This window comes from Lacinutrix sp. MEBiC02595, from assembly GCF_053601555.1.
On the sequence record NZ_JBSHNU010000201.1, the window covers coordinates 57,672 to 115,342 of the forward strand.

General features: G+C 32.8%; 51 protein-coding genes (2 of these 51 cut by a window edge). 16 read left to right on the forward strand and 35 right to left on the reverse strand.

Translation table 11 applies throughout. The features are described 5' to 3' along the window. The 3 genes in view from ACVCZW_RS06615 to ACVCZW_RS06625 are tightly spaced (at most 30 nt apart) and all read left to right on the forward strand, a layout consistent with a single transcriptional unit that may run on beyond the window. Positions 1-200, forward strand: the end of a protein-coding gene (locus ACVCZW_RS06615; RefSeq protein ID WP_452229359.1) for an ABC transporter ATP-binding protein. Its footprint begins 508 nt before the window's first position; the window shows 200 of its 708 coding nt (coding positions 509-708); its start codon lies off the left edge, out of view; its stop codon occupies positions 198-200. Then, positions 193-975: an ABC transporter permease gene (locus tag ACVCZW_RS06620; protein WP_452229360.1), complete on the forward strand. Its 783-nt coding sequence runs from the start codon at positions 193-195 to the stop codon at positions 973-975. The genes ACVCZW_RS06615 and ACVCZW_RS06620 overlap by 8 nt, the downstream gene beginning before the upstream one ends. 30 nt (positions 976-1,005) lie before the next feature. Beyond that, positions 1,006-1,458: a hypothetical protein gene (locus ACVCZW_RS06625; protein ID WP_452229361.1), complete on the forward strand. Its 453-nt coding sequence runs from the start codon at positions 1,006-1,008 to the stop codon at positions 1,456-1,458. A gap of 10 nt (positions 1,459-1,468) precedes the next feature. Here the strand turns inward: ACVCZW_RS06625 and ACVCZW_RS06630 are convergent, their stop codons facing one another. After that, on the reverse strand, positions 1,469-2,290 hold the full coding sequence (locus ACVCZW_RS06630) for a universal stress protein (RefSeq protein WP_452229362.1): 822 nt from the start codon (positions 2,288-2,290) through the stop codon (positions 1,469-1,471). Positions 2,291-2,505: 215 nt separating this feature from the next. Here ACVCZW_RS06630 and nirK point away from each other — a divergent pair, with 215 nt between their 5' ends. From nirK to ACVCZW_RS06650, 4 genes are all read left to right on the forward strand, one after another. Beyond that, positions 2,506-3,948 (forward strand): copper-containing nitrite reductase, encoded by a 1,443-nt coding sequence (gene nirK / locus ACVCZW_RS06635; protein WP_452231982.1) that lies wholly within the window; start codon positions 2,506-2,508, stop codon positions 3,946-3,948. 8 nt (positions 3,949-3,956) lie between these two features. Next, positions 3,957-4,739 carry a formylglycine-generating enzyme family protein gene (locus ACVCZW_RS06640; RefSeq protein WP_452229364.1) on the forward strand — a complete coding sequence of 261 codons (783 nt, stop codon included), beginning with the start codon at positions 3,957-3,959 and terminating at the stop codon, positions 4,737-4,739. 161 nt (positions 4,740-4,900) lie between these two features. Next, positions 4,901-5,617 (forward strand): SCO family protein, encoded by a 717-nt coding sequence (locus ACVCZW_RS06645; protein WP_452231983.1) that lies wholly within the window; start codon positions 4,901-4,903, stop codon positions 5,615-5,617. Between the two features lie 50 nt (positions 5,618-5,667). Further along, positions 5,668-6,927: an alginate export family protein gene (locus ACVCZW_RS06650; RefSeq protein ID WP_452231984.1), complete on the forward strand. Its 1,260-nt coding sequence runs from the start codon at positions 5,668-5,670 to the stop codon at positions 6,925-6,927. A gap of 80 nt (positions 6,928-7,007) precedes the next feature. Here ACVCZW_RS06650 and ACVCZW_RS06655 read toward each other — a convergent pair whose 3' ends face one another. The 14 genes from ACVCZW_RS06655 to ACVCZW_RS06720 all read right to left on the reverse strand — a co-directional run bounded on the left by ACVCZW_RS06655 (position 7,008) and on the right by ACVCZW_RS06720 (position 21,030). Then, a complete protein-coding gene (locus ACVCZW_RS06655; RefSeq protein WP_452231985.1) occupies positions 7,008-7,469 on the reverse strand; it encodes a hemerythrin domain-containing protein in 462 nt (153 codons plus the stop codon). Further along, entirely contained in the window at positions 7,441-8,652 is a 1,212-nt protein-coding gene (locus ACVCZW_RS06660) for a hypothetical protein (protein WP_452231986.1), read from the reverse strand. Before ACVCZW_RS06660 ends, ACVCZW_RS06655 begins: the two co-directional genes overlap by 29 nt. Before the next feature lie 116 nt (positions 8,653-8,768). After that, positions 8,769-9,500, reverse strand: a complete 732-nt coding sequence (gene ric / locus ACVCZW_RS06665; RefSeq protein ID WP_452229369.1) for an iron-sulfur cluster repair di-iron protein — start codon at positions 9,498-9,500, stop codon at positions 8,769-8,771. Positions 9,501-9,618: 118 nt separating this feature from the next. Further along, positions 9,619-10,053 carry an RrF2 family transcriptional regulator gene (locus ACVCZW_RS06670; protein WP_452229370.1) on the reverse strand — a complete coding sequence of 145 codons (435 nt, stop codon included), beginning with the start codon at positions 10,051-10,053 and terminating at the stop codon, positions 9,619-9,621. Between the two features lie 132 nt (positions 10,054-10,185). After that, entirely contained in the window at positions 10,186-10,605 is a 420-nt protein-coding gene (locus ACVCZW_RS06675; RefSeq protein WP_452231987.1) for a CBS domain-containing protein, read from the reverse strand. Between the two features lie 94 nt (positions 10,606-10,699). Next, complete coding sequence (locus ACVCZW_RS06680; RefSeq protein WP_452231988.1) at positions 10,700-12,127, reverse strand: pyridoxal phosphate-dependent decarboxylase family protein; 1,428 nt, start codon at positions 12,125-12,127, stop codon at positions 10,700-10,702. A gap of 60 nt (positions 12,128-12,187) precedes the next feature. Continuing rightward, positions 12,188-12,889: a sulfite exporter TauE/SafE family protein gene (locus ACVCZW_RS06685; protein ID WP_452229373.1), complete on the reverse strand. Its 702-nt coding sequence runs from the start codon at positions 12,887-12,889 to the stop codon at positions 12,188-12,190. A 10-nt stretch (positions 12,890-12,899) separates the two neighbouring features. Continuing rightward, on the reverse strand, positions 12,900-13,346 hold the full coding sequence (locus ACVCZW_RS06690; protein WP_452229374.1) for a FixH family protein: 447 nt from the start codon (positions 13,344-13,346) through the stop codon (positions 12,900-12,902). 172 nt (positions 13,347-13,518) lie between these two features. Further along, the gene (gene ccoG / locus ACVCZW_RS06695; RefSeq protein ID WP_452229375.1) at positions 13,519-14,943 is read right to left on the reverse strand and encodes a cytochrome c oxidase accessory protein CcoG; all 1,425 of its coding nucleotides are present in this window, start codon (positions 14,941-14,943) and stop codon (positions 13,519-13,521) included. A 60-nt stretch (positions 14,944-15,003) separates the two neighbouring features. Continuing rightward, positions 15,004-15,891 (reverse strand): cbb3-type cytochrome c oxidase N-terminal domain-containing protein, encoded by an 888-nt coding sequence (locus ACVCZW_RS06700; RefSeq protein WP_452229376.1) that lies wholly within the window; start codon positions 15,889-15,891, stop codon positions 15,004-15,006. Then, positions 15,888-16,073 (reverse strand): CcoQ/FixQ family Cbb3-type cytochrome c oxidase assembly chaperone, encoded by a 186-nt coding sequence (locus ACVCZW_RS06705; protein ID WP_452229377.1) that lies wholly within the window; start codon positions 16,071-16,073, stop codon positions 15,888-15,890. The genes ACVCZW_RS06700 and ACVCZW_RS06705 overlap by 4 nt, the downstream gene beginning before the upstream one ends. A gap of 4 nt (positions 16,074-16,077) precedes the next feature. Continuing rightward, positions 16,078-18,261 carry a cytochrome-c oxidase, cbb3-type subunit I gene (gene ccoN, locus ACVCZW_RS06710; protein ID WP_452231989.1) on the reverse strand — a complete coding sequence of 728 codons (2,184 nt, stop codon included), beginning with the start codon at positions 18,259-18,261 and terminating at the stop codon, positions 16,078-16,080. A gap of 5 nt (positions 18,262-18,266) precedes the next feature. Then, a complete protein-coding gene (ccoS, locus tag ACVCZW_RS06715) occupies positions 18,267-18,455 on the reverse strand; it encodes a cbb3-type cytochrome oxidase assembly protein CcoS (RefSeq protein WP_055442379.1) in 189 nt (62 codons plus the stop codon). A gap of 202 nt (positions 18,456-18,657) precedes the next feature. Continuing rightward, on the reverse strand, positions 18,658-21,030 hold the full coding sequence (locus ACVCZW_RS06720) for a heavy metal translocating P-type ATPase (RefSeq protein ID WP_452231990.1): 2,373 nt from the start codon (positions 21,028-21,030) through the stop codon (positions 18,658-18,660). A 105-nt stretch (positions 21,031-21,135) separates the two neighbouring features. On the opposite strand from ACVCZW_RS06720, the gene ACVCZW_RS06725 reads away from it, so the two are divergent. The 3 genes from ACVCZW_RS06725 (at position 21,136) to ACVCZW_RS06735 (ending at position 24,557) form a co-directional block, all read left to right on the forward strand. Next, positions 21,136-21,813, forward strand: a complete 678-nt coding sequence (locus ACVCZW_RS06725; RefSeq protein WP_452229380.1) for a Crp/Fnr family transcriptional regulator — start codon at positions 21,136-21,138, stop codon at positions 21,811-21,813. Positions 21,814-21,866: 53 nt separating this feature from the next. Then, the gene (locus ACVCZW_RS06730) at positions 21,867-22,994 is read left to right on the forward strand and encodes a vWA domain-containing protein (RefSeq protein ID WP_452229381.1); all 1,128 of its coding nucleotides are present in this window, start codon (positions 21,867-21,869) and stop codon (positions 22,992-22,994) included. 96 nt (positions 22,995-23,090) lie between these two features. After that, a complete protein-coding gene (locus tag ACVCZW_RS06735) occupies positions 23,091-24,557 on the forward strand; it encodes a magnesium chelatase (RefSeq protein ID WP_452231991.1) in 1,467 nt (488 codons plus the stop codon). 2 nt (positions 24,558-24,559) lie between these two features. Here ACVCZW_RS06735 and ACVCZW_RS06740 read toward each other — a convergent pair whose 3' ends face one another. The 9 genes from ACVCZW_RS06740 to ACVCZW_RS06780 all read right to left on the reverse strand — a co-directional run bounded on the left by ACVCZW_RS06740 (position 24,560) and on the right by ACVCZW_RS06780 (position 36,823). Then, positions 24,560-25,132, reverse strand: a complete 573-nt coding sequence (locus ACVCZW_RS06740) for a YdeI/OmpD-associated family protein (RefSeq protein WP_452231992.1) — start codon at positions 25,130-25,132, stop codon at positions 24,560-24,562. A gap of 5 nt (positions 25,133-25,137) precedes the next feature. Next, entirely contained in the window at positions 25,138-26,781 is a 1,644-nt protein-coding gene (locus ACVCZW_RS06745; RefSeq protein ID WP_452231993.1) for a M1 family metallopeptidase, read from the reverse strand. A 112-nt stretch (positions 26,782-26,893) separates the two neighbouring features. After that, positions 26,894-27,649, reverse strand: a complete 756-nt coding sequence (locus tag ACVCZW_RS06750; protein WP_452231994.1) for a sugar-binding protein — start codon at positions 27,647-27,649, stop codon at positions 26,894-26,896. Positions 27,650-27,731: 82 nt separating this feature from the next. Beyond that, complete coding sequence (locus tag ACVCZW_RS06755; protein WP_452229386.1) at positions 27,732-29,540, reverse strand: acyl-CoA dehydrogenase family protein; 1,809 nt, start codon at positions 29,538-29,540, stop codon at positions 27,732-27,734. Positions 29,541-29,723: 183 nt separating this feature from the next. After that, positions 29,724-30,914: an acetyl-CoA C-acyltransferase gene (locus tag ACVCZW_RS06760; protein WP_452229387.1), complete on the reverse strand. Its 1,191-nt coding sequence runs from the start codon at positions 30,912-30,914 to the stop codon at positions 29,724-29,726. A 101-nt stretch (positions 30,915-31,015) separates the two neighbouring features. Next, complete coding sequence (locus tag ACVCZW_RS06765) at positions 31,016-33,424, reverse strand: 3-hydroxyacyl-CoA dehydrogenase NAD-binding domain-containing protein (protein ID WP_452229388.1); 2,409 nt, start codon at positions 33,422-33,424, stop codon at positions 31,016-31,018. 1 nt (position 33,425) lies between these two features. Then, the gene (locus ACVCZW_RS06770) at positions 33,426-33,881 is read right to left on the reverse strand and encodes a MarR family winged helix-turn-helix transcriptional regulator (RefSeq protein WP_452229389.1); all 456 of its coding nucleotides are present in this window, start codon (positions 33,879-33,881) and stop codon (positions 33,426-33,428) included. Positions 33,882-33,993: 112 nt separating this feature from the next. Beyond that, complete coding sequence (locus ACVCZW_RS06775) at positions 33,994-35,766, reverse strand: AMP-dependent synthetase/ligase (protein ID WP_452229390.1); 1,773 nt, start codon at positions 35,764-35,766, stop codon at positions 33,994-33,996. A gap of 253 nt (positions 35,767-36,019) precedes the next feature. Then, a complete protein-coding gene (locus tag ACVCZW_RS06780) occupies positions 36,020-36,823 on the reverse strand; it encodes a helix-turn-helix domain-containing protein (RefSeq protein WP_452229391.1) in 804 nt (267 codons plus the stop codon). Positions 36,824-37,372: 549 nt separating this feature from the next. On the opposite strand from ACVCZW_RS06780, the gene ACVCZW_RS06785 reads away from it, so the two are divergent. After that, positions 37,373-37,936 (forward strand): hypothetical protein, encoded by a 564-nt coding sequence (locus tag ACVCZW_RS06785; protein WP_452229392.1) that lies wholly within the window; start codon positions 37,373-37,375, stop codon positions 37,934-37,936. Further along, a complete protein-coding gene (locus tag ACVCZW_RS06790; RefSeq protein ID WP_452231995.1) occupies positions 37,927-38,391 on the forward strand; it encodes a hypothetical protein in 465 nt (154 codons plus the stop codon). The genes ACVCZW_RS06785 and ACVCZW_RS06790 overlap by 10 nt, the downstream gene beginning before the upstream one ends. Positions 38,392-38,479: 88 nt before the next feature. On the opposite strand, the gene purL is transcribed toward ACVCZW_RS06790, so the two are convergent. The 4 genes from purL to ACVCZW_RS06810 all read right to left on the reverse strand — a co-directional run bounded on the left by purL (position 38,480) and on the right by ACVCZW_RS06810 (position 45,185). Beyond that, positions 38,480-42,163, reverse strand: a complete 3,684-nt coding sequence (gene purL, locus ACVCZW_RS06795; protein ID WP_452231996.1) for a phosphoribosylformylglycinamidine synthase — start codon at positions 42,161-42,163, stop codon at positions 38,480-38,482. A gap of 104 nt (positions 42,164-42,267) precedes the next feature. After that, positions 42,268-42,747 carry a hypothetical protein gene (locus ACVCZW_RS06800; RefSeq protein ID WP_452229395.1) on the reverse strand — a complete coding sequence of 160 codons (480 nt, stop codon included), beginning with the start codon at positions 42,745-42,747 and terminating at the stop codon, positions 42,268-42,270. 102 nt (positions 42,748-42,849) lie between these two features. Beyond that, positions 42,850-43,962, reverse strand: a complete 1,113-nt coding sequence (locus ACVCZW_RS06805; RefSeq protein WP_452231997.1) for an endonuclease — start codon at positions 43,960-43,962, stop codon at positions 42,850-42,852. 8 nt (positions 43,963-43,970) lie between these two features. Beyond that, a complete protein-coding gene (locus ACVCZW_RS06810; protein ID WP_452229397.1) occupies positions 43,971-45,185 on the reverse strand; it encodes an RsmB/NOP family class I SAM-dependent RNA methyltransferase in 1,215 nt (404 codons plus the stop codon). A 238-nt stretch (positions 45,186-45,423) separates the two neighbouring features. Here ACVCZW_RS06810 and ACVCZW_RS06815 point away from each other — a divergent pair, with 238 nt between their 5' ends. Both ACVCZW_RS06815 and ACVCZW_RS06820 read left to right on the forward strand, forming a co-directional pair. Next, positions 45,424-47,718, forward strand: a complete 2,295-nt coding sequence (locus ACVCZW_RS06815; RefSeq protein WP_452231998.1) for a CotH kinase family protein — start codon at positions 45,424-45,426, stop codon at positions 47,716-47,718. 111 nt (positions 47,719-47,829) lie between these two features. Then, entirely contained in the window at positions 47,830-48,888 is a 1,059-nt protein-coding gene (locus ACVCZW_RS06820; RefSeq protein WP_452231999.1) for a WD40/YVTN/BNR-like repeat-containing protein, read from the forward strand. Positions 48,889-48,986: 98 nt separating this feature from the next. Here the strand turns inward: ACVCZW_RS06820 and ACVCZW_RS06825 are convergent, their stop codons facing one another. From ACVCZW_RS06825 to ACVCZW_RS06855, 7 genes are all read right to left on the reverse strand, one after another. Further along, a complete protein-coding gene (locus ACVCZW_RS06825) occupies positions 48,987-49,430 on the reverse strand; it encodes a sensor of ECF-type sigma factor (RefSeq protein ID WP_452232000.1) in 444 nt (147 codons plus the stop codon). A 10-nt stretch (positions 49,431-49,440) separates the two neighbouring features. Further along, a complete protein-coding gene (locus tag ACVCZW_RS06830; RefSeq protein ID WP_452229401.1) occupies positions 49,441-49,938 on the reverse strand; it encodes a hypothetical protein in 498 nt (165 codons plus the stop codon). Positions 49,939-49,980: 42 nt separating this feature from the next. Next, a complete protein-coding gene (locus tag ACVCZW_RS06835) occupies positions 49,981-50,523 on the reverse strand; it encodes an RNA polymerase sigma factor (protein ID WP_452229402.1) in 543 nt (180 codons plus the stop codon). Positions 50,524-50,846: 323 nt separating this feature from the next. After that, a complete protein-coding gene (locus ACVCZW_RS06840; protein WP_452232001.1) occupies positions 50,847-52,673 on the reverse strand; it encodes an ABC transporter ATP-binding protein in 1,827 nt (608 codons plus the stop codon). Next, a complete protein-coding gene (locus ACVCZW_RS06845; RefSeq protein ID WP_452232002.1) occupies positions 52,673-54,403 on the reverse strand; it encodes a phospho-sugar mutase in 1,731 nt (576 codons plus the stop codon). The genes ACVCZW_RS06840 and ACVCZW_RS06845 overlap by 1 nt, the downstream gene beginning before the upstream one ends. Positions 54,404-54,455: 52 nt before the next feature. Beyond that, positions 54,456-55,412 (reverse strand): glycosyltransferase family 2 protein, encoded by a 957-nt coding sequence (locus ACVCZW_RS06850; protein WP_452229405.1) that lies wholly within the window; start codon positions 55,410-55,412, stop codon positions 54,456-54,458. A 3-nt stretch (positions 55,413-55,415) separates the two neighbouring features. Then, the gene (locus tag ACVCZW_RS06855) at positions 55,416-55,931 is read right to left on the reverse strand and encodes a DUF4199 domain-containing protein (protein WP_452229406.1); all 516 of its coding nucleotides are present in this window, start codon (positions 55,929-55,931) and stop codon (positions 55,416-55,418) included. A 262-nt stretch (positions 55,932-56,193) separates the two neighbouring features. On the opposite strand from ACVCZW_RS06855, the gene ACVCZW_RS06860 reads away from it, so the two are divergent. Both ACVCZW_RS06860 and ACVCZW_RS06865 read left to right on the forward strand, forming a co-directional pair. Then, positions 56,194-56,445 carry a type B 50S ribosomal protein L31 gene (locus tag ACVCZW_RS06860; protein ID WP_055442355.1) on the forward strand — a complete coding sequence of 84 codons (252 nt, stop codon included), beginning with the start codon at positions 56,194-56,196 and terminating at the stop codon, positions 56,443-56,445. A gap of 101 nt (positions 56,446-56,546) precedes the next feature. Next, positions 56,547-57,671, forward strand: partial view of a GlmU family protein gene (locus ACVCZW_RS06865; protein WP_452232003.1) — the 5' portion only. It continues 54 nt past the right edge of the window; the window shows 1,125 of its 1,179 coding nt (coding positions 1-1,125); the start codon lies at positions 56,547-56,549; its stop codon lies beyond the right edge, outside the window.

The window sequence follows — 57,671 nt, forward strand, 5'->3', positions numbered from 1 at the left end:
AATCGGAAAAGGCAAAAGGGAAAACAATACTTATTACTTCGCATATCATGAGTTTTGTGGAAGAAATATCCGATGAAATTGTATTTATCTTAGAAGGGAAAATTTACTTTAAAGGACCTATTTCCGAATTAAAAACCAAGACCAATCAGCAAGATTTTGAACATGCCATTGCGTCTATATTAACAGATAATCATGCTTAAAATATTAAAATATAGTTTTTTCGATTTAATGCGTAGTCGTTGGAGTTACGTCTATTTTGCATTCTATTTATTGCTTGGTGTTGTGTTACTATTTTTAAACAACGACTTATCCAAAGCAGTAATTACTTTAATGAATGTTATTATCGTTTTAGTACCTTTAATTGGAACCATTTTTGGCGTCATGTATTATTATAATTCCCAAGAGTTTACAGAGTTGCTTTTAGCGCAGCCTATAAAACGATCTTCCATATTTTTAGGACAATATTTAGGCGTTGCATTATCGCTTTCTATGAGTTTAATTCTAGGTTTAGGAATTCCGTTTGTTTTTTATGGTTTGTTTGAAAGTAGTGCGATTTGGGATTTTTCATTGTTGCTCATTACAGGAACATTTTTAACCTTAATTTTTACCGCATTAGCTTTTAACATTGCACTTTCCAATGAAAACAAAATCAAAGGTTTTGGGTACGCCATCTTACTTTGGCTGTTTCTTGCGGTAATTTATGACGGACTGTTTTTAATGACATTAATTATGTTTGAAGATTATCCGCTAGACAAACTATCTTTGCTTGGTACCATGCTTAATCCTATCGATTTATCCAGAACGCTAATCTTATTAAAATTAGATATCTCGGCATTATTGGGATATACAGGAGCCGTTTTTAAACAATTTTTCGGTACAAGTTTCGGACTTATTGTATCTTTCGTAATGTTAACTGTTTGGGTGATTTTACCCGTTTTTAGAATCGTATATAAATCGAAGAGGAAAGACTTTTAAATTCATAATTTACATTAAATATAAAAACGTATGAAAACAAAATATACTTTAATGCTACTTCTTTTGGTTGTAACTTTTGGTTGTAAACCGGAAACTAAAAAAGTAGAAAAGAGCATTTCAGAAACGGAAGAAGTTGCATTGCTAGACACTTTGCAACTTAAAATGAATCGTGGTAAAAAATGGCTTGTAAACCCCGAAACACAAGGTGGTGTGGAAAAAATGAACGCGATTATCAAAACATTTAAAGAGGAGAATAGTAAAGACTACAATGCTTTAGGGAAAAAGCTTGCCAAGCAAACCAGTTATATTATTAAAAATTGTAATATGGTTGGTGAACCTCATGATCAATTGCATGTGGTTTTAGTTCCTATGTTAGATGAGATTTCTAACTTAAAAGATGCTAAAAACAACACAGAAGGAGAAGCTTATTTAACGAAATTAGAAGATTTAATTAAAGAGTACTTTGCTTATTTTAAATTGTAATGAACTCCGACTAAGGATGTAGAACAAGTATTGGCTTACTTATTTCTGAGATGTTAACTTTCGTGTTCGCTTTAGAAAAGAAATGCTCTAAAAACCCTTCGTTTTTAACAAATAAACATAAAAAATCTATCGTGTTTGTTTGCATATAACTAGATAAAGCAAAATCCATAGGTACATCATTTACCGCATGATACGTGCAATCCAAAAGCGCTAAATTAGATATATCTTCTTGTTCTATTTCAGGATTTTCTTTATTTGGATTCACTCTTAAAACATGAAGGTGTAATTGGTAAGTTTCTATAAAATCTAATACGTTAGAAAACTGTTTTCCATCTATAGTATCTTGAGGATCTAATGGTAATAATAATTCTTTAATTGGTGTAAAAGAATAATCTTCAGGAATAATTAGCGTTTTGCAATTTATTTTTCTAATTACATTTTCGGTATTGCTACCAAATAGAAACTCTTTAGCTCCTGAAGCTCCATTGGTTCCCATAACAATATAATCTATGTTTTTAATTTTAACTAACTGTTTAATTGCATCTGCAAAAACATCAAAATCTAAATGTGTTTCAAAACTGTAATTTACATGGGTATATGTATTTTTCAATTCTTCAACAAGAGCGGTTAGTTTTTCTTTAGGTTCTTTTGTAATAGACTCATAAATACTTTCTTTTGGAGAGTTCATCAAATCATCCGATGTAAAACTTCCTATTTTATGTATATGCATAACATGAAAAGTGCATTTTTCATTTTTAAAAAATTGCATCGCATACTGTATTGCATTTTCTGAATTAGTAGAAAAATCGGAAAGTAATAATATGTTTTTCATAATGTTTAGATTATTTCTTAAAGGTATTTTAAAAGTATAAAAAGAAATATGATTTAAATCAGCTTTGTCACATAAACCTTGCAAATTTTATTGTGAATGTAAGTAATAAAAATTAAATAAGACAATTTTATCTTATTTATTAGAATTGTGATATTTGTCATGTTTTTAAATTATTCTTAGCTTTAATTTCGTGAAATAATTAATAACTAACTAATATGAAAACTACACTGAAATTAATAACACTTCTTCTAGCACTAACCATGTTTAGTTGCTTTAATAAGAAAGAAACAGAATATGCAAACGCAGAAGATATTCCTGTAAACCGAGAAATGCTGGCAGAATTAACTTCGCCACCTAATGTGCCAACTCCAGTTGGAAGACGTAAAGCAAAAAAGCTTATCGTTAAAATGGAAATCCTTGAAAAAGTAGGTGAAATGACAGATGGCGTAGAATATATGTATTGGACTTTTGGCGGAACGGTACCAGGAAGCTTTATAAGAACCAGAGTAGGAGATGAGGTAGAATTCCACTTACAAAATCACCCAGATAACAAATTGCCACATAATATTGATATGCATGCAGTTACTGGTCCTGGTGGTGGCGCAGAATCTTCTTTTGTAGCTCCCGGACATGAAAAAGTATTTTCTTTTAAAACCTTAAATCCAGGATTGTACGTTTATCATTGTGCAACTGCTCCAGTAGGAATGCATATTGCTAACGGAATGTATGGATTAATTTTAGTGGAGCCAGAAGGTGGTTTGCCTCCAGTAGATAAAGAATACTACATTATGCAAGGAGATTTCTATACTAAAGGTGCAAATGGAGAACGTGGATTACAACCTTTTGATATGCAAAAAGCGGTAGATGAAAAAGCCGACTATGTAGTGTTTAATGGTAAAGTTGGTGCGCTTACAGGAGATAATGCGCTTACTGCAAAAGTAGGAGAAACAGTAAGGTTATTTGTTGGTAATGGAGGACCAGGTCTAGTATCTTCTTTTCATGTTATTGGTGAAATTTTCGACAGAGTACATGTGGAAGGTGGTGATTTAATTAATAAAAATGTACAAACGACTATGATTCCTGCTGGTGGTGCTGCAATGGTAGAATTTCGTGTCGATGTACCCGGAACTTTTATTTTAGTCGATCACTCTATATTTAGAGCATTTAATAAAGGTGCTTTAGGAATGCTTAAAGTGGAAGGTGAAGAAAATAAGAAAATATATTCTGGTGAAATTAGAGATGATATTTATTTACCAGAAGGTCCTGGAATTCAAAGTATGCCAACTACAGACGAAGTTGTAGCATCACAAATTCCAGCTAAATCTTTTGAAGAGCAAATGGAATTTGGTAAAAATGCATACATGCAAACTTGTTTTGCTTGTCACCAGGCAGAAGGACAAGGTATTCCAAATGCATTTCCTCCTTTAGCAAATTCCGATTATTTAAATGCGGACGTAAATCGTGCTATCGGAATTGTTTTACGTGGAAAAACTGGCGAAATTACAGTGAACGGTGAAAAATATAACAGTGTAATGACTAGACAAATGTTATCTACAGATGAAATTGCAAATGTGATGACATACGTGTATAACAGTTGGGGAAATTCTAAAAAAGTGGTCACCAAAGAAATGGTAGAAAAAGTTAAAAAAAGTAAATAATTTTTAAAATGATAAAAAGCCAAGCCTTTAGAATTTTGTTTGTTTTGTTAGTGTTTCAAACGATGCTTTATGCACAGTCTGAAGGCATGGTTTCTATTAAAGGTAGTCGGTATTTACCGCTATACGGAAGAGATTCTACTGTAGTTGCTGTTAAAGATTTTGAAATAGATGTGTATCCAGTAACCAATTCCCAATATGTAGATTTTGTGAAAAAAAATCCGAAATGGCAAAAATCGAAAGTCATTAGTTTATTCGCAGATAAAGGATATTTAGTAAATTGGAAATCGGATTTAGCCCTTAAAAACACCGAAAAACCGAACAGTCCAGTTACTTATGTGTCTTGGTTTGCAGCTAAAGATTATTGCGAATGCCAAGGAAAACGCTTACCAACGATAGATGAATGGGAATATGTTGCAATGGCAGATAAAACCACAAAAGATGCAAGGGTTAAACCCGAATATAATGCCGAAATTCTTGCTTGGTATGAAGCTCCAAGAACTAATGAAAATACTATAGGACTCCATCCTGAAAACTTTTGGGGAGTTCATGATTTACATGGTTTGGTTTGGGAATGGACGCTCGATTTTAATTCGGTTTTAATTTCTGGAGAATCTAGAAAAGACGTGGATAAAGACAATAATTTGTTCTGCGGAAGTGCTGCAGTCAATGCTACAGACTTAATGAACTATGCTGCTTTTATGCGCTATGCTATTCGCGGAAGCTTAAAAGCCAAATACTCTATGAAGAATTTAGGGTTTAGATGTGTTAAAGATATACCAAATGAATTTTAAAATTATGGATGGTAAATTTGAATAGTATTTTCTTTAGATGAGATAGAAAATATAAGCATAGCATTAGTTAAGGTTCTATTTTATATGGATATGTAAAGGAAATAGAAACGAATTTAACTCATCATTTTGAAGTTTATTTGGTATTAAAAAATCAATAAAAAATGAAACACTTAAAAATATTTCTTTCTGTTTTGGTAATTGTAATTGCTTTTACGGCTTGCAATTCTAAAACTTCTAAAAATAATTCGGAAGAATTAGCCGTTTACCAATGTCCTATGCAATGCGAAGGCGAAAAAACGTATAGTGAAGCTAGCAGTTGTCCTATTTGTAACATGGATTTGAAACTCGTAGAGAAAGCTTCAAAAGTATTGGAAACGAATGAAATTTCAGAAGCATCCATTTTCAATTTAACTTCTAAATGGCATACCGAAGAAGGTAAGGAGATTCAGCTTAAAGATCTAAAAGGAAAAACTTTAGTGATGGTCATGATTTATACTTCTTGTAAAGCTGCTTGTCCTCGTTTAGTGGCAGATATGCGAAATATAGAAGCGGAAATCCCAAAAGAAAACCTAAAAGATTTAAATTTTGTACTAATAAGTATCGACCCTGACACCGATACACCAGAACGTTTAAAAGCATTTGCTATTGAAAATCTTATGGATGATGAACAATGGACTTTTTTGCAGGGAACCGAAAGTGGTGTTCGCGAATTTGCTAATGTACTTGCTATGAAATACAAGCAGATTTCACCTATAGATTTTTCACACTCCAATATCATTAGCGTCTTTAATACCAAAGGCGAATTAATACACCAGCAAGAAGGTTTAGGGGTAGATAATAAAGATACCGTAGCTACCATTCTAGAACTTACACAATAAAATATCCTTCAAGATTTTAAAAACCTTACCGGAATAAAACAGAACTAAAAATGAAAAGTATATTAACAATCCTATGTTTAGGAGTTGTAATGACTTCTTACGCGCAAGAATTTGAGATTTCAACAGTATTAAGACCACGTTTTGAATATAGACATGGCTACAAAACTTTAACAGCAGATGACGCAGAGGCAGCAACATTTATATCGCAACGTACACGATTAAATTTTGGTTATAAAAGCGAAAAATTACAGATGTATTTAGCGTTACAAAATGTTAGAATTTGGGGTGATGTCTCTACATTATCTACTTCCGATACCAATGGAACTGCAATTCATGAAGCTTGGGCAATACTACATTTAGATCCTAAATTTTCTTTAAAATTTGGTCGTCAAGAAATTGTTTATGATGACCATAGAATCTTTGGAAACGTTGGTTGGGCACAACAAGCAAGAAGTCATGATGCATTTATTGCGACCTATAAACTAAATAAAAATAATCAATTGGATATTGGATTGGCTTTTAATGAAAATGCAGAAACTTTGTTTGAAGAGAATTATACTGTAGATAATTACAAAGCGTTTCAATATGCTTGGTATCATACGAAATGGGATGCGGTTGGATTAAGCTTTTTAATTCTCAATAACGGCTTAGCTTATGATGCAGATAACGAACAAAAAGTAGCGTATAACCAAACTATAGGTACGCATCTTACGTACAAGAAAAATAAGTTACAGGCAGATGCTTCTATGTATTTTCAAACTGGAAAAATTGCAAACACAAGTTTGCATGCATATAACGTTACTGGAAATGTATTTTATACCATTAGTGAAGCATTTAAAACTGGTCTAGGAGCAGAGTACCTTTCTGGTACCGATAGTAACAGTACAGAAAACAAAATAAAATCTTTCAATCCTTTGTTTGGTACCAACCATAAATTTAATGGTTTGATGGATTATTTTTATGTTGGAAATCATATAAATTCTGTAGGATTATTAGATGTTAATGCAACTATAGCGTATCAAAAAAATAAATTTTCAGCAAAATTAATTCCACATGTTTTTTCCTCGGCAGCAACTGTTGTGGATACTTCTGGAAAAGAAATGAGTGCTGTTTTAGGTACAGAGCTCGATGTGGTTTTAGGTTATAAATGGACTAAAGATGTTCAATTTCAAGCAGGATATTCACAAATGTTTGCAACAGAAACTATGGAAGTTTTAAAAGGAGGAAATAGCGATAATGCAAATAATTGGGCTTGGTTAATGATAACAGTTAAGCCTAGTTTGTTTAAAACAACGTTTAAAAAAGAGTAAAATAAGGTTTTGGATTTATCACCAAACTGCAACTTCAAGAGCTGTTAGATTTCTATAATCTAACAGCTCTCTGTTTTTAATCACTTCCAAAATGCATCTTCTATATTATCCTTAAAGTCTTCTGGTTGATGGATTTTTTCTATTTGAAGCATTTGTTCTTCCGTAGCTATTTTCTGTATTTCAGGAAACAAAATGCGTTCTTCAAATCGGATGTGTTGTTCTAATACTTCTTCAATTTTACCTAATGTTATGGCGTCGTCTCCGGTTTCCGCAAATAAAGCCTTTATCTGTTTATGATCTGCTAAAGCTTTTTTTACAAGTTCATTATCTTCTTCTAGAATAGTAAAAATATATGTTTCTTCCATTTCAAAATGCGGAATTAAGTGTGTTTCAAAAAACCAATTAGCATACATTCTTATCCGTTCTGGAGCAATATTCTTGCTAAATCCAGATCTAATTTTCCAAGATAATAATAGTCCGTGATGATGTTCTCGACTTAATGGTTGTAGCGCTTTATGACGTTTTTGTGGTTTGTTTTGCATCGTGTTTTGTTTTAATAATATGTAATAAAATAAAAAGGATTCCTAATGGTAATAATATACTAAATAGGAATAATAAAAGATAATAATTGGTTAGCATTCCTTCTTCGAAATAAAATTTACAACCTTGAATAAGTAATAACATTTCGGTTAATATAAAACCTAAAAGAAAACTGTAAACTCCAATATATAGCGATTTTGTAAATCGGACTAAAGTCGTGTTTAATATAAAAGAAAAAAGAAAACCACTAATAATACCAAGCATCATTAAATGAATAAAACCTATTATAAAGTTACGATGTTCGAATACTACTAATGAAAATTCAGGAAAAAGTGTAAATGCTTGTACAAATGTTTTCAACACAAAACATACAACGCTAAAGAAATAAAGATAAAGTACTATTTTAGGTTGTGTTTTTGTGTGCTCCAACAAGTTAGGCTTAATAAGTTTTAAAAATAAATATAGGCTTGCAAGTTGTAAAAGGATCCCAAAAGCATTAATAAATAGTAGTGCTTTATGAGGTGCAAACCACTGAATTGGTAATGCAAAAGTTAAAATAGTAGCGGCAATTAATAGTTTGAAGAACAACCGGAATAATTTGGAATCTTCTATCTTAAGTACATGGAAAAACACAGCGATAACAGCAATTAAAAACCAACCATTAAATTGAAAATGCAAAAAGAACTGAATGGCTATTTGATAAAAGGCAGATGCTTGTCCTAGCATAGAAACCGCTGGTCCTAAACACCAAACACCAAATGTAGAAAGCACCATAAATAGGAGCGAAGCCTTCAGTAACTTACTAGTAACAATAGATTTGGTTTTATGATGTTTAAAAATTAGATAGGCAAAGTAATAACTGCAAAATATATGTAATGTAGAAAAGGAAATGGAAATTGCTGCATAACCTTGAAAAGGAAAGCTTAACATCATACCAATAACTGCAATTTCTGTGATCCAAAATAAACGATTATAAACCTGTGTTTTATCTGGAACAAAATAATGTGTAATTAGCGCAAACAACATAAGGTAAACCCAGCCTAACATGGCAACATGAGAATGAGCATGTGTTAAAAAGCGATAGTTTAAACCAATAGATTCTATAACCGAAAATCGCAGTGCCAAACCCATTAAAGCAGCAACCAAGAAGTTAATTAAACAAACAAGAATGAATTTTTTTTGCATTTTAATAAAAAATAGTCCTTACGTAAAGGTATCTGTTTTAATAAAAATCCCAGAACATGTTTAGGGAAATGTTCCAGGATTTTCTAAGTACTAAAGTTACAAATTATAAAATGCTGTTAATTAAATTGTTGCTCTAGTTTTATTGCTTCAGGGAATAGAATATTATTTTCTAAATGTATATGTAAGTGTAAGTCTTTTTCAAATTCATCCAGCATTGCAAAAGTTACTTTGTAGGTGTTACAAGCGTCTGCAGGAGGTGTATAATTATCGGTAAGTTCTGCTATTTCTCTAAAACGCGCGCCTTCGGTATCGTGTTCTTGCATCATCATTGCAATTGGGTTTTCAACGGTTCCAAATTGTGGCGATTGTATGTCCACATGCTCTAATTTCGATTTTACCATTCTTTTTACAAAAGGAAAGAGCATCAGTTCTTCTTTTTTCATGTGTGCTGTTAATTCGTTAGCAGAAGCAGTGAACAATTCATTTATTTTAAATAATTCTGGGTGACGCTCACCATGGACACGACAAAGTTTATCTAAAAACTGACGTAATACAGGGATTTTCTCTTCCACATATCTATGGTGTTTTTTTTCAATATATTCGGCTAGTAAATCTAAAGGCCAAGATTTGTAATCTATAGATTGGTCCGTTTTAGAATTTAAAACAGCTTCTAATTCTTGTGCTAACGTATTGCTATCAATACCTTTTTTTTCGCAAGCTTCTTCAATAGTTCTGTTTCCATTACAGCAGAAATCTATTTTATATTTTGAAAAAACTGCTGCAGTTCTAAAATCGTCTGCTACAAACTCACCTATTTGTTTCTGCGTATTTTTTTGTAATGTTTCCATAATGTATCTATTTTAATATTGGTAAAAAAGTGTTTGCCTTTTATCCTTTTATTTAATTAGGAGCGATCAGGCTATTTTTATCTCGGATAAATTTATCCTATTTATATTCAAATTTTTTTTAGATCTTTAAAAAGGAAGCTCCAGACTTTATGCCTAAAGCAAGCTCTTCTAAATTGGTCGTTTCTAACATGTGTTTTAATTCATCGCGTATCACCTTGAATTTATCATGTACAGGACAAGGATGATTTTCATCGCAGGTATCTAAACCTAAACCACAACCGTTGTATATATTATCGCCATCAATGGCTTCTACTATTTGCGAAAGCTTTATAGATGCAATGACATCTTTATCTATCACAAAACCTCCATAAGCACCTTTTACAGAGTTTATAATGTCATTTCTGACTAAAGCTTGTAAAATTTTTGCAGTAAAAGCTTTAGGAGAATTTATTTCTTCAGAAATTTCTTTTGGAGAAACAAGTTTGCCTTCCTGCGAATTTTTCGCAATGAAAATTGATGCTCTTATTCCATATTCGCAAGCTTTCGAAAACATATAGTTCTTTTATTTCTTCTATAAAGGTAAAACATTATTTTAATTAAGACAAGTTTATCCTAATTAAATATATGTTAAAAAATCGCTTGGCATTTTAACCAAGCGATTTCCTTTTTTTGTTAAATATAGATATTAAAATTGCTCTATCAAATAGTCTATTAAATCTGTAGTGGTAACAATACCAACTAATTTATCCTGATCTACAACAGGTAAGGCGTGAAATTCTTTTTTTGCTAGTATTTTAGCAACTTCTAAAATGGTTGTGTTAGAAGAAACACTTACCAAATTTTTTGCCATTACTTGCTCAATAGTAAACATATTATATACTACGGTGTCTACATTTTGTTCGTCTTCATCAATAGCATCTGCAAAACTAATACGTAACAAATCGGTATAACTTAGCAGCCCAATTATTTTGTTTCCACTGACTACCGGAATATGGCGGATATTATTTTTTTTGAATAATTTTTCTGCTATCTCTAGATCATCTGTGTGATTAAGCGTGATAACATCTGTTGTCATTATTTCTGAAACTGGCGTTCTTTTTTTCATCTTCTTATGGTTTTAAATTCTATATTAAAGATAGTTTAAAACGTGAAAAATAAATATGATAAAAGTCAGCTTAGCTACTTATTTTAAAACAAAATTAAATAATTTCTTTAGCAAATGCTTCACACATTTTTAAGGTGTCTTTTACATCGTAAATGGTAGTTCTAGGATTAATTAAACACATGCGTAAAACCACTTGATTTTGTAAAACGGTAGTCACTAGTAAAGCTTCTCTGGAGTCTACAACTCTTTTTGAAATCTCTTGATTGATAGCGTCTAGTTTTTTTTCACTGAAAGATTTTCCAATCGGATTATATCTAAAGTTGATAACCGCCAATGTAGCGGGAGATACTACTTCCCAATTGGCGCTTTTTCGTAAATCTGCTTCTACTTCTTCGGCTAAATCTATAGAATAGGAAACCGCTTTTTTAAATGCGGAAAGTCCGAAGGTTTTCATAGACATATAAAACTTTAAAGCTCTAAAACGGCGTGTCAGTTGAATACCATGATCGTAAAAATTAATTTCGGAAGTATTGCCTTCAATATCTCTTAGGTATTCTGGCTTTTCAGTAAAAGTTTCACTTAGCCATTTATGATTTTTCACTAATAAACATCCCATTTCATAAGGTTGGTATAACCACTTATGCGGATCTATTGCTAAGGAATCTGCTTTTTCAATTCCTTTTAATACTTGACTTCCTTTTTTGGATAAAATTGCAGCGGCACCATAAGCACCATCAATATGAAACCAAAGTTTTTCAGTCTTACATATTTTAGCGATTTCATTTAAAGGATCGACAGTTCCTGTATTTGTTGTTCCAGCGGAAGCAATAATACAAAACGGTTGTAAACCTTCTAATCTATCTTTTGCAATGGCATTTTTAAGTTTATTAATAGCCATTTTAAATTCTATATCGGTAGGGATAATTCGTATTTGCTCTTTTTTAAAGCCTAAAACACGAATTGCTTTTATATTTGAAGAATGCGCTTGATCGGAAAGATAAATAATAGCTTTCGAAAAATCATCGCCACATCGTTGTCTTCTTGCAGTTACTAGTGCTGTAAGATTTGCCATGGAGCCACCACTTGTAAAAATTCCACCACCTTTTTTAGTCGGAAATTTAAACAGTTTTAATAACCAGCTCATGGTAACTATTTCTAATTCCGCAGCAGCGGGAGAAGCAGCCCAACCACCAGAAAAAATGTTGAATCCTGTAGCTAAAGTATCTGCCATAACACTCACAAAATTACTTGGTCCAGGAACAAAAGAATACGATTTTGGATGGGTAACAATATTACTATTTGGCAATACTTTTTCGGTGACAAAATCTAAGACTTCTTTATAGTTTGTAGGTTCTTCTGGTGCTTCCGTTTTAAAAAGCAAATCCATTTCTTCTCTAGAAGCAGACGCTACTGGTTTCTTAGTGTTTTCTGTATCAAAATGTGCTACAATGGTGTCAATTACTTGATAACCATATTGCTTCATTTCTTCTTTACTTAATTGCAGTTTATGCGAATTGTCCATTAAGGGCATTTTTGTGTTTTTTATAGGAATAGGAAATACGCTTTATCAAAAGCCACTACTTTAGTGACAATCTATTGCACTAGATGCAACATCTACAATTGGAGCAGGAGAGAGGTAGGGAATACCTAAACCTAAACCACGAAGAATAAATAATAATCCTATAATTACTACAAAAATAGGAATCCCTTTTTGAATACGTTGCTTCATTTGGGTATTTAAAAATTTACCTAAGTAAATAGCGGAAGTCATTAATGGGATGGTACCTAAACCAAACAGCGCCATATACAAACTTCCTTGCCATGCATTTGGCATTGCCAATGAAGCGAAAACGGCCATGTATACTAATCCGCAAGGTAAAAAACCGTTTAAAAAACCAATGGTTAAAAAGGTGTCTACGGTTTTCTTTTTTAATGCTTTACCTAAAGAAGATTTTACTTTAGATATTATTTTATAAATAGGTTTTGAGAAATTGTATTTATTGAAAGTTTGTACAGGAATGAGAACCACAACAATCATTAATATACCAATGAAGATGGATAGTTGTTGCTGAAGTCCAAAGATGTAAAGACTTTTTCCAACCAAACCAAAAAATAAACCAATTAGCGAATACGCTAACAATCTACCAATATGATACGTAAATATTTGTGCTATTTTTTTTATGGAATTGCTGCGGTCTACAGGAAGCATAAATGCAATAGGACCGCACATTCCAACACAATGGAAGCTTCCTAGTAATCCAAAAATGAGTGCAGACCAAAGCATATTTATTGTTTTAGTAAAGGATCTCTTTTTTGTAGAGATAGTTTTTTCCGTTATATTGCCAATCTACTTTAATGTTCCAACGACCATCTAACAAACGTTTGTCAGGTATGAGCAAATTGTGGTTTGATAATGAAATTGGAATTTCAAAATCAAATTGTTTATTAGATGGTCTATATAGGAACACTTTACCTGTAATATTTTCTATAGGAAGGTTTTCTGGGAATAGAATAATAACACCTTCGGCTGTTTTTTTATAAGAGATATTTTCTGTTAAGTTTTGAGCGTTTGTTTCTTTATTGATCTCGTTTTGAAATTGTAGTTCTTGCTGGTAGTAATCTTCAACAACTAAATCATGGTCGTATGTACTATCTGTCATCATAGTGATAATGAAATACATGATAAAGCTAATAAACGCTACAAATGCGATTACGATTCCTGTTCCCCAATTTATTTTCATATCTCAACTTCCCACGAAGGCAGGAATCTCCTTTTATTAATTAAACGTTATTTTGTTTTTGGGCATTACCTTCCGTTTTACTTCAGGTCAGGCTTTCACAACTCGCTCTTTTCAAGGAGCTCAAACAGATTGCTCAATCCTTAATGCGCTTCAGGAACCAAAAAAACTTTTTTTACTTATAACTTCTTGGCCCTAAAAAGTTTACAGTAGTGGTTTCAATCATTTCATCACCACTATACACCTCAATCATAAGTTTACTTTTGTCTCCTTTCAACTTACTTTTGTCAATTTCAATAAATAAGGTTCCTTCTGCTAAACCTTGTGCAGGAACTTCAAAATTAGCAGCAGTGGAAACCATTTTTATTTCCCCTTCTTGTTTTCTAAGTTTGAATTTTATGTTTTCAATATCCTTCGTTGTTTTATTTACAAGTTTAAAGGTGAAAACGTTACTTATTATATTTTCTCCTTTATGCTCAAATAATTGCCCTGGAAGTCTTAAAACAGTAGCTTCTACATCATTTCTTAAAAGCAGCATTCCGCATAACATACCAGTAAGAATAGTAAGAACAGCAATGTATCCTTTCATTCTTGCAGTAATTTTGAATTTTTCTTTCTTTTCTATTTCATCTTCAGAAGCAAATCGAATTAATCCTTTTGGAAGGTCGATGCTTTCCATAATATGATCACATTCATCAATACAAGCAGTACAGTTTACACATTCTAATTGCGTACCATTTCTAATGTCAATACCTGTCGGACAAACATTAACACACTGCATACAATCAATACAATCTCCATGTCCTAAAGCTTCTCTATCTTCGTTTTTTCTGAATTTTTTACGACCATTTTCTCCTTCACCACGTTTATGATCATAAGCAACTACTATAGATTTGTTATCTAATAACACACTTTGTAATCTACCATACGGACAAGCAATAATACATACTTGTTCTCTAAACCAAGCGAAAACAAAATAGAAGACAGCAGTAAAAATAATAAGCGGAAAAAGAGTACCTAAATGGTCTAATGGATTTCCCGTTATATATTTTATAAGCTTATCACTTCCTATTAAATAGGCTAAAAAGACATTGGCGATAATAAAGGAGATTACTAAAAATACAAACCATTTTAGAAGGCGTTTTCTGATTTTTTCGGCATTCCATTCTTGTTTATCAAGTTTACGTTGTTTGTTTCTATCGCCATCAATCCAATATTCAATACGTCTAAAAACCATTTCCATAAAAATGGTTTGTGGGCAAATCCAACCACAAAAAACACGTCCGAAACTCACTGTAAATAAAGCGATAAACACAATACCTATTAGCATAGACATTACAAATAAGTAAAAGTCTTGTGGCCAAAATGGTAAACCAAAAATATTGAAGCGACGTTCTAAAATATTAAACAGTAAAAACTGGTTGCCATTAATTTTGATAAAAGGAGCAGCAATAAGAAAAATAAGTAAACCGTAGCTAACTATTTTTCGTTTGTTATAATATTTCCCACTAGGTTTTTTGGGGTATACCCAAGCACGACCACCTTCTTCATTAATGGTTCCAATGGTGTCTCTAAAAGATTCGTTTTCTGGTGTTTCCAAAATCTATTTTATTTAAACCTGTCTGATTTTTAAAGTCGGACAGGTTTTGATCCAAGTATTTTATTCTTTTGTAGTTTCTTCCCAAATATCCCCTTCAGCAGGTTTTGGTTCGGCAGGTGTTGTTCCTTGAAATTGTAATACATAACTTGCTACTTGCGCAATTTCGGCAGGTTTTAAACTTTGTTTCCAAGCAATCATTCCTTTACCATCACGTCCACCTTCTGTAACCGTTCGAAATACATTTTTAATTCCACCACCTAAAATCCAGTGTTTGTCTGTAAGGTTTGGTCCAATTCCACCGCCACCATCTGCTTTATGACAAGCAACACAGTTTTCGGAAAATATTTTTTTACCATTACTTAAATCGGAAGCATCCGTTAACAATTCAACAGTATTAAAATCGACTAAATCTTTTGCTGTTTTTTTGTATTCTTCAATATCAATTTTTGCCTGTGCATATTCCGCTTCTAATTCCATATACTGGTTATCACCATTAAAAATTTCGAATCTAGCAAAGTATACAACCGCAAATATTATGGAAGCATAGAAACTGTAAATCCACCATGGCGGAAGATCATTATCTAGTTCTTTAATACCATCATAATTATGGTCTAGAATAATTTCATGTTCTTCTTGAATTGGTTTAGCACCTAGTAATTTGGTATAGGTTTTATTTACCCAAGTAACTAGTTTGGATGTTTTTACTTGTGATGCATCATATCTCGCTTTCCCTTCTGCATCTAAACTTTGATACAGAATATTGTCCATAGAACCTACAATAGCTTCTGTAGCAATTAATATAAGTAATACAAGTAGTAAGAATACCATGATGATTGGCTTCTCAATAAAAGCTGGTTTAGTACCAGAATCGACAAAGTATTCTACAATGCCTACAATGATAAAAAATAGGACTGGTATTTTTAGCCATGACGGAAATAAATTTCTCATAGTTCGGATTGGTTTTGGTTATCTAATGGTAAATTGCTTACACTTTCTATATATTCTTTTTTTGCTGTAAATACCCATAAAAATAGGACTACAAAAAAACTGAAGAATATAAGTAAGGATATGATTGGGTATATTTCTATTCCAGAAATACTGTCCATATAATTTTTTGCAAACTTTAGCATAATTCTAGTTTTGAGTGGTTTCTAAATCTTTCACTTTTATATCGGTACCTAAACGTTGTAAATAAGCGATAACAGCTACAATTTCACGATTACGCATTTCTATAAATTCTGCACCTCCAGCGGCTTTATCTGCTTCGTAAGTTTCCGCAAAATCAGGATCTGCATATAGATTTTTTTCAATTCGCGTACCTTGCTCTAACATGGCTTGCTGTGCATTAGTAATTTCTTCTTCTGAATAAGGAACACCTAAAGAAACCATTGCTTTCATTTTCTTCTCTGTAAGTGATTTGTCTAGTTCATCTCTAACAATCCATTTATACGATGGCATAATAGAACCAGATGACGTACTTTGTGGATCATACATGTGGTTTAAGTGCCAGTTGTCTGAATATTTCCCTCCAATTCGATGTAAATCTGGACCAGTTCTTTTAGATCCCCATAAGAATGGATGATCGTAAACATATTCTCCTGCTTTCGAGTATTCTCCGTAACGTTCTACTTCACTTCTAAACGGACGAATCATTTGTGAGTGACATCCAACACAACCTTCACGAATGTAAATATCACGACCTTCTAATTCTAAAGGCGTGTAAGGTTTTACACTTGCAATAGTTGGTATATTAGATTTTACCATGATAGTTGGTACTATTTGTACAATACCTCCAATTAAAATAGCAATAGTTGCACCAATAGTTAATTTAATAGGCTTACGTTCTAACCACGTATGCCATCCTTCGCCAGCAGTACGTTTTTTAGAAACATGTTGTAATGCAGGAGCTTCCGCTAATTCGTCTTCTACTTTACTTCCTTGTCTTATTGTAATATAAACGTTATACACAAGAATTAACATTCCTGCAATATATAGCGTTCCACCAACAGCACGCATGTAGTACATTGGCATAATTTCGGTAACGGTTTCTAAGAAGTTACCATACATTAAAGTCCCGTCTGGATTAAACTGTTTCCACATACTTGCTTGTGTAAATCCAGCAACGTAAAGAGGTAACGCGTAAAATATAATTCCTAAAGTACCAATCCAGAAATGCAAGTTAGCAAGTCCGATAGAATATAACTTCGTTTTAAATAATCTAGGCACTAAATAATAGATCATACCAAAGGCTAAGAAACCATTCCAAGCTAAAGCACCAACGTGTACGTGCGCAATAATCCAATCGGTAAAGTGACCAATGGCATTTACATTTTTAAGGGAAAGTAAAGGCCCTTCAAAAGTTGCCATACCATAACCAGTAAGAGCAACCACCATAAATTTTAAAACAGGATCAGTACGTACTTTATCCCAAGCACCACGAAGTGTTAGTAGTCCGTTTATCATTCCTCCCCAAGAAGGCATTAATAACATAACCGAAAATGCTACACCAAGATTTTGTGCCCATTCTGGTAATGCGGTATATAGTAAATGGTGTGGTCCAGCCCAAATATAAATAAATATTAAAGACCAGAAGTGAATGATAGAAAGTCTATAGGAATACACAGGTCTGTTTGCAGCTTTAGGTACAAAATAATACATCAATCCTAAGAAAGGTGTTGTTAAAAAGAATGCTACGGCATTATGACCATACCACCATTGTACTAATGCATCTTGAACTCCTGCATACACAGAATAACTTTTCATAGCACTAACTGGAAGTTCTAAACTATTAAAAATGTGCAATACAGCAACCGTTACAAAAGTGGCGATGTAAAACCAAATAGCAACGTATAAATGACGTTGTCTTCTTTTAATCATGGTACCAATTAAATTGATTCCAAATACCACCCAAATTACAGCAATTAGAATATCAAAAGGCCACTCTAATTCTGCATATTCTTTAGATGTGGTGTACCCTAAAGGAAGTGTTATTGCAGCGCCAACAATCATTAATTGCCAACCCCAAAAATTAATTTTACTTAGTAAATCACTAAACATTCTCGCTTTAAGAAGACGTTGTGTAGAATAATAAACACCGGCAAAAATAGCATTACCAACAAAGGCAAAGATTACTGCGTTGGTATGTAATGGTCTTAAACGACCAAAGCTTAACCAAGAAATGCCTTCTGTGTAATTTGGGAAAATGAAAAGGAAAGCAAGCATTAAGCCGACAGTCATTCCTACAACTCCCCAGAGAATAGTAGCGTAAAGGAAATTTTTAACGATCTTGTTATCGTAGTAGAATTGTTCTTTTTCCATAATAATTAATTAGTCTTTTTAGTTTTTATAGTTGGTTTTGGTTTCTCTTTAACCAGTTCGTCTTCAAAAAGCATTCTAACAGATGGCGTATAGCTATCGTCAAATTGACCACTTTTTACAGCATAGATAAAAGCCGCAAAAAAACCGATTGCAACTATAATGCTGATAGTCAATAAAATATAAATAACACTCATACCTATTTGAAGTTATGGTTCAAAATTACGTTGGTTGCCTTTCTTAAAACATGATTTTTATCATATTTGGGAAATAATTTCCATTTAATTATCTCACTCAGGCGTGATAATTATTTAAGTTTTTTTCGATGGATACAAGCATCTTTTTTTATTTTTTCTGAGAATCTATGGGTAAACTTTGAGTATCTCCGCGAAATAGTTTTTAGTTCAATTTTCTACCTAAAAGGTTTGTTGCTATTGTGGTAAAAACTACAATGCTAATAGAACTTAAAGGCATTAAAATTGCTGCAACAACTGGTGCTAATTGTCCGGTTACTGCAAAGTACAAACCAATTACGTTATAAACAAATGAAAGTGCAAAACTCCATTTAATAATTTTTATAGCACTTTTTGAGGTTTTAATGTATTTGTATAATTGATTGAATTTGGAAGCGTCCAAAATAGCATCGCAAGCAGGAGAAAATACATTCACGTTTTCTGAGAGTGCAATACCAACATTACTTTGTGCTAGAGCTCCTGCATCATTTAAACCATCACCAATCATAAGTACTTTTGCTCCTTCGCTTTGATGGTATTTTATATATTCTAACTTATCTTCTGGTTTCTGGTTAAAAATCAACTTCGTTTTGGTTGGAAGTAATTTTTTTAGATTTTCAAATTCGCCTTCATTATCCCCAGAAAGAATTACCAAATCGTATTGTTTTTTTAGTTTGTTAAATAGTTTCGAAAGTCCTTTTCTATAGCTATTATAAAAAGTGTATTTTCCTTTATATTTATTATTTGTACTAATATGAACTGCTGTATTTAAAACGGAAGCTTCCGCAGAACCTACAAAACTAGCAGAACCAATTTTTATATTCTCTTTATTATGCGAAGCTTCAATACCTTTTCCTAAATGTTCTTCAAAATGGTTTAATGTGATGATATTATTTTCATCTAAAATATCATAAAGTGTTCTACTTAATGGATGATTAGAACCTCGCAGGGTGTTTTTTAGTAGTGTTTCTTCGGAAGTAGAAAGTATTTCCCCTTCATACGTTGCAGTACTTTGTTTGTTAGAAGTAATCGTTCCTGTTTTGTCAAAAATAATAGTATCTATTGCTGCTAATTGTTCAATAACAGAAGCATTTTTCACATAGAATTTCTGTTTTCCAAAGATACGAAGCAAATTTCCGAAGGTAAAAGGAGCAGAGAGCGCAATGGCACACGGACAAGCAATAATTAGTACTGCGGTGAATACATTCATGGCTTTGGTAGCATCTACAAATAGCCAAAAAGTGGTCGCTATTATGGCAATACTTAAAACAGCAATGGTAAATTGTTTACTTATTTTGTTGGTTAATGTGGTAAAGCCATCTTCTTTGTTTTTACTGAATACATCGTTACTCCATAATTGTGTGAGGTAACTTTGTTCCACAGATTTTAAGGCTTCCATTTCTATAACTCCTGAAGTCTGTTTTCCTCCAGCAAAAAGTTTGTCGCCAGAATTTTTACGAATGTTTTCTGATTCACCAGTCACAAAACTGTAGTCTATTCTTGCTTTTCCGTTAATAAGGATACCGTCTACAGGGATTAATTCTTCATTTCTAATAAGGAGTCTATCTCCTTTTTTAATTTCATACACTTGAATTGGAGTTTCACCAGCTTCCAAAGAAATTTTAGTTACTGCAATTGGAAAATACGATTTGTAATCTCGCTCAAACGAAAGGAATGCATATGTTTTTTGCTGAAAGAATTTTCCGAGTAATAAAAAGAATACCAAACCGGTTAAACTATCGAAAAATCCGGAACCTAAATCGAAAATAATTTCGGCAGTACTTCTAATAAAAAGCACTGCAATTCCCAGAGCAATTGGTACATCTATATTTAAAATATTTGCGCGTAACCCTTTGTAAGCCGAAACAAAATAATCTTGTGCGGCATAAAAAACCACAGGAAGTGAAAAAGCAAACATGAGCCAACGAAACAAATGTTTGTATTGTTCTAACCAAAATTCGCCAACTTCAAAATACTCTGGAAACGATAGAAACATGACATTACCAAAGGCAAAGCCTGCAATTCCTAACTTATAAATAAGGCTTCTGTTGATATGTTCTTTTCCTGTTTTAAAATCGTCTAAAGAAATATAAGGTTCATAACCAATACTACTTAAAAGGATTACAATTTCTTTAAGGGAAGTTTTATCGGAATTGTAAGTAACACGAACCGTCTTTTTACCAAAATTAACTTGTGATGATGAGATTCCTGGATTTAATTTGTTACCATTTTCTAAAATCCAAATACAAGAACTACAATGAATATGCGGAATATAAAGCGTAACAATTTGGGTGTTTCCATCCCTAAACTCTGTTAGTTTTTCAATGATGTTTTCTTGAGAAAGGAAATCATATTTACCTTGAATCTCCTTCGGGACTGCTCCTGGAGAAGCTTGCATATCGTAGTAACAGGTTAAATCATTTTCCGAGAAAATCTCATATACCGTTTTGCATCCATTACAACAAAACGACTTTTCGTCGAATTTTATAATGGAAGAATTGCAATCATCTCCGCAATGAAAACAAGAAGTCTTGTCCATAATATTTGCTCATTTATACCTGTAACAAAGGTTACAAAACATGTGCTTTTAAAATATGATATTTGTCATGTTTTAAGTAACTTTACAAAACAATAAATTTTAGGTATGAGTAGATGTGAAAGCTGTATTGCACGACAATTAAATTCTATGAATTCTTTAACTAAAGAAGAATTAAAAAAAGTGTCTGCCTGTAAAACAACTAGGTTTTATAAAAAAGGTGATGTTATTTTTGATGAAGGAGAAACCTTACATGGTGTTTATTGTGTAAGAGATGGCGTGTGTAAATTGACAAAATTAAGTGCTAACGGTAAGGATCATACTGTGAAGTTATTAGGGAAGGGAGAGCTTTTAGGGCAACGTTCTATAATCAGTGACGAACGCACTAATTTGAGTGCAATAGCATTAAATGATATAGAATTATGCTATGTACCTAAAGATCAAATAGTATCTAGTCTTCACGAAAACCATAAATTTTCTTTTGATGTTTTACAGCGTCTTGCTAAAGATTTAAAAGGGGCAGAAGAGGATTTAATTAATATGGCGCAAAAGACTGTAAAACAACGTCTTGCGCAATCTTTAATTTATGTAGAAAATACTTTTGGAAGCGATGATGCCGGCTATTTAAATGTTTTACTTTCTCGAGAAGATTATGCGAGTATTGTTGGTACTGCTACAGAATCTGCAATCCGTATTTTATCACAATTTAAAAAAGAAGGATTAATTTCTACATCTGGGAAACAAATAAAAATTGAAAATCTAGAAGCTTTAAAAAAAGTAGAATAGTTTTATCGAAAATAGATAAAATTATATTGAAATAGTTGTATTTTTATACTGCTATGAAAAAAGAAAGTATTCACAAAAAAGGCTTTGTATTTAAAACCTACGAAGCACCTTCACAAACGCCTTTCGAAAAACTTTTTGATGTATTTAAAGAGTTAATTACGCATACTTCTGGAGATTTTGACGAAGCTATAAGTTGGCTTCGTGAATTAGACAAAGAATATGAGTTAACGACTGCTGAATATACCATTGACGATTTTATTGAAGATCTTAAAGACAAAGGTTATATACGTGAAGAGATTAAACCCGACGGAAAGAAAGGTAATGCAATTACTGCAAAAACAGAACGTGCTATTAGGCAATCTGCATTAGATCAGATTTTTGGAAACATTAAACGAAGCGGTGCTGGAAACCATAAAAGTAAAGGCGCCGGAATAGGAGATGAGCATACTGGCGATTTTAGAAATTACCAGTTTGGGGATAGCTTAGACAAAGTGTCTATGACCGAAAGTTTACGCAATGCACAAATTAATCATGGAATTGGCGATTTTAATTTAACCGAAGATGATTTGGTGGTAGAAGAAACCACACATAAATCGCAAATGAGTACCGTGTTAATGATAGATATTAGTCACTCTATGATTTTGTATGGTGAGGATAGAATTACACCGGCCAAAAAAGTTGCTATGGCTTTAGCCGAATTAATTACTACGCGATATCCAAAAGATACTTTAGATATTTTAGTTTTTGGAAACGATGCTTGGCCAATTAAAATTAAAGATTTGCCCTACTTAAATGTTGGTCCGTATCATACAAATACCGTTGCAGGATTAAAATTAGCAATGGATTTATTACGAAGAAAACGAAATACCAACAAGCAGATTTTTATGATAACCGATGGAAAGCCAAGCTGTTTACGTATGCCGGACGGTACGTATTACAAGGATAGTAACGGATTAAACCCGTATATCACCAATAAATGTTATGCCCAAGCGCAACAAGCCCGAAAATTACATATTCCTATTACCACTTTTATGATTGCTCAAGATCCTTATTTAATGCAATTTGTGGAAGAATTTACGCATGCCAATCAAGGAAAAGCATTTTACACAGGTCTGAAAGGTTTAGGGGAAATGATTTTTGAAGATTATGAAACGAATAGGAAGAAACGAATTAAAGGATAACTAAAAAAGCTATTAGCTATTGGCTGTTAGCTGTTAATGAAAAACAAAAGAGTAAGCGCTAAAGGCCAAAAGCTAATAGCCAAAAGCAAACTTTATATGAAAATAGAAACAATACATACTTTAGGTGCATTAAAAAACGCTGGATATAAAAGCAGATCGATTAAAGACGAATTAAGAGATAATTTAATTGAAAAAATAAAGAATAAAACCACCGTTTTTGAAGGTGTTCATGGGTATGAAAATACCGTGATTCCAGAATTAGAACGTGCTATTTTATCCCGCCATAATATTAATTTTTTAGGATTACGCGGACAAGCGAAAACACGTTTAGCACGTTTAATGCTGAATTTATTAGACGAGTATATTCCGGTTGTGGAAGGTTCGGAAATAAATGATGATCCGTTGCAACCAATTTCTCGTTATGCTATAGAATTGATCAAGGAGAAAGGAGATAATACACCAATTACTTGGATGCATAGAAGCGAACGTTTCGCAGAGAAGTTAGCAACTCCAGATGTAACGGTTGCAGATCTTATTGGTGATGTAGACCCAATAAAAGCAGCGAATTTAAAGTTGAGTTATGCCGATGATCGCGTGATTCACTACGGCATGATTCCAAGAGCAAACCGTTGTATTTTTGTTATTAATGAGTTACCAGATTTACAAGCAAGAATTCAAGTGGCTTTATTTAATATTTTGCAAGAAGGCGATATTCAGATTCGTGGATTCAAATTACGTTTACCATTAGATATGCAATTTATATTTACTGCAAACCCAGAAGATTATACCAATAGAGGAAGTATTGTAACGCCTTTAAAAGATAGAATTGGTTCGCAAATATTAACACATTATCCAACAGATATTGAAACAGCGAAAAAAATTACAGAGCAAGAAGCTAAATCGGATGCAAGACAAAAGGAAAGTATTTACGTACCAGAATTAGCCAAAGACTTGTTAGAGCAAATCGTATTTGAAGCACGTGAAAGTGATTTTATAGACGAAAAAAGTGGCGTTAGTGCACGCTTAAGTATTACTGCTTTTGAAAACTTATTAAGTACAGCAGAATTACGTGCATTAAAATCAGGAGATGAAAAAACAACCATTCGTTTATCCGACTTTTTAGGAATCATTCCCGCAATTACTGGAAAAGTAGAATTGGTGTATGAAGGAGAGCAGGAAGGCGCAGCACAAGTAGCTTATAATTTAATAGGAGAAGCAGTAAAAAGCTTATTCCCAGAATTTTTTCCAGAGATTGAAAAACTTAGAAAAGAAGGAGATGAAAGTCCGTATGATGCTATTGTATCTTGGTTTTTCAATACTTCCGAAGGATTTGAATTATTAGACAATTTACGTGATAAAGAATACTATGATCTATTAGATGCCGTTTCTCCTTTGGATGATTTATTAGGAGAATACCAACCAAAAATTTCTAAAGAAGAAAGTTATTTTATAAAAGAATTTGTGCTTTGGGCCTTGGTCGAATATAAACAATTAAGTAAACATCGCTTTACAGAAGGGATTCAGTTTAAAGATCCTTATGGTAATTTTATAAGTGGTTTGTAAGCTTACCAAGTATCCCGAGATTTAATATTAGCATCGCAGAGTTTTATAATCTCTGCGATTCTTTTTTGTTTTGTAGCTTCCCGTTTGGCACTGTGTAACCAATACAAATAATGTTTTTTATAAGAAGGAGCGAAGTTGTTATAATTTTCAAAAGCTTTTGGTTTTTTGTTGAAGGCAAGTTGTAATGCTTCGGGAATGATTCCTTTTTCAACAGCATCTAAAGCGGTCCAACTTCCGTTTTTCTTCCCAATATTTATAATTTCTAAACCTTTTGGATGCATTAATTCTTCAGCAATTAACGCTTTAATATGCCTTTTGTTTAATGCGCTCCATATACTTTTCGGGTTTCTTTTACAGAAGTATTGTCTGCGTTTTCCATCTCCTAAACTTTTTACTGTAGAATCTATCCAACCATAACAAAGCGCAACTCGCACGGCTTCTTCCCAACGCATACTTTCGTTTTTGTGATCTACTTTGTAAAAAATGAGGTAGATGCCGTTATCACTATCATGATTAATATGCAGCCATTCTCGCCATTCATTATCCGATTTAAAATACAATTCAGCTAATTCCATAGCCATTAAAGTTTAACGGATTCTATATAGAAATCTTCATCTACTTGAATATCTTTATTTTTAATAGCCATTTCTTTCCATGCGCTATTCGGGAAAATCCATTGTTCTTTACCATCTATCGTTACTTGAATTGGCATATCAAAGTCTGCAACAATATTCGTCCATCTATATTTTAGCTGATTATTTTTAATTTTATATTCTAATGTAGGAATTCGTATATCTCTTAAATATTGATTGAAAAATGCAGTTAAATCTATTCCGCATTGTTCACTAATATAATTTTCAATTTGTGATGTAGTAACCGTTTGGTGGTAGAATGTTTTGTTTAATCCACGTAGAATTTGTCGCCATTTTTCATCGTCTTCAATAAGTTGACGCAGGGTATGTAGCATATTTCCACCTTTGTTGTACATATCACCAGAACCTTCATGGTTTACATTGTACACACCAATTATTGGGTTCTTATTTCTAATCCCTTTACGTGTTCCTATGACATATTTTGCGGAAGATTCTTTTCCATAGTAATAATCTAAAAATAGATTTTCAGAATAATTAGTAAAGCTTTCGTGAATCCACATATCTGCAATGTCTTTGTCTGTAATATTATTAGCAAACCACTCGTGGCCAGATTCATGAATGATAATAAAATCGAATTTTAAGCCTTCGCCAGTTCCTGATAAATCTTTACCTAAATAGCCTTTCTTATATTTATTTCCGTAGGTTACAGAACTTTGGTGTTCCATACCTAAATAAGGCACTTCTACTAATTTGTAACCATCTTCATAAAAAGGATAAGGACCAAACCAATGCTCAAAAGCTTCCATCATTTTGGGAGCATCTTTAAAATGAACTTTAGCCTTTTCTAAATTATCACGCAGTACATAGTAATTCATATCTAGATTTCCTTTTTCTCCAGGATATACTTCCGAAAAATGCACATAATCTCCAATGTTCACATTTACGCCATAATTATTAATTGGGTTTGCAACATGCCAATTGGTGGTAATGGTTTCATCTTTATTATCTACAATACTTTTAAGTCTTCCGTTAGAAACATTCATTAAACCTTTCGGGATTGTTACGCTAATATCCATACTATCTACCTCGTCATACATATGGTCTTTATTTGGCCACCATACGCTAGCACCCAATCCTTGGCAAGAAGTTGCTATAAAGTGGTTTCCATTATTGTCTTTTTTCCAAGAAAAACCACCATCCCAAGGTGCACGAACCGCTTCTTTAGGAGTTCCTTCGTAGTACACATCAATGGCATTTATATCGCCAATATTTTGTTTCTTTTTTAACGTTACAAAATGTGCATTACCAACGTGTTTAACTTCCAACTCTTCCTCATTTTGTGTTACTTTTGTAATTTGTAAAGGAGTTTGCAAATCTACTTGCAGGATGTTATTTTCTTTTAAAACAGTATACTGAATGGTGTTTTTTCCACCAATAGTTTTTTCGTCAGGATTTACTTTTATGTCTAAATGATAGTATGTTAAATCCCACCATGCACGTTCTGGCGTGATGCTTCCTCTTAAAGTATCTTGTTTTGTGAAATTATTTTTGGCTTTAAATAAACCTTCTTTTTTTTGAGAGAAACAAGAAGTTACTAGAAAACAAGTGATTACAACTAATAGATTTTTCATACGTTTAATTTTGCTCTAAAATAAGGAAAATAAAAAAGCCGTTTCATTTCTGAAACGACTTTTTGAAATCTAATTAAAGGTATCGTTAGAAGCAGTATTTATTTTCTACTGTTCATTTTTCTTCTTTTAATATTAAAGTTCCGAAAACGGAAGCATCTATCCATCCTCTGTTTTTATCTTCTCCTTCTATAACTTCAGAACCTATAAAGTTTTCACGTCTTTTGCTTGTGTCGTTATCGCAGTATGCAATAGCAAAACCGATGTTTTTATTTGCTTTTAAAGCAACAGGGATGTTTTGTTTACCATCGACAAAGCTATCATCATAAAGACTGATTTTAAGTTCCCAAATAGAAATGCTGCCATTGGTAATACGCTTAGATGCTACATGATTGTTGTAAAGTGTTGGTATTTTACCTGGAGCCATATCTACCACATTACCATCTAATGCTACATGATATGCAAATGCATTATGGTTGTATTGATGTTCACCTCCGCTATTATCTTCATCTATAAAGACTTCCACACAATCGTTGTCCCACCATAATTTTAATGGATCTTTATGTTGCGCATTAAGTATATCGTCTTGTATTTCTAGTAATACGTAAAGTGCATTTGTATCCCAAGTTAGTTTGTATTGTCCTTTGAAATCGTCTTCCGAATAGGTATCTCCAAACCATTTCTGATCTATTGGGTGCCATTTAGTAGTTTTCCAAATAGCCTCGGTAGGATTGCCATCTACGGTTATAACAGTTTCCGTTTTATGTACAATGGTAGGTTCTTTAGTAGGTTTTACGTTTTGTTTTTGAGCAGACATACAACTTACAAATAGAATTGCAGTAACAAGGAAAGTGAATATTTTTTGCATCATTTTCAATTTTCACCTAAAGTACTAAAATAAAAAAGCTGTTTCATTTCTGAAACAGCTTTTTTAAATCTAATTAAAGGTAAAGTTAGAAGCAGTATTTATTTTCTGCTTTTACTTTTTCAGCAATCTCGATACGTAAATCTACGATATCTGGATAGTTAGCATATTTTGTAAAACGTTTAAGACCCATTAACATCATACGTTGTTCGTCTCCTTCAGCAAAAGAAATAATACTTTCTTTTCCTTTTTCTTCTACGATATCTACCGCGTGATATAAATATAATTTCGCCATTGCGATTTGAGCAGATTGCTCTTTTTCGCTAGTACGTTTTACATTTTTCTCTGTTCTTAAAATTGCAGATTCTGCCATATAGATTTCAATTAAGATATCTGCAGCTGCAATTAATAACTGTTGGTGATCTTCTAAGTTTTGTCCGTATTTTTGAACAGCTCCACCAGCAACCATTAAGAAAGTCTTCTTAAGTTTTGCTATCATTATTTTTTCTTCCGCAAATAACTCAGAGTAATCCGGAGTGTCAAAAGAAGGTATACCCATTAGTTCTTCTTGTACTTTAGAAGCAGGACCTAATAAATCTACATGACCTTTCATTGCTTTTTTAACAAGCATACCAACAGATAACATTCTGTTAATTTCGTTAGTACCTTCATAAATACGAGCAATTCTAGCATCTCTCCAAGCAGACTCCATAGGCGTTTCTTCAGAGAATCCCATTCCTCCAAAAATTTGGATACCTTCATCCGCACAATTTTGTACATCTTCAGATACGGCAACTTTTAAAATAGAACATTCAATAGCATATTCTTCAACACCTTTAAGTTCTGCTTCTTGATGTGTATTTCCGGCAGCTTCACGCATATTGATTCTGTCTTCAATATTTTTAGCAGCTCTGTATGTTGCAGATTCACCAGCATAAGCACTAGCAGCCATTTCTGCTATTTTGGTTTTAATAGCACCAAAATCGGAAATTCTTGTTTTAAATTGTTTACGCTCGTTGGCATAATTTACAGCTATCGATATTACACGACGTTGCGAATCTAAACAAGCAGCAGCTAATTTAATACGTCCAACATTAAGTGCGTTCATAGCGATTTTAAAACCTTCACCACGACCAGCAAGCATATTTTCTACAGGAACAACAGTATCATTAAAAAATACTTGACGCGTAGAAGAAGCACGAATACCTAATTTGTGTTCTTCTTCACCTAAAGTAATTCCGTTTGGATTTTTTCCATCATATTCTACGATGAATCCAGTAATATTTTTATCGTCTTCAATACGAGCAAAAACAATCATCAAACTACAGAATCCTGCATTGGAGATCCACATTTTTTGTCCGTTAATTTTATAAGACTTTCCATCTGCAGAAAGTTCTGCAGTTGTTTTACCAGAATTAGCATCTGATCCAGCGCCAGGTTCTGTTAAGCAATATGCTCCAAACCATTCACCAGAAGCTAATTTAGGTACGTATTTTTGTTTTTGTTCTTCTGTACCATAAAGTGTAATCGGCATAGTACCAATTCCTGTATGTGCACCAAAAGCAGTACTAAAGGAACCAGTTCCAGAAGAAATGTAATCACAGGTTAAAACCGTAGAAACAAATCCCATTCCCATTCCGCCGTAAGCTTCAGGTACTGCAACACTTAAAAAGCCCATGTCACCAGCTTTACGCATAACCTCTTCTGTTAAGGCAAAGTCTTTAGCTTCAAAACGTGCTTTATGAGGAATGATTTCACGATCATTAAATTCCATTACAGATTCTTTCATCATGGTTTGTTCTTCTGAAAAATCTTCAGGAGTAAACACATCTTCACATTTTGTTTCCTTTACAAGGAATTGACCACCTCTTAATAATTCTTTTTCTTCTGTTGCCATTTTTTTATTAGATTTTAAGATTTCTAGAACCGAGAATCAAGACAGCTTAAGTCCAGATTTGAAGCTTGAAATCATTTTTTGTATTTATAATTGTCTGTTCGAGCGCAGTCGAGAACTATTTTTGAAACTATCCGATTAATAAGGTCTCGACTGCGTTCGACCGGACAGAAATTACGTTTTGTATTAATTAAGGAATTCAAATATCCCACAAGCACCTTGACCAGTACCAACACACATAGTTACTGCTCCATATTTCCCTTTCATGTCGCGCTTACGCATTTCATCAAAAAGTTGTACCGATAATTTTGCTCCAGTACATCCTAATGGATGACCAAGTGCTATTGCACCACCGTTTACGTTAATAATATCTGGGTTAAGACCTAATTCTCTAATTACAGCTAAAGATTGCGAAGCAAAAGCTTCGTTTAACTCAATTAAAGATAAATCATCTTGTTTTAACCCCGCTTGTTTTAATGCTTTCGGAATTGCTTTTACTGGTCCGATTCCCATGATACGAGGTTCTACACCTGCTGCAGCATAGTTTACCATTCTTGCAATTGGTTCTAAACCTAGTTCTTTCACCATGTCTTCACTCATTACCATTACAAAAGCAGCACCATCACTCATTTGTGATGAGTTACCAGCAGTAACACTTCCACCAGCAGCAAATACTGCTCTTAGTTTTGCTAAAGCTTCTTTGCTCGTTCCTGCGCGAGGTCCTTCATCTTTAGTTACAATATATGATTTTGTTGCTTTTTTTCCGTTGGCATCGACATATGTTTGTTCCACTTCAATAGGTACAATTTGATCTTGAAAACGATTTTCAGCTTGCGCTCTTAATGCTTTCATATGCGAATGGTATGCAAATTCATCTTGGTCTTCACGAGATACTTTAAACTGTTTTGCAACCGCTTCTGCAGTATTTCCCATTCCCCAATAATAATCTTCATGACCAGATTTTACGATGTCGTAATTCAATTCTGGTTTAAAACCAGTCATTGGAACGCTACTCATGCTTTCTGCTCCACCAGCAATAATACAATCTGCCATTCCGGCTTGTATTTTTGCAGTTGCCATACCAATAGTTTCTACTCCAGAAGAGCAAAAACGGTTGACAGTTACACCAGGGACATCTACAATATCTAATCCCATTAAAGAGATTAAACGTGCCATATTTAATCCTTGAGAACCTTCTGGCATTGCGTTACCAACAATAACATCGTCAATACGCTTTGGGTCTAAATTAGGAAGCTCCTTCATCATATACTTGATGGTTTCTGCTGCTAATTCATCTGTTCTTTTAAAACGGAACACGCCTTTTGGAGCTTTACCAACTGCGGTTCTATATGCTTTTACTATATATGCTGTTTTCATCTTTTGTGCTTTTGGCTATTAGCTTTTGGCTTCTAGCGTCTATAAATTATACATTATAATTGCCAATAGCGAAAGGCTAAAGGCTAATCGCTTAGTAATTTTTAATTACGTAACGGTTTCCCTTTGGTTAACATGTGTTGAATACGTTCTAAAGTTTTACGTTCTGTACATAAACTTAAGAAAGCCTCACGCTCTAAATCCAATAAATATTGTTCTGTTACTTTAGTTGGTTCCGATAAATCTCCACCAGCCATAACGTAAGCTAATTTATTAGCAATTTTCATATCATGCTCAGAAATGTAACGACTGTCTTCCATAGAATCTGTTCCTACTAAAAACATACCTAGTGCTTGTTTACCAAGAACTAAAATATCATTTCTTTTTACAGGTTGTGTGTAACCAGCATCCGCCATTAATACAGCGTGTTGTTTTGCTACTGCTATCTGACGATCTTTATTAACTACAACAATATCTTTTCCTTTTTGTAAAAGATTAGCATCAAAAGCTTCATAAGCCGAAGTCGATACTTTAGCCATAGCAATAGTTAAGAAATGCTCTTGTAACACATTTAATTGTACATCCCCTTTATGGAAAAGGTCTTGTGCTCTTAAAGCCATTTCTTTAGAACCTCCACCACCAGGAATCACACCAACACCAAACTCTACAAGTCCCATGTATGTTTCTGCTGCCGCAACTACTTTATCTGCGTGTAGCGATAATTCACAACCACCACCTAAAGCCATTCCGTGAGGAGCAGAAATAGTTGGGATAGAAGAATAACGCATACGCATCATCGTATCTTGGAAGTATTTGATAGCCATATTAAGCTCGTCATACTCTTGCTCTGCAGCCATCATGAAAATCATTCCAATGTTTGCACCAACAGAGAAGTTTGCCGCTTGGTTACCAACTACTAAACCAGCAAAATCTTTTTCGGCTAAATCAATAGCTTTATTTAATCCTGCTAAAACGTCTCCACCAATCGTGTTCATTTTAGATTGGAATTCTACATTAAGGATTCCGTCTCCTATATCTTCAATAACAACTCCTGAGTTTTTAAACACTTCGTTTGTTTTTCTGATATTATCTAAGATTATAAATGAATCTTGACCAGGAATTTTAGTTTGTGATTTTGTTGGAATATCATAGAAATATGAAGAACCTTCCTTTACGGAATAAAAGGAAGTGTTACCAGAAGCAACCATCTCATTTACCCAAGCAGCAGGTTCTAAACCTTCCGCTTTCATTAATTCAATTCCTTTTTCTACACCAATAGCATCCCAAATTTGAAAAGGTCCATGTTCCCAACCAAAACCAGCTTTCATTGCATCATCAATCTTGTAAAGCTCGTCTGAAATTTCTGGAATTCTGTTAGATACGTAAGCGAATAATGCCGTAAAGCTTTTTCTATAAAATTCACCAGCTTTATCTTTTCCTTTTACTAATACTTTAAAACGATCCACAACCTTGTCAATCGTTTTCGTTAATTCTAAAGTTGCAAATTTGGCACGTTTGTTTGCTCTATATTCTAAAGTGTTTAAGTCTAAAGTTAAAATATCTTTAGAACCATCTGCATGTCTTTCTAATTTATAAAAACCCTGTCCGGTTTTGCTTCCTAACCATTTATTTTCCATCATGGTCTGGATGAAATCTGGTAATTCAAACAATTCTAAACGCTCATCATTAGGACAGTTTTCATGAATCCCATTTGCAACGTGTACTAAAGTATCTAAACCTACAACATCTACTGTACGGAAGGTTGCCGATTTAGGACGACCAATAACTGGCCCAGATAATTTATCCACTTCTTCCACCGTTAAATCTAATTCTTTAACTGCGTGAAATAAACTTTGAATGCTGAAAATACCAATTCTGTTTCCTATGAAAGCAGGCGTGTCTTTAGCGACTACTGAAGTTTTTCCTAAGAATTTTTCACCATATTCATTTAAAAACTCTAAAACGGAAGGATCTGTTTTTGGTCCAGGAATGATTTCGAATAATTTTAAGTAACGCGCTGGATTAAAAAAGTGTGTTCCGCAGAAATGCTTTTGGAAATCTTCACTTCTTCCTTCATTCATGAATTTTATTGGAATTCCAGAAGTGTTCGATGTTATTAACGTTCCTGGAGTTCTATATTTTTCTAGTTTTTCAAAAACTATTTTTTTAATGTCTAGTCTTTCTACTACAACTTCCATGATCCAATCTACATCTGCCACTTTAGCAATATCGTCTTCTAAATTACCTGTCGTAATTCGACTAGCAAAAGCTTGACTATAAATTGGAGAGGGTTTCGATTTTAAAGATGCGGTTAAAGCATCATTTACTAATCTGTTTCTTACGACTTTGTCTTCTAAGGTTAACCCTTTAGCTTTTTCTTTGTCGTTTAGTTCTCTAGGAACAATGTCTAATAATAATACATCTACACCAATATTGGCGAAGTGACATGCGATACCCGATCCCATAATTCCGGAACCAATAATCGCAACTTTTTTAATTCTACGTTTGCTCATGTTATTTTAAGGTATGTTCTTTTTTGTTGTATATTTTTTTGTTTGAAATCATGTTGTTAATGATTTCTGCTACTTTATGAAAACTTTCTAATTCTTCTGCAGCTACGTTTGCTTTAATGGTTTCATTAAAGGTTAGTACTTTTTCTTTAGAGTAGTTTCTTTTTTTTCTGCCGAACTCGGTTAAGAAAATGAGTACACCACGACCATCTTCGGGATTCGGTTTACGTTCTATTAAACCTCTTTCCTCCATGTTTTTTAAGGTCCGTGATAAGCTTGTTGCTTCCATTCCCATTTTTGGACCTAAAGATGTTGAAGGTGTTCCGTGTTCTGGATCTATACTTAATAAAGCAAAACCTGTAGCCATTGTACTGTCAAACTTTGAAGCTTCTTCATTATACATTTTGGTTACAGCTAACCATGTGGTTCTTAACACATAATCTATTGTTGCATCTTTCATTTAGAAATTTTAGATTCCCAAATATACAAAAATATACTATGCGTGCATAATAAATTTGAAAAATATTGTGTAGAAATTAAAAAGCTCCCATAAGATAGGAGCTTTTTGGTATTTATCGGTAAATTTTATCGTAAAGATCTTGATACATCTTTTTAATTACAATTCGTTTCATTTTCATGGTAGGAGTAAGGTGTCCGGAATCGATAGACCAAACTTCTGGTGTAAGCTCAAAGCGTTTTATTTGCTCCCATTTTCCAAAATGTAGATTGTATTTCGTTATTTCTTCTTGGATACGATCAATTACCTCTTGAGAAGTGGCGATGTCTGCATCCGATTTACCGATATTCAATTTTTTATAATCTATCCAATCTCGAATGTAATCAAAATTAGGTTGAATTATAGCTCCTGGCATTTTTTCGCCTTCACCAACAACCATGATTTGTTCTATGAAAAGGGATTGTTTCATTTCGTTTTCTACAAGTGGTGGAATTACATATTTACCACCCGAGGTTTTAAACATTTCTTTCTTTCTACCTGTAATTTTAAGAAAACCATCCGCATCCAATTCTCCTTTATCTCCAGTATGAAAAAAGTCTCCAGTCATTACTTCCTTTGTTTTTTCTGGGTCTTTATAATACCCCATCATAACGTTAGGTCCTTTTACTAGTATTTCGCCATCTTCGGCAATTTTTACTTCTACATTTTTAATTGGTTTCCCTACGGTACCTACTCTAAAATGATGGTTGGCATACATTTCTACGGAAACAACAGGCGAAGTTTCTGTAAGTCCGTAACCTTGCATTACTTTCATTCCAGCAGCCGAAAACACTCTCGTTAATCTTGTTTGTAAAGCTGCACTACCAGAAACCATGGTATGTAATTCGCTTCCAAGTGCTTCTCTCCACTTACTAAATATAAGTTTGTTCGCAATTTTTAATTGAAATTCGTACCAAGCACCATTTGCGCCATAAGGTTCCCATTTTTCACCCAAACGAACTGCCCAAAAGAATAATGCTTTTTTTATACCCGATAAATCATCGGCTTTAGCAATAATCTTATCGTACACTTTTTCTAGTAATCGTGGCACAACACTCATTAGGTTAGGTTTGACTTCTTTAGCATTTTCGCCAATTTTATCTATTCCTTCTGCAAAGTATATGGTAGCCCCTGCATATTGATACAAGTAAATTAGTACGCGTTCAAAGACATGGCAAATAGGTAAAAAACTTAAGATTCTAGTTTCTTCACCAGTTGCAAAAGGTAATCGATCGGAAGCATCTAAAGCGTTACTCGTGATATTATTATGTGAAAGCATCACACCTTTAGGTTTTCCTGTGGTACCTGAAGTATATATAATGGTTGCTAAATCAGAAGATAGTACCGCGTCTTTTCTAGCTTGTACTTCGCTTTGATTACTTTCATCTTCACCTAGCTCTAATAATTCGGAAAAATGTTTACATCCTTCTATATCATCAAAGGAGTACACTTCTTTTAGTTTTGTGTTTGCTTGTACTTTACGTACTTTTTCTAAGACATCGGCATCCGATACAAAACAGTAGATTGCTTCACTATGGTTTAATACATATTCATAATCTTCAGCAGAAATAGTTGGATAAATAGGAATGTTTTGGGCTCCTGTTTGCAGAATACCAATATCCATGATATTCCATTCGGTTCTATTTGTGGTAGAAATTAATGCGATTTTATCATTTTTCTGAATTCCCATTTTTAACAAAGCCCTACTAATTGCATTCGCTTTATCTACATATTCTTTGGTAGATGTTGCTATCCACTTGCCATCTTTTTTAGTTACTAATGCAGCATCTAAATTGTATTTCTCAAGTTGATAATGCGGAAAATCAAAAAGTCTAGTAATCTTTGTCATTAGAAAAATTTAGTTAGAAGGATTGCAAAGTATGAAATTAATAATTGTTTTCAAATAACTAAATCAAAAAGGAACTATAAAAAATTATAGTTCCTTAAAAAATGGACTGATAGAATAGCTATTGTTTATCATTCGTAATAAAAAATTATAGAATCCCTAAATAACTAACTAAAATAGAAAATTAGAATGATACGCTTATTCCATATAAATGTAGAAAACATGGACTTAAATACGTTGTATTTAACCGTAAACTTTAATTTTTAAGAACTTTTTTTATTAAATCATTCTCCTTTTTAAAAAAGGAAGTAGGTGATTCATTCATAAATAATTTAAAATCTTTATTAAAATGTGAAGAATCATAATAATTATACATGTAAATAAGGTCTTTTAAATCAATCTCATTATTTTCATACTTTTTTAAAAGTTTTATAAATCTATAGGAGCGAATATATTTTCCTGGAGTAATACCTACAATTTTTTTGAATTGCGTTTCTAATGTTTTTTGGGATATGTTCGTTTCAAATAAAATTTTATCTATAGGAATTAAGCCTTCACTATCTCGTATTAAATCAATGGCTTTATCTATAAGTATGGTATTTTGATTGATGGTTAAAGGAGATTCGTTCAACAGTACTTCTATTTCATGTACTGCTTTTTTTGGTGTTTTGTAATCTTGAAATATGTTATTTAGCTTTTTAGAAAAATCGACACTTATTTCATGTAGTGGAATATGTTTATTCTTGATTTGATAAACATCAATATTCAAAATTTTATGCAATGCGGTTGGGTGTAAAGTAATACCAAAGGATGTGCCTAATTCATTAACCGCTAATTTGTAAGATTGATAGAACAAGCCACTTAAAGTTAATTTATTTAGTGGTATTTCTTTATTTTTTACAATGGCTTTTTGCCCAGGTGTAAAAATATACGTGATGATAGAATTGCCACTTGGTAAAATGGTGGATTGAAATGGTATTGCATCTTTTCCAAATAGAAGTTCAAAATATTGATCAACCAAAGGAGAAGTCTTCTCGTTTTCAAAATATGTTAGTTGCATTTAATGGATTCTAAGCTGCTTAATTATTAAATGTTTTTTTAACGAAAACTTTGATTTTTAGAGTTATATATTTATGGTAAGTATGTAAAACATTTTTTGCTTAAAAAGCAAGTTAGGAAATGTTGGTTTTGCGAAATTAGTTATATTTAATTAGGTGTCCTTGTAAAATATCGAAATTATAGTTTTTTTTCTACATAAAAGATAGGCTATTTTTTATTACTGTACTTTTTAGTTCTTTACACGTATTTTAATCCTGTAAAAACGGCTTCTTTTCTATTTAATAGTTAATATTAAACGTTATAGTAAGTAATTATATAGTATTCGTTTGCGTCAAGCGGAAGATTACATTTTACTATGCATGAGAAATCCAAACGCCTAAATTAGCGCCTTGTCGCTTTGATAACATTACCGAATTAGTATGATGATTTCTAACGGAAGCAAAAGAACTTTCAGTTGTGATAGTTCCTTTTTAAATTATACTTTTAAGTAATTAATAAGAAAGCCAAAACAGTAATATTACGTATTTTTGAAGTTTTTTAAATACAGATTATGATTAAAAAGCATGTAAAGAAGCTTTCTTTTATTTTAATAATAGTATGTCACTTAGGCTTTTTAGCCGCCATTTTATTTGAAAAACAGAATAATATTTTTATTTCCGCATTTGTTCTCTTGGCATTAATATTACTCCTCGTTACGTACAAAAAGACACCTTTAAGCGCAGGAAACCATAGTCTAGAACATGTGTTAACCATTGCGTTTGTGTTTTTTGGAGCTATTATAACGTATATTTTATCTGTTTCTTTTGGTTTGAGTAGTGTGCTGTCGGCAGGTTTGGTAGGTCTCGGCGTTAGTTTTATACCAGGTTTTTTTAAAAAGAATACTTTTATTCAAGGTATGCCCACCGCTGTTTATTGTGGTGCTTTTGTTGGTATGACAAATGTTAGTGTTGCTCCAGATTATATATTTATTACGCTGGCAAGTACGATTACTGGTCTACTTTTAGTTGGAACTAAAGATGCCTTTCATGGCGTTGGTGGTAAATTAGGAACTTTAGCTTTTGGAGGTGTTACACTTGCATTTTTTATTACATTTTTTATTTCGCAATGGATATAGCACATTTTATATTGCTTTTGGCAGGAGGTTTTTCTTCTATACTCACTTTTGTTTTACAAGTGAACTATAAACAAGGTGCTGTAAGGGCATCTGCTTTAGTTGGTGTTTTTGTTGGTATCTTTGTTTTAGTATTTCCTAAATTACTATCTCCTTATTTAACTACAAATTTACCATTAGTTTGTTTCGGTGCTTCCTTTATAGGTATGGTTTCTTCTAAAGTATTGTCTAATTATTTTTTAATTGGTATTTCAGGAATAGTATTCACTCTTATTTTTTTAAATACAAGTACTTATTTTCAGGGGTTTGGTGGCGGATTGGGATCTGCGGCATGTATCGCGCTTTTAGTGACTTTAAGTATTCCTATTTTGAAGAAAAAGGGAACGTTAAGCAATGGTTTTTTTCAACTTAGAAATCAAATGCGATCTAAAAAGAAAAGGAAGAATAAAAATAAATGAGAAACTGTTTGTTTTGAAGAACGGAAACAAAAAAAGCGATTTAAGATAAATTTCTTAAACCGCTTTATGATATCATAAGAACAAACTTTTATTTGTTTTCAATCCAATTTTTAGCATTTATAAATGCTTCTAGCCAAGGCGAAACTTCGTCCTTTCTGTTTTCTGGGTAATTCGCCCAGTTCCATTGAAAAGTAGAACGCTCAATATGTGGCATCGTTACTAAATGTCTTCCTGTTTTATCACAAAGCATTGCCGTGTTAAAATCGGATCCATTTGGGTTATGCGGATATTCTTCATATCCATATTTTGCAACAATGTTGTATTGGTTTTCGTTAAGCGGAAGATTAAATTTTCCTTCGCCATGAGAAATCCAAACACCCAATTTACTTCCTTCTAAAGAAGATAGCATTACCGAATTATTCTTTTGAATAGCTACTGAAGTAAAAGAACTTTCATGTTTATGAGAATCGTTATATGTTAGTTTTCCATGGGTTTCGTGCTCCGGATTTACTAATTCTAATTCCATCCAAAGTTGTGCACCATTACAAATACCAACAGATAAAGTATCTTTTCTTTTAAAGAAATTCTTTAAAGCAGTATTTGCTTTTTCGTTGTATTTAAATGCACCAGCCCAACCTTTTGCAGAACCTAAAACATCGGAATTAGAGAAACCTCCAACGGCACCAATAAACTGAATATCCTCTAAGGTTTCACGACCAGAAATTAAATCGGTCATGTGTACATCTTTTACATCAAAACCAGCTAAATACATCGCATTTGCCATTTCGCGTTCGGAGTTCGATCCTTTTTCACGAAGGATTGCAGCTTTTGGCCTCGAATGCGCAAGACCTGAATCCTTTTTGTCACTTCGAGCGGAGTCGAGAAGTCCTGTGAAGTGTTTTGGAAATGTATATTGTAAAGGTTGCTTTTTATAATTATCAAAACGATCTTGTGCTAAACCGTTTGCTGTTTGTTTTTGGTCGAGTAGGAAAGAGGTCTTGTACCAAACATCTCTTAATCTAGAAATGGTTAATGTGAAAACTTCCGCATTATTAATAATACTTAATGTATCGCTTTCTGTAACTTTTCCTATGTTGAAAAATGCAATATCAGCTTCAGTTAATACTTTTTCTACGGAAGCATCCGAAGATTGAAAAACAATTCCTGCATTTTCAGAAAAAAGTAATTTAATAGAATCTTTTTCCGCTAAATCAGACAAGTCTAATTCCGCACCAAGATTCGTGTCTGCAAAACATAATTCTAATAAAGTAGTAATTAATCCACCCGAAGCAACATCATGTCCCGCAACAATTTTGTCGTCTTTAATTAATTGCTGAATGGTATTGAATGTCTTTTTAAATTGTGCAGCATCTTTAATGGTAGGTGTTTCTTTTCCTACTTTGTTTAAAACTTGTGCAAAAGAACTTCCTCCTAATTTATAGTTGTCTTCAGATATGTTAATATAATAAATGTTTCCAGCGTTTTTCTTAAAAACAGGCTCTACCACTTTAGTGATATCGTTACAGTTTCCAGCTGCCGAAATAATTACGGTTCCCGGAGAAATAACATCTTCTGTAGGATATTTTTGCTTCATAGAAAGGGAATCTTTTCCTGTTGGAACATTGATTCCTAAGTCGATAGCAAATTCTGAAATAGCTTCTACAGCTTCATAAAGTCTAGCGTCTTCTCCTTCATTTTTACAAGGCCACATCCAGTTTGCAGATAATGAAATACTTTGCAATCCATCTTTTAAAGGCGCCCAAACTATATTGGTAAGAGATTCTGCAATAGCGTTTCTACTTCCAGCTTTCGGAGAAATTAATCCTGAAATAGGAGCGTGGCCAACCGACGTTGCAATTCCTTCTTTTCCTTTATAATCTAAAGCCATCACACCACAATTGTTAAGTGGTAATTGTAGTGGCCCTGCACATTGTTGTTTGGCAACTTTACCACCAACACAACGATCGACTTTATTTGTTAACCAATCCTTACAAGCAACAGCTTCTAATTGTAATACTTGATCCAGGTAGTTTAATATATTATCTGAATTATAGGTAACAGCATCATAATTTCTGTTCACCGTTTTATCTGTCATTATTGTTTTTGGGGAGCTACCAAACATATCCTCTAAAGCTAAATCCATTGGTTTTTTACCAGTAGTTTTAGATTCAAAAGTAAATCTATCATTTCCTGTAACATCTCCAACGGTATACATTGGCGAGCGCTCGCGTTCTGCAATTCTGCGAAGTGTATCTACGTGTTTTTCGGCAATAACTAATCCCATTCTTTCTTGAGACTCGTTACCAATAATTTCTTTTGCAGAAAGGGTTGGATCTCCAACAGGTAGTTTATCTAAATCGATGTTTCCACCAGTATCTTCAACTAGTTCTGAAAGACAATTTAAATGCCCTCCAGCACCATGATCGTGAATAGAAACAATAAAGTTTTCTTCACTTTCTACCATTCCACGAACGGCGTTTGCAGCACGTTTTTGCATTTCTGGATTAGAACGTTGTACTGCGTTAAGCTCGATACCGGAAGCAAATTCTCCAGTATCTGCACTAGAAACAGCAGCGCCACCCATTCCTATTCGGTAGTTTTCACCACCAAGAATAACAATTTTATCTCCAACTTTTGGTGTGTCTTTTAAAGCTTGTTCTGCTTTACCATATCCAATTCCTCCAGCTTGCATGATGACTTTATCGAAACCTAGTTTACGTGCTTCTTCTTCATGTTCAAAAGTTAGAACAGATCCGCAGATAAGTGGTTGACCGAATTTGTTTCCAAAATCGGAAGCACCATTACTCGCTTTTATTAAAATATCCATTGGCGTTTGATATAGCCAAGGACGTTCTTGCATTTTTTGTTCCCAAGGTCTTGCTTCTTCCAATCGAGAATAGGATGTCATGTAAACCGCTGTTCCTGCTAATGGAAGCGATCCTTTTCCGCCAGCAAGTCGATCTCTAATCTCTCCTCCAGAACCAGTGGCAGCACCGTTAAAAGGTTCAACAGTGGTTGGGAAATTATGGGTTTCTGCTTTAATAGAAATCACAGAATTGAAATCTGTAGTTTGATAAAAGTCTGGTTTATCTGCAGTTTTAGGAGCAAATTGTTCTACTCTTGGACCTTTTACAAAAGCGACATTATCTTTATATGCGGAAACAATATCATTAGGAAATTGTTTCGATGTTTCTTTAATTAATTTGAAAAGGGAATTTGGTTTTTCTTCACCATCGATGATAAATGTTCCGTTGAAGATTTTATGACGACAGTGTTCTGAATTGACTTGTGAGAATCCAAATACTTCCGAATCGGTTAGTGGTCTTCCAATTTTTTTAGAAACACCTTCTAAATAAGCAACTTCTTCCTCATTTAGGGCTAAGCCTTCCTGTTTGTTATAAGCAGCAATATCTTTAATGTTGAGAATAGCTTCTGGCTGAATATTTATGGTAAAAGAGTCTTGATTGATTCCTTTATATTTTTCAGAAATCATAGGATCGAATGCATCAAACGCTTCCGTAGATGCTATAAATTCTTCTATTCTTATAATATCTGTAATTCCCATATTTTGGGTAATTTCAACAGCATTAGTACTCCAAGGTGTTATCATGGCAGCTCGCGGACCAACAAAAAAAGCATCTAAAGATGCTTGTTCTATTTTGGACTGGTTGCCAAATAACCATGTCAATTTTGAAATGGTTTCGGTTGATAATTCTTTTGTTGCTTGAACAGCAAATAGTTTACTGTTTTGGTTTCCGAAGAAATGAATCATTATATAGTGGTTTGAGTGTTGTTTTTAAAGAAACAAATTTAGGTTTTTTAGTTAGAATTTTTCAGTAAAATTCATACTTAATTTTTGTTGGATAGAAAAAGAATTTATTCTAGAAACTTAAAACTGTTTGTTATTTTTTTACCTGCTTCTAAATCTATATTATAACAATATATCGTTGCTTCATAAGTAAGGCCTAGTTCTTTGTTAATAAAAGCAATAACATAAACAGGAGTATTTGTTTCTTCGAATGTATCATAAGCAATTACATAAAAAGCACTTTCTATATATGGCAAGAAAGCACCGTCTTTAATATCTTTTAAGCCTAAAAGTTTAGCGGTTAAATAAGCGCCATATTTTTGATGTTTTATAAAAGCGGGAGACTGTTCTTCTATAGGGATTATTTCAATATCTACGGCAAAGTTATTGTTTTCGTAACCTAATACCGTTTCTGCTTCGGTATCGTATTGTTCTAATACTTCTGGTGACGTAAAAGCTATTTTATACTTATCGGACTTTACATTGTACTGTGCGTTGCTAGTAGTGAATACTAAAAATAAAATAATAGAAGTTATAGTTTGTTTCATGTTTATTACCTTTTTAAGGTTGGTTAAAGATATAAAATCTATGTAGACAAAAAAAAGCGACACCAATTGGTGTCGCTTTAGTTATATCTTGTAGTCCAATGTTTAAGACTTAATTAATTTTTTAGTGGTACTTCCATTAGATGAAGTGAACTTTACTAAGTAAACACCTCTAGATAATCCAGAAATATTTAATTTGTTTTGACTAGTAGTAATGTTTTGCATTTTTATCTTTTTACCTAGAATATCGTAAACTTCTACCGAAAGGTTTTCTTTAGATGCAATAGTCACCGTATTTCCTTTTGATGGATTAGGGTACATTTTAATAGCATTTACCGTTTCAAACTCATCTACAGAAAGGTCATTTTGCCAAATATCAAAAATATATTCTGGATGATCAATGTATGGATTTCTATTATTTTGTCTACCAAATATAGCATTATTTCTATCTATCTCTCTAGGAGATACTGGGTCTTGTGAATGCCAAGTATAAAGAATATTTAAAAAGGTATCATCAAAAGCTTTACTAGCAGAACGATCAAACATGTCAAAAGAACCAAAACCAGTTAAACGATCTTCGTATCTAGTAACGAAGTAAAATATCATTCTTGCAATATCTCCTTTAAATTCGTCAATAGGTTCAAAAACAGTACTGGTGTATCCTGCAGAGTAACCAGAGTTTAAGTTGTTTCCTTTTTTAGTACCATTACTTGTTGTTAAAGTAGCATTGTTTACAACTCCAAAAGGTAAGTTTCCTCTTTGTCCATTAACATATTTATCTGAAGGAACAACAAAATGAGCGTCATGTCTCATTGGAGCATCTCCATCAAAAATATTTTGAGGTACAATGTGTTCTCTATTAAAACGTTGCCCTTCTGATGTTCCAGAAAAACCATCATCTTGTTGGGCGGATCCATAGGTGTATTCATAAGAGTCTGCACCAGATGGGTTTTCAGAATACATGTCTAAAAGAGTACCATTATTTTCATAATATATATCGATATCAGACAATTCAAAAGTACCATATAAATCATTGTAAGAAAGATTTATAGAAGTATACTCCGGACTTAATCCATCATTAGAGTTGTCAATGATTTGTTTTAATTGGGTCTTTAAAGTATAGCCAGATCCTGTTGCTGAGTTGTAATAATTAGAAGGTACCTGAGCAGAAACGGTAATAGTTACTAATAGTAATAATGCGGTGTAAAATTGTTTCATTCTGTAATTTATTTTTTCTTTTCTAATAGTGCCATATAGAATCCGTCGAAACCAGATTCGTGTGCTAGTATTTTTTTCTCTTTAACAAAGGTAAAGTCTTTACCCGATTCCGATTCTAAAAACGATTTAACTTGGTCTTGATTCTCAGAAGGTAAAATAGAACAAGTAGCGTATACTAATTTTCCGCCTGGTTTTACCATTCTAGAATAGGACCTTATAATTTCGGCTTGTGTTTTCTTTATTTTATCAATAAACTCTGGTTGTAGTTTCCATTTAGCATCTGGATTTCTACGTAAAACACCCAAACCAGAACAAGGAGCATCAATAAGAACTCTATCTGCTTTGTCGTATAATTTTTTAATTGGTTTTGTAGAATCTATTACACGGAACTCGATATTATGTGCACCTGCACGTTTTGCTCTTCGTTTTAGTTCTTTTAGTTTATTTTCATAAATATCCATTGCAATGATTTGCCCTTTGTTTTCCATAAGAGCAGCAAGATGAAGTGTTTTTCCACCTGCACCTGCACACGTATCTACAACTTTCATTCCTGGTTGTACATCTACAAATTCGGCAACTTTTTGCGAAGAACCGTCTTGTACTTCGAAAAATCCTTTTTGAAAAGCTTCTGTTGTAAAAACATTTGCTCTTTCTCTAAGTTTTAAAGCATCCGGATGATTGTTAACTGTATCGGTTTCTATGTCTAAGTCAAAAAGTTCTGCTTGTAATTTTTCCTTAGTCGTTTTTAGTGTATTGACGCGTAAAATCACATCCGCTTGTAGGTTTAAGGCTGATATTTCTTTAGTCCAAACGTTTTCTCCTAATTCTTTAGAAGCAATTTCGTCCATCCAATCTGGTACAGAAGCACCAATTTTTCTTATGTTGGAAAGTTCATCAAAACGACCTTTAATTTTTCTTGTCGGCGTGTTTTCAAAATATTTCCAATCTGGAAGCTTTATTCCTTTCAGGGTTGCCCAAACAGCAACTAAGCGCCAAACATCATCACGAGAAAAAGGTTCTTTTACTTCCGCTATTTCTGCGTATAAACGTTTCCAACGTACAATATCGTAAGTGGTTTCTGCAACAAAACCTCTGTCGCGACTTCCCCAACGTTTATCTCGTTTTAATAATTGTTGTACTACTTTATCTGCATACATGCCTTCGTTAAAGATTTGTAATAAACCATCAACAGTAGCAAAGCATAAATTTCTGTGTAATCTCATATATTCGTATTCGTTGTTCAAAAACAGAAATAACTATTTATTCCGATTGAACTTTTTAAAAGTTTGAAACGTGCAAAGGTATGATTTTAGAAATAATTATAATTATTTCTTGATCATTAATAGGTGTTAATTTTTACTTGTATTCTCTGTGATTGTGATTTTATGAAAATATTTTAGAACGTTGCGCAAGTTTTTTAACGATTAAGCATCTAAAGTAGGGTAACTAAAATATAAATAAATGAAACAACTAATTACTCTAACTATCTTTTTATTCGTTTTTATGACATCGTACTCGCAAGATTTGTACGATATAAACACGATTCAAACCATAGAAATAGAATTTGCAGAAAGCAATTGGGATGCTTTATTGGATGCCGAAAAAGCAGGAGATAATAACTATACAGAGGCTACATCTGTTACCATTAATGGGACTATTTTTAATCAAGTAGGTGTGAAATATAAGGGGAATAGCTCTTATAGTGCTAATCAAACTAAAAATCCATTTCATATAGAATTAGATACGTATGTGGATCAAGATTACCAAGGATATAAAGATATAAAATTGGCAAATGTGATGTTTGACCCTTCTTTTGTTAGAGAAACAATTGCTTATAATATTGTAAATCAATACATGGATGCGCCACAAGCGAACTATGCAAATGTGTATGTAAACGGAACTTTAATTGGCTTATATACCAATACGGAAGCTATTACTAAAACATTTATAAATAAACATTTTTACTCTAAGGATAATGCCTTTTTTAGCTGTAGTCCTCCCGATGGAGCAGGACCGCAAACTGCAACTTTGCCTAGTTTAGAATATTTAGGGACTAATTCTACTAGTTATGAGGATGCTTATGAAATTAAATCGGATGATGATACAGACCCAACGATTGCTGCTGCAGATTGGGATGAGCTTATTGAATTAACAAATATATTAGATAGTGATATCGCTAATATTGAAAATGTTTTAGATGTAGATATGGCTATTTGGATGCTTGCTCTAGATAATGTTTTAGTTAATTTAGATAGTTATATCGGACAGTTTAAACAAAATTATTATTTATATAAAGATGATAATAGCCAATTTAATGCTGTAATGTGGGATTTAAATATGTCTTTCGGTGTTTTTAGTATGACAGGAGAAAGTAGTAGTTGGCCAGGTGGACCAGGCGGACCAGGTGGAAGTTTAAATTCTACTACAGAGAAAGCACAGTTAGATCATTTATTACATGATGACGATACTGCTTTTCCTTTGTTTTCTAAACTAATGGAGGTTCCTAAATATAAAAGAATGTATTTAGCACATTATAAAACTATTTTAACAGAAAATATAAGTAATTCAAACTACTTAACATTAGCAAACGATTATCAAGCAATTATATCTAGTGCAGTAACAGCAGATACTAATAAGTTTTACACGGATGCACAATTTACGGGCAATTTAAATACAGATTATACGGTTGGTGGAAACACAGCTCCTGGATTAACAAATTTAATGGCTTCCAGAAGTACATATTTGTTAGCGCAAACAGACTTTACTAATTCGCAACCTGTTATTAGTAATGTGACTCCATCTGAAACGACACCATTAATTGGAGATGTAATATCTATAACTGCCAATGTTACAGATGTTAATGATGTATATATTGGATATAGAACAGATGAAACGCTTCCGTTTACAAAAGAGTTAATGATTACGGAAGGAGCGGATGCTTATAGTATAGATGTTACTGTGGATACCAATTATATGCAATATTATATCTATGCAGAAAACAATAATATTGGCGCCTTTTCTCCTGCTAGAGCAGAATATGAATTTTATACTATTGAAGCTACGTATCTAACATTAACACCTGGAGATCTTGTGATTAATGAAATTATGGCATCTAATGAAACAACAGTTATGGATCAAGATGGAGAATATGATGATTGGTTAGAATTGTACAATAATAGTGATGAAACATTAAGTTTAGATAATTTATATTTATCGGATGATGCAGATGATTTACTGGTTTGGCCATTTCCTTCCGGATTAACAATAGCACCAGATAGTTACTTAATTGTATGGTGTGATAAAGATGATGATCAAACTGGTTTGCATGCCGATGTAAAGTTTTCATCAGGTGGGGAAAGTGCCATATTATCCTATGCAAATGGTATCCTAATAGAGAACATTACTTTTGGAGCACAAACCGATGACATGGGCTACGCAAGAGTACCAAACGGAACAGGTGATTTTGCAATTCAGTTACCAACATATGCAGCAAATAACGAATCTCTATCTATAGACGAAGTAGATTTTAGTAATCATTTAAAGTATTATCCAAATCCTACAAGTAATACAGTAACTATAGCTAATAGTTCTTATTTAATTGAAACGATTAAGGTTTATAATATTCAAGGACAGTTATTGCTGGAAAACAAGCAAACGAACACCAATAATATTGTAATAGATTTCTCAGATTTTTCAAAAGGAATGTATATGGTTCATATTAATGCTAGTACCGTTTTAAAAATTATACGTAATTAGAAGTGGTTTAAAATCCTAATCCCTAAAGGATTTGATTAGTTTTGATTAATAGCAGGAGAAGCTTTATGATTATGTCATAAAGCTTTTCTATTTTTATGAAAATTTAATTTTATGAAAAATAGTATGCTTCTTGCAGTTGTTCTTTGTTTTTTGTTTTCCTGCGGAAAGAAAGAAGTTCCATTTAAAGTCCGAGATTATAAAACAGTGGAAATAAAAACCTTGTTAGCAGATTCTCTGTTAAATGTTCGAGCCTTAGAGATTGATCTTAATGGCTTTGGTTCTTTTGCTACGTCTAACGGAAAAATAGGAGGTATCGCTAAGAATGATACCGATGAAGAAGCTAGATTAACGTTTCAGCTAAAAGAAGATAGTATTACACCTAATTTTAGAGCACTAGCAGTTACAAATAATGCAGGATTTGTTTTAAGTATTGCTTCACCAACGCTTTTGTATAAAATAGATACAGATTCTTTAAAAATAGTATATAGAGAAAATCACGAAAAAGCATTTTATGATGCTTTAGATTTCTGGAATGACCAAGAAGGAATAGCAATTGGCGATCCTACAGAAGATTGCATGAGTATTATAATAACTCGTGATGGAGGAGATACTTGGAATAAATTATCCTGCGATATCTTACCAAAAGGAAAAGAAGGTGAAGCCGCTTTTGCAGCAAGTGATACTAATATTGCAATTGTGGGTGACAAAACGTGGGTAGCAACAGGAGGAAAAGCAAGCAGAATATTATTCTCGCCCGATAAAGGTAAAACTTGGGAGGTTTTTGAAACTCCAATAGTTCAGGGTTTAGAAACTACGGGAATGTATTCTGTAGATTTTTACGATGAAAATAATGGATTTGCAATAGGTGGTGATTATACCAAAGCTGCCGATAGTTCTGCAAATAAAATACGTACACAAGATGGCGGTAAAACTTGGCAGTTGGTTGCGCAAAACCAAAGTCCGGGTTATAGAAGCTGTGTGCAATATGTACCAAACAGTAATGCTAAAGGATTAGTGGCCATTGGTTTTAAAGGAATTGATTATAGTAGCGATGCAGGAAATACTTGGAAACATTTGAGTGATGAGGGCTTTTATACACTCCGTTTTTTAAATGACAGTACCGCTTATGCAGCAGGGGCAGGAAGAATTAGTAAATTGACTTTTAAATAGTTTTATTACAAAAAGTAGCAAAGTAATAGGGTTTGATTTAAAACAAAAACAGCCATTGTATATGACAATGGCTGTTTTTCTATATTAAGATTTCCAACCTAGTGTTTAGATTCTTTTCTTTTTTTGTACTCATTAAACATTTTTCGTTTAAAGTTGTCTTCCGTGTTTTTAAGGAGTAAAATTTGTTTTGCAGAAAGCACTTTTTTTAATGCTAACTTATAGTTTTCGTATGCGTTATTGCGTTTTGCGTTTAAAGCATCCAATTCATCTAATAGTTTTTGTGCTTCTGTTTCGGTTAAGGTTTCAAAATTAATATCTCTTTTTTTATTGTGATATTCGCTTCTTACACTTTGTTGTTGGGCTTCGTACCCATTATAAACTGGCCAAAACTTTTCAGCTTCAGAAGTAGATAGATTTAGGTTTTCTGTAATATAAGCCACTTTTAGCGCTTTAATTTTATCTTCTTTTTCTTGCCTGTCATTTTGTGAAAAAGCGGTAACAGAAAGAAATAATATAAATAATGTTATAATTGATTTTTTCATTGGTATTGTTTTATTCTGTATATAAATCGTTTAGTTCTAAATTATTGTTTAGGTAATCTTGCATCGCTTCCTCTGTAAAGCTAATACTATTAAAACCGTCTCCCTCTAAAAGCTCTATGTCGTTAAATAAAGTCGCTAAATCATTAGCGCTATAATCTTCATTAAGAACAAAATCTTCTACTGTTTCTGTAGATAGAGAAGCGTAGGTTACTTCTTTGTTTAAGGTAGGTAGATTAAACAACACGAAGATAGCTGCAGCTATACCTGATATGTAAATTAGGTTTCTTTTGTTAAATAACGGAATTACTTTTACCGATTTTTTTGTGCTAACCTTTGTTAAAATATCGTTTTCTATATTTTCAAAGTAATCTTTAGGGACAGTAAAACCAGGGTCTGAAACTTTTTCTTTTAAGTTTACATGACTTGTAATAGACGCTTCAAAGTTGTCCAAATAATCTTTTGGTACTTGGAATCCTGAATCTTTTATGTTGTTTAAATTTGTTTTCATCTTAAGTTTTAGACTCTTTTTTTTAGAAAAGGTTTAATTTAATTATTCTTTAGTTAAATAGTCTTCAATTTTCTTTGTTGCGATATGATAGGATGCTTTTAGCGCTCCTTCACTAGTTTCTAGTATTTCTGACATGTCTTTGTATTTAATATTTTGAAAATATTTCATATTAAAAACCAATTGCTGTTTTTCAGGAAGCGTTGCAATAGCTTCTTGTAGTTTTAATTGAATTTCATTGCCTTCAAAGTAGACATCCGATTGTAAATTGTTAATGGCTAGATCCTGGGTTTCTTGATTCGTTATATGTAATCGTTTTGCATTTTTATTTATATGTGTAATAGCTTCGTTAGTTGCTATTCTATACATCCAAGAGTAAATTTTACTATTTCCTTTAAAATTATCAATGTTTTTAAAAACCTTTATAAATGTGTTTTGGAGTACATCATCGGTGTCATCATGCGATTTTACTATATGACGAATGTGCCAATATAGTCGTTCTTTATATTGTGTTACCAACTCTTTAAAAGCTTGCTCTTTAGAGTTTTTAGACTTTAGTTGTTGTAAAAAAACGGTTTCGTTTAACACAGAATCTATTTGGTTTATACTTTTTAGACTGATTAATTTACAAATAGTTTAAAAAAGAATCTTGTTTTTATTTAAGTTATAAAAATGATTATTTTTTTACCGTATTGTAATTAACTGTTAATCAGTGTTTTATTGTTGTTAAATACGATTAAATGCATTTTTCGCATGACGAAATGCATATTTTTTTTGGTTGGTATGTTTATTTAATATATATTTACGCCAACAAACCTACTTAATGTTAGTCGCCCCAAGTCTAACATAAACAAAAAAAAGCTAGAATTTCTTCTAGCTTTTTTATTTTATTTTTTTTGAGATTTAATAATCTATTCGAAACTTTGCATTTCTACTAGTTTTCTATATACACCGTTTTTATCCATAAGCTCTCTGTGCGTACCTTGTTCTGCAATTTCCCCTTTTTGCATGACTAGAATTTGATCGGCATTTTGAATAGTAGAAAGTCTATGTGCAATTACAATAGAGGTTCTATTTTTCATCATGTTTTCTAGAGCTACTTGCACTAAGCGTTCGCTTTCTGTGTCTAAAGCAGAAGTTGCTTCATCTAAAATCATAATAGGAGGATTCTTTAAAACAGCACGAGCAATACTTAAACGTTGTTTTTGTCCGCCAGAAAGCTTCCCTCCAGAATCTCCAATATTGGTCTCTATTCCTTTTGGTAGGTCTTTAACAAACTCCCAAGCATTAGCAATTTTTAAAGCATCAATAACTTCTTCGTCTGTAGCGTTTGGATCTCCTATTAATATGTTATTCTTTACGGTTTCATTAAATAGAATAGAATCTTGTGTTACTAAACCTATTAAGCTTCGTAAAGATTTTTTAGTAAGGTTTCTTATATCTTCTCCATCAATAGAAATACTACCTTCATTTACATCATAAAAACGTGTAACAAGATTGGCAATGGTAGATTTACCAGATCCAGATTGACCAACAAGCGCTACTGTTTTTCCTTTAGGAACGTTTACGGTAAAGTTTTTAAGGACTAAATCATCTTCATATTTAAAAGAGATGTTGTTGATATCTATCGCTTTTGTGAATTCTGTTTTAAGGATTGCATTTGGTTTATCTTCAAGAACAGAAGGTGTTTCAATAATTTCTAAGACACGATCTGCAGCAGCATTACCTGCTTTTACTTTATAACTAGCTTTACTAATTGCTTTAGCAGGAGTTAATATTTGATAGGCCAAAGCCATATAAGTGATAAATGCACCTCCAGAAAGACTTTTATCGATTAATACCATGCTTCCTCCGTACCATAATAAAGCTGCAATAGTAGCAATACCTAAGAATTCACTGGTAGGTGAAGCTAAATTTTGGCGGTTTAGCAAAGTATTTGAAAAGTGATAAAATCGGTTAGTGGATTCTTGAAATCTGTTATTAAAGCGTTCTTCCGCATTAAAGCCTTTTATTACTTTAAGTCCGCTTAATGTTTCTTCTAAAGTAGATAAAAAGACGCCTTGTTCTTGTTGTACTCTTCCTGATTTTTTCTTTAAACTTTTTCCAATTCTAGATATTATAAATCCTGCAACTGGTATAAATAGGAAAACAAAAATAGTTAGTTTCATAGAAATTGTAAACATGGTTACAATAGCAAAAACAATAGTTAATGGTTCTTTTATAATGAGTTCTAAAACTGCCAATAAAGAGTTTTTAACTTCGTTTACATCTCCAGAAATACGCGCAATGATATCCCCTTTTTTCTTTTCAGAATAATAGGAAATAGGCAGTGTTAGCACTTTATTATAAATAGAATCTCTTAAATCTTTTAAAACACCGTTTCTTAGAAATGTAATGAAAAAAAGCGCGAGATAATTGAATATATTTTTAAGTAAAAACAAACTAATGATTAAAATAATCATGTATAATAAGGTACGTTGAGCACCTTCGTTTTGGTTTGTTATGGTTACAAAATAATTTAAGTAATCTTCTCCAAAAGATTTTAATTCTCTTATGCCTTTATAAACCGGTTTTATGTATAGTTTTTTAGTTTCACCAAACAATACATTTATCATTGGCATTAAGGATACCATAGCTAATGTGCTAAATAAAGCATAAAGCACATTAAAGAAAATGTTTAGGTATCCGTATTTTTTATACGGAATTATAAATGGAGCAATTTTTTTTATATAATCCATTAATTAAGCTTCAAGTCTTTTAATATAGCATCAATTTTTGAAGCTAATTCATTTTGTTTTGAAATAAAATCCGAAGCGTTTTCTAGAGTCGTATTCACACTTATATAGAATTTGATTTTAGGTTCTGTTCCACTTGGTCTTAAAGCTATTTTACTTCCATCTGCTGTGTAATAAATAAGCACATTCGATTTAGGGATAGTAATAGCAGTTTCTTTTCCAGAAATGACATCTTTCGTTATAGATAATTGATAATCTTCAATCTTGGTAACTTTAGAACCATTTACTTCTTTTAAAGGATTTTCTCTGGCATCAATCATCATTTGTTTGATTTCTTGCGCGCCTTCTATTCCTTTTTTAGTGATAGAAATTAAATGTTCTTTATATAAACCATGCGCTACATAAAGTTTTATTAGTTCTTTATATAAAGTGCTTCCGTTTGCTTTTGCTTGTGCAGCTATTTCAATAGCCAATAGTGAAGATGTATTGGCGTCTTTATCTCTTACAAAATCACCAACCATAAAACCAAAGCTTTCTTCGCCACCACCAATAAAATCTAGGTTAGCATAGTCTTTTATTAATTTAGCAATCCACTTAAAGCCTGTTAATACAATTTTACAATCTGTAGTATAGCTTTTTGCTAAAGCTGCAATCATTGGTGTAGAAACAATAGTAGTTGCAACAAATTCGTTTCCTTTTAATTTATTGTTGTTTTTCCATTGTTTTAATAGAAAATCGGTCATCAATACCATGGTTTGATTCCCGTTTAGAATAAGCATCTTTCCATCTAAATCTCTAACCGCAACACCAAGTCTATCTGCATCGGGATCTGTACCAATTACAATATCTGCATTTGTTTTATCTGCTAATTCTAAAGCCATTTTTAAAGCTTCAGGTTCTTCCGGATTTGGAGATTTCACGGTTGGGAAATCGCCATTAGGAACGCGTTGTTCTTCAACAATATGTACATTTTTATAACCAGCTCTTTCTAGTGTTTCCGGAAAAATGGTAATCGATGTTCCGTGTAAGGATGTAAATACAATGTTTAAATCTTCTTTCGCTTTCGCGGAAGTATTAAAGCTTCCGTTTTTAATCGATGCATCAATAAAAACGTCATCGACTTCTTTACCTATGTATTTTATTAAATCTTCGTTTGCTTCAAATTTAATTTCCGCATAGTCTAGATTATTAATTTCGTTTATAATTTCTGAATCCTGTGGCGGAACTAGTTGTCCGCCATCTTGCCAATATACTTTGTAGCCATTGTATTCTGGCGGATTATGAGATGCGGTTAAAACAATTCCGCTATGACAGTTTAAATGTTTTAAAGCAAAAGAAAGTTCTGGAGTAGGGCGTAAGTCTTCAAATAAAAATACTTCTATATCATTTGCAGAAAATACATTTGCTACTATTTTTGCTAAGGATTTACTGTTGTGTCTACAATCAAAAGCGATGGCAACTTTTAGTTTTTCACCAGGGAATGCTTGGTGTAAGTAGTTGCTTATACCTTGTGTATTTCTACCAAGTGTAAATTTATTAATTCTGTTCGTACCAATTCCCATAACACCGCGCATGCCGCCAGTACCAAATTCTAAATCTTTATAAAAAGATTCTTTTAGTTCTTTTGGGTTGGTAGCAATTAGGTCTTTTATATATGCTTGGGTTTCGCCATCAAAAGCAGGAGTTAACCATTTGTTTACTCTGTTCAATAATTCTGGTTCAATGTGTATCATATTATATGTATCATTATTATGCAAAAATACGGAAATACTAAAAGGGTAAAGATTAAATAGTAGCCAAATTAATTTCCTCTTTAACTAAATATCGTTTTTTGCCTTCTTTTGTTCTTAAAATAATTTCACCTAAAAAACCTGCCACAAAAAATTGTGTACCAATAATCATGGTAACTAAAGAGATATAAAATTGCGGACGTTGGGTTATTAGTCTTCCTGTTGGATTTAAAAAGAGTTTGTCTACACCTAAATATATAGCGAAGCCAAAACCAATAGCAAACATTATAAACCCTAAAGCACCAAAGAGATGCATTGGTCTTTTTCCAAATCTAGATAAAAACCAAATGGTAATTAAATCTAGAAAACCATGTATAAATCGGTCCATACCAAATTTTGTTTCCCCATATTTTCTTGCTTGATGTTGTACTACTTTTTCACCAATTTTAGTAAAACCAGCATTTTTAGAAAGTACCGGAATGTAACGATGCATTTCACCATTTACATCTATGTTTTTTACCACATCATTATGATAGGCTTTTAAACCGCAATTAAAATCATGAAGTGAAACACCAGAAGTTTTACGAGCCGCCCAATTAAATAATTTGGATGGTAGGTTTTTAGAAATAACAGAGTCGTATCGTTTCTTTTTCCAACCAGAAACCAAATCGAAACCGTCTTTAACAATCATGTTATAGAGTTCTGGTATTTCATCGGGATTGTCTTGTAAATCGGCATCCATTGTAATCACAACGTTTCCTTTAGCTTTTTCAAAACCAGCATGTAATGCTTGGCTTTTTCCAAAGTTTTTTAAGAATCTAATGCCTTTTACATTGGTGTCTTTTTGGGATAGTTGCGAAATAATTTCCCAAGAACTATCGGTACTACCATCATCAATAAAAATGATTTCATAAGAAAAATGATTGGAATGCATAACTTTTGCAATCCAATCATGTAACTCTGTTAAAGACTCTTGTTCGTTAAGTAGTGGTATGACTACTGATATATTCATGTATTATGCTTCTTTTTTCATTACTAATCCGCCAATAAGAGAATATATTAGACCAAAAAAAGCACTTAAAGCAATCCAAAAAGCACTTCCTAATAATGGATTAGAGAATTTTTTAATCATTACCATTTGTTGATCTACTAGTTCTTCCGTTAAATTAGGATTCTCTAAAAGTTTGTCTCTAGTTGCTTCCATAGCTAAACCTTGAAATTCTGGATCTATAATGTAATTGAAAATTAATCCGTAAACCGCAAATACTATTGCGCTAATAACGGCGATTAATAAACCTATTTTAATAGCTGATCCTAAACTCAAAAGATTAGCATTACTTTTTTTGTATTGGTTAATGGCATAAATAATTACCGTAGGAAATATTATATAATAGATATACATTGGCCATTGTTCCCCTTTAAGTTGTAAACCTGTTACATACATTAAAACAGAAATTAGAATTAATATTAGACCTAATACTAATCCGTAATTCTTAGCAAAACTGCCAACTGATACATTTTGTGATTCCATAATTATTTTTTGGTTTTTTAGTTTATAGAATTGTTAGTAAACAAATATAACAAAACGTTACATTTTATTCCCACGAAAGTGGGAATCTTAATAAAATTAAGCAATATTTGTATAATAGAAAGACGTAATCTTATTCCTTTGAAATGGCTTGTTTTTAGGTTTTAATAATTTAATTGAATAATTTTCGTAAAAAGTATTGTGCATTAGTAAAAAATTCTTAAATTTGCACCTCAAAATTAGTAAGAAATTAAAGCATTTAGCGATGAGAAAAGGTATACATCCAGAAAATTATAGATTAGTAGCGTTTAAAGATATGTCAAATGAAGATGTGTTTTTAACTAAATCTACTGCAAATACGTCAGAAACTTTAGAAGTTGATGGTGTTGAATATCCATTAGTAAAAATGGAAATTTCAAGAACATCTCACCCGTTTTACACAGGTAAATCTAAATTAATAGATACAGCTGGACGTATTGATAAGTTCAAAACTAAATACGCTAAGTTCAAAAAATAATTTAGCTTATAGATATTTTATTAAAGCCTTTCAAAATATTGAAAGGCTTTTTTGTTTTTAATATTTAAACTACTTTTGATTTATACTTAAATTTTAGAAAAATGAATTACATTCTTTTTGATGGTCCTTCTCGTAATCAGTTACTTCCATTTACATATACGCGCCCAGTTGCAGACATTCGTGTAGGTATTTTAACGATTAGAGAAAAATGGGAAAAGCATTTAGGTTCTACAACCACTACAATTACGGAAGATTATTTATCTGAAAAATATCCAATGGTTGAAATGGAAGAAAATGTAATGATTAACGCTTCTTATCTTCCAGATTATGAATTGGTGGAAATGATTAAAGCTTTAGAAGAAAATCAAGCCATTTTTAATGACGAAGAAGTGATTGCTTTTTTCATTAAAGAAGCCCAAGAAGATATAGATTTAAGTACTTACGATGCTATTGAGTATAATCAAGAAATATTAAAAATCGAAAATACTTGGGATATATTCTCTAAAAACGGAGAAGCAATTCAAGAAGACTTTGAGTTTTTAACCAAAGGGAGAAAGTCACAACCAATACCGAGTTCTAATAATATAATAGGAGCAGAAAATATTTTTATAGAAGAAGGAGCAAAATTAGAGTTTGCAACTTTAAACGCTAGTTCTGGGCCAATTTATATTGGAGAAGATGCAGAAATTATGGAAGGAAGTATTATTCGTGGCCCTTTTGCATTATGCTACCATGCAACCGTTAAAATGGGTGCCAAAATTTATGGTCCAACAACAGTAGGACCACATAGTAAAGTTGGTGGTGAGGTTAATAATTCTGTGCTTTTTGGCTATTCTAATAAAGGACATGATGGCTTTTTAGGAAACTCTGTTTTAGGCGAATGGTGTAATTTAGGAGCAGATACAAACAATTCTAATTTAAAAAATAATTACGCAGAAGTTAGACTCTGGAGTTATGAAACGGAAGGTTTTGCAAGAACAGGTTTGCAGTTTTGTGGGCTTATGATGGGAGATCACAGTAAATGTGGTATTAATACCATGTTTAATACTGGCACAGTTGTTGGAGTTTGTGCAAATATATTTGGAAGCGGTTTTCCAAGAAATTTTGTGCCAAGTTTTTCCTGGGGAGGAAATAGCGGTTTTACAACATACTTAACTAAAAAAGCTTTTGAAGTGGCTTCTGTAGTTATGTCTAGAAGAGATATTGACTTTACAGAAGAGGATAAA

Excerpts from the sequence above, each read along its gene's own strand:
- ACVCZW_RS06770 (WP_452229389.1), bottom strand. The coding sequence starts at position 33,881 with ATGAAAGATGCAACAATAGATTATGTGTTAAGAACCACATGGTTAGCT.
- ACVCZW_RS06790 (WP_452231995.1), top strand. The coding sequence starts at position 37,927 with ATGGATATAGCACATTTTATATTGCTTTTGGCAGGAGGTTTTTCTTCT.
- ACVCZW_RS06675 (WP_452231987.1), bottom strand. The coding sequence starts at position 10,605 with ATGAAAAAAAGAACGCCAGTTTCAGAAATAATGACAACAGATGTTATC.
- ACVCZW_RS06630 (WP_452229362.1), bottom strand. The coding sequence starts at position 2,290 with ATGAAAAACATATTATTACTTTCCGATTTTTCTACTAATTCAGAAAAT.
- ACVCZW_RS06655 (WP_452231985.1), bottom strand. The coding sequence starts at position 7,469 with ATGCAAAACAAACCACAAAAACGTCATAAAGCGCTACAACCATTAAGT.
- ACVCZW_RS06685 (WP_452229373.1), bottom strand. The coding sequence starts at position 12,889 with ATGCTTTGGTCTGCACTCATTTTTGGATTACTAGGAAGCTTCCATTGT.
- ACVCZW_RS06650 (WP_452231984.1), top strand. The coding sequence starts at position 5,668 with ATGAAAAGTATATTAACAATCCTATGTTTAGGAGTTGTAATGACTTCT.
- ACVCZW_RS06785 (WP_452229392.1), top strand. The coding sequence starts at position 37,373 with ATGATTAAAAAGCATGTAAAGAAGCTTTCTTTTATTTTAATAATAGTA.
- ACVCZW_RS06725 (WP_452229380.1), top strand. The coding sequence starts at position 21,136 with ATGAGTAGATGTGAAAGCTGTATTGCACGACAATTAAATTCTATGAAT.
- ACVCZW_RS06805 (WP_452231997.1), bottom strand. The coding sequence starts at position 43,962 with ATGAAACAATTTTACACCGCATTATTACTATTAGTAACTATTACCGTT.
- ACVCZW_RS06830 (WP_452229401.1), bottom strand. The coding sequence starts at position 49,938 with ATGAAAACAAATTTAAACAACATAAAAGATTCAGGATTCCAAGTACCA.
- ACVCZW_RS06660 (WP_452231986.1), bottom strand. The coding sequence starts at position 8,652 with ATGCAAAAAAAATTCATTCTTGTTTGTTTAATTAACTTCTTGGTTGCT.
- ACVCZW_RS06730 (WP_452229381.1), top strand. The coding sequence starts at position 21,867 with ATGAAAAAAGAAAGTATTCACAAAAAAGGCTTTGTATTTAAAACCTAC.
- ACVCZW_RS06815 (WP_452231998.1), top strand. The coding sequence starts at position 45,424 with ATGAAACAACTAATTACTCTAACTATCTTTTTATTCGTTTTTATGACA.
- ACVCZW_RS06860 (WP_055442355.1), top strand. The coding sequence starts at position 56,194 with ATGAGAAAAGGTATACATCCAGAAAATTATAGATTAGTAGCGTTTAAA.
- ACVCZW_RS06670 (WP_452229370.1), bottom strand. The coding sequence starts at position 10,053 with ATGTTTTCGAAAGCTTGCGAATATGGAATAAGAGCATCAATTTTCATT.
- ACVCZW_RS06775 (WP_452229390.1), bottom strand. The coding sequence starts at position 35,766 with ATGACAAAGATTACTAGACTTTTTGATTTTCCGCATTATCAACTTGAG.
- ACVCZW_RS06760 (WP_452229387.1), bottom strand. The coding sequence starts at position 30,914 with ATGAAAACAGCATATATAGTAAAAGCATATAGAACCGCAGTTGGTAAA.
- ACVCZW_RS06855 (WP_452229406.1), bottom strand. The coding sequence starts at position 55,931 with ATGGAATCACAAAATGTATCAGTTGGCAGTTTTGCTAAGAATTACGGA.
- nirK (WP_452231982.1), top strand. The coding sequence starts at position 2,506 with ATGAAAACTACACTGAAATTAATAACACTTCTTCTAGCACTAACCATG.
- ACVCZW_RS06800 (WP_452229395.1), bottom strand. The coding sequence starts at position 42,747 with ATGAAACAAACTATAACTTCTATTATTTTATTTTTAGTATTCACTACT.
- ACVCZW_RS06845 (WP_452232002.1), bottom strand. The coding sequence starts at position 54,403 with ATGATACACATTGAACCAGAATTATTGAACAGAGTAAACAAATGGTTA.
- ACVCZW_RS06740 (WP_452231992.1), bottom strand. The coding sequence starts at position 25,132 with ATGGAATTAGCTGAATTGTATTTTAAATCGGATAATGAATGGCGAGAA.
- ACVCZW_RS06765 (WP_452229388.1), bottom strand. The coding sequence starts at position 33,424 with ATGAGCAAACGTAGAATTAAAAAAGTTGCGATTATTGGTTCCGGAATT.
- ACVCZW_RS06705 (WP_452229377.1), bottom strand. The coding sequence starts at position 16,073 with ATGCTAAAGTTTGCAAAAAATTATATGGACAGTATTTCTGGAATAGAA.
- ric (WP_452229369.1), bottom strand. The coding sequence starts at position 9,500 with ATGGAAACATTACAAAAAAATACGCAGAAACAAATAGGTGAGTTTGTA.
- ACVCZW_RS06750 (WP_452231994.1), bottom strand. The coding sequence starts at position 27,649 with ATGATGCAAAAAATATTCACTTTCCTTGTTACTGCAATTCTATTTGTA.
- ccoS (WP_055442379.1), bottom strand. The coding sequence starts at position 18,455 with ATGAGTGTTATTTATATTTTATTGACTATCAGCATTATAGTTGCAATC.
- ACVCZW_RS06690 (WP_452229374.1), bottom strand. The coding sequence starts at position 13,346 with ATGAAAATAAATTGGGGAACAGGAATCGTAATCGCATTTGTAGCGTTT.
- ACVCZW_RS06640 (WP_452229364.1), top strand. The coding sequence starts at position 3,957 with ATGATAAAAAGCCAAGCCTTTAGAATTTTGTTTGTTTTGTTAGTGTTT.
- ACVCZW_RS06840 (WP_452232001.1), bottom strand. The coding sequence starts at position 52,673 with ATGGATTATATAAAAAAAATTGCTCCATTTATAATTCCGTATAAAAAA.
- ACVCZW_RS06810 (WP_452229397.1), bottom strand. The coding sequence starts at position 45,185 with ATGAGATTACACAGAAATTTATGCTTTGCTACTGTTGATGGTTTATTA.
- ACVCZW_RS06745 (WP_452231993.1), bottom strand. The coding sequence starts at position 26,781 with ATGAAAAATCTATTAGTTGTAATCACTTGTTTTCTAGTAACTTCTTGT.
- ACVCZW_RS06735 (WP_452231991.1), top strand. The coding sequence starts at position 23,091 with ATGAAAATAGAAACAATACATACTTTAGGTGCATTAAAAAACGCTGGA.
- ACVCZW_RS06625 (WP_452229361.1), top strand. The coding sequence starts at position 1,006 with ATGAAAACAAAATATACTTTAATGCTACTTCTTTTGGTTGTAACTTTT.
- ACVCZW_RS06825 (WP_452232000.1), bottom strand. The coding sequence starts at position 49,430 with ATGAAAAAATCAATTATAACATTATTTATATTATTTCTTTCTGTTACC.
- ACVCZW_RS06850 (WP_452229405.1), bottom strand. The coding sequence starts at position 55,412 with ATGAATATATCAGTAGTCATACCACTACTTAACGAACAAGAGTCTTTA.
- ACVCZW_RS06820 (WP_452231999.1), top strand. The coding sequence starts at position 47,830 with ATGAAAAATAGTATGCTTCTTGCAGTTGTTCTTTGTTTTTTGTTTTCC.
- ACVCZW_RS06720 (WP_452231990.1), bottom strand. The coding sequence starts at position 21,030 with ATGGACAAGACTTCTTGTTTTCATTGCGGAGATGATTGCAATTCTTCC.
- ACVCZW_RS06680 (WP_452231988.1), bottom strand. The coding sequence starts at position 12,127 with ATGGACAATTCGCATAAACTGCAATTAAGTAAAGAAGAAATGAAGCAA.
- ACVCZW_RS06755 (WP_452229386.1), bottom strand. The coding sequence starts at position 29,540 with ATGGCAACAGAAGAAAAAGAATTATTAAGAGGTGGTCAATTCCTTGTA.
- ACVCZW_RS06780 (WP_452229391.1), bottom strand. The coding sequence starts at position 36,823 with ATGCAACTAACATATTTTGAAAACGAGAAGACTTCTCCTTTGGTTGAT.
- ACVCZW_RS06645 (WP_452231983.1), top strand. The coding sequence starts at position 4,901 with ATGAAACACTTAAAAATATTTCTTTCTGTTTTGGTAATTGTAATTGCT.
- purL (WP_452231996.1), bottom strand. The coding sequence starts at position 42,163 with ATGATTCATTTCTTCGGAAACCAAAACAGTAAACTATTTGCTGTTCAA.
- ACVCZW_RS06620 (WP_452229360.1), top strand. The coding sequence starts at position 193 with ATGCTTAAAATATTAAAATATAGTTTTTTCGATTTAATGCGTAGTCGT.
- ACVCZW_RS06700 (WP_452229376.1), bottom strand. The coding sequence starts at position 15,891 with ATGAGAAATTTATTTCCGTCATGGCTAAAAATACCAGTCCTATTTTTT.
- ccoN (WP_452231989.1), bottom strand. The coding sequence starts at position 18,261 with ATGGAAAAAGAACAATTCTACTACGATAACAAGATCGTTAAAAATTTC.